Annotated in this window: 42 protein-coding genes and 1 tRNA gene; 28 read left to right on the plus strand and 15 right to left on the minus strand. The window is 40.8% G+C overall.

Features of this window, described 5'->3' with window-relative positions:
• Nucleotides 1–229: 229 nt before the first annotated feature.
• The 4 genes from AC07E5_RS07890 to AC07E5_RS07905 form a co-directional block, all read right to left on the minus strand.
• On the minus strand, nt 230–760 hold the full coding sequence (locus AC07E5_RS07890; protein ID WP_004971648.1) for a gamma carbonic anhydrase family protein: 531 nt from the start codon (nt 758–760) through the stop codon (nt 230–232).
• 106 nt (nt 761–866) lie between these two features.
• Nucleotides 867–2,015: a D-alanyl-D-alanine carboxypeptidase PBP5/6 gene (gene dacC / locus AC07E5_RS07895; protein ID WP_004971646.1), complete on the minus strand. Its 1,149-nt coding sequence runs from the start codon at nt 2,013–2,015 to the stop codon at nt 867–869.
• Nucleotides 2,016–2,132: 117 nt separating this feature from the next.
• Nucleotides 2,133–2,525 (minus strand): MCR_0457 family protein, encoded by a 393-nt coding sequence (locus tag AC07E5_RS07900; RefSeq protein ID WP_004971644.1) that lies wholly within the window; start codon nt 2,523–2,525, stop codon nt 2,133–2,135.
• Nucleotides 2,526–2,844: 319 nt separating this feature from the next.
• Nucleotides 2,845–3,216, minus strand: a complete 372-nt coding sequence (locus AC07E5_RS07905; protein WP_026438310.1) for an MCR_0457 family protein — start codon at nt 3,214–3,216, stop codon at nt 2,845–2,847.
• A 211-nt stretch (nt 3,217–3,427) separates the two neighbouring features.
• Here AC07E5_RS07905 and surE point away from each other — a divergent pair, with 211 nt between their 5' ends.
• The 3 genes from surE to AC07E5_RS07920 all read left to right on the plus strand — a co-directional run bounded on the left by surE (nt 3,428) and on the right by AC07E5_RS07920 (nt 6,154).
• Entirely contained in the window at nt 3,428–4,204 is a 777-nt protein-coding gene (gene surE, locus AC07E5_RS07910) for a 5'/3'-nucleotidase SurE (RefSeq protein ID WP_498625190.1), read from the plus strand.
• Nucleotides 4,205–4,310: 106 nt separating this feature from the next.
• On the plus strand, nt 4,311–5,129 hold the full coding sequence (locus AC07E5_RS07915; RefSeq protein ID WP_104851774.1) for a peptidoglycan DD-metalloendopeptidase family protein: 819 nt from the start codon (nt 4,311–4,313) through the stop codon (nt 5,127–5,129).
• 95 nt (nt 5,130–5,224) lie between these two features.
• The gene (locus AC07E5_RS07920; protein ID WP_498625192.1) at nt 5,225–6,154 is read left to right on the plus strand and encodes a LysR family transcriptional regulator; all 930 of its coding nucleotides are present in this window, start codon (nt 5,225–5,227) and stop codon (nt 6,152–6,154) included.
• Nucleotides 6,155–6,236: 82 nt separating this feature from the next.
• Here AC07E5_RS07920 and AC07E5_RS07925 read toward each other — a convergent pair whose 3' ends face one another.
• Nucleotides 6,237–7,448: an aspartate aminotransferase family protein gene (locus AC07E5_RS07925; RefSeq protein ID WP_498625194.1), complete on the minus strand. Its 1,212-nt coding sequence runs from the start codon at nt 7,446–7,448 to the stop codon at nt 6,237–6,239.
• 161 nt (nt 7,449–7,609) lie between these two features.
• On the opposite strand from AC07E5_RS07925, the gene grxD reads away from it, so the two are divergent.
• Nucleotides 7,610–7,951 (plus strand): Grx4 family monothiol glutaredoxin, encoded by a 342-nt coding sequence (grxD, locus tag AC07E5_RS07930; protein WP_019837647.1) that lies wholly within the window; start codon nt 7,610–7,612, stop codon nt 7,949–7,951.
• 31 nt (nt 7,952–7,982) lie between these two features.
• Here grxD and AC07E5_RS07935 read toward each other — a convergent pair whose 3' ends face one another.
• Entirely contained in the window at nt 7,983–10,682 is a 2,700-nt protein-coding gene (locus tag AC07E5_RS07935) for a Lon protease family protein (RefSeq protein ID WP_498625196.1), read from the minus strand.
• A 194-nt stretch (nt 10,683–10,876) separates the two neighbouring features.
• Here AC07E5_RS07935 and AC07E5_RS07940 point away from each other — a divergent pair, with 194 nt between their 5' ends.
• The 4 genes from AC07E5_RS07940 (at nt 10,877) to rpmE (ending at nt 15,104) form a co-directional block, all read left to right on the plus strand.
• On the plus strand, nt 10,877–13,075 hold the full coding sequence (locus tag AC07E5_RS07940; RefSeq protein ID WP_498625197.1) for an AmpG family muropeptide MFS transporter: 2,199 nt from the start codon (nt 10,877–10,879) through the stop codon (nt 13,073–13,075).
• A gap of 1 nt (nt 13,076) precedes the next feature.
• Nucleotides 13,077–13,478, plus strand: coding sequence for a lactoylglutathione lyase (gene gloA, locus AC07E5_RS07945; protein WP_168418196.1), 402 nt, complete (start codon nt 13,077–13,079; stop codon nt 13,476–13,478).
• A gap of 207 nt (nt 13,479–13,685) precedes the next feature.
• A complete protein-coding gene (locus tag AC07E5_RS07950) occupies nt 13,686–14,684 on the plus strand; it encodes a bile acid:sodium symporter family protein (RefSeq protein ID WP_498625199.1) in 999 nt (332 codons plus the stop codon).
• A 195-nt stretch (nt 14,685–14,879) separates the two neighbouring features.
• On the plus strand, nt 14,880–15,104 hold the full coding sequence (rpmE, locus tag AC07E5_RS07955; RefSeq protein WP_004971624.1) for a 50S ribosomal protein L31: 225 nt from the start codon (nt 14,880–14,882) through the stop codon (nt 15,102–15,104).
• 166 nt (nt 15,105–15,270) lie between these two features.
• Here rpmE and AC07E5_RS07960 read toward each other — a convergent pair whose 3' ends face one another.
• From AC07E5_RS07960 to epmB, 3 genes are read right to left on the minus strand one after another with little or no spacing between them, the layout of a single operon-like run.
• Nucleotides 15,271–17,397, minus strand: a complete 2,127-nt coding sequence (locus AC07E5_RS07960) for a sensor domain-containing phosphodiesterase (RefSeq protein WP_498625201.1) — start codon at nt 17,395–17,397, stop codon at nt 15,271–15,273.
• Nucleotides 17,379–19,124 carry a cyclic-di-GMP receptor FimW-related protein gene (locus tag AC07E5_RS07965; RefSeq protein WP_498625202.1) on the minus strand — a complete coding sequence of 582 codons (1,746 nt, stop codon included), beginning with the start codon at nt 19,122–19,124 and terminating at the stop codon, nt 17,379–17,381. The genes AC07E5_RS07960 and AC07E5_RS07965 overlap by 19 nt, the downstream gene beginning before the upstream one ends.
• Nucleotides 19,125–19,138: 14 nt before the next feature.
• Nucleotides 19,139–20,155 carry an EF-P beta-lysylation protein EpmB gene (gene epmB, locus AC07E5_RS07970; protein WP_096901068.1) on the minus strand — a complete coding sequence of 339 codons (1,017 nt, stop codon included), beginning with the start codon at nt 20,153–20,155 and terminating at the stop codon, nt 19,139–19,141.
• Nucleotides 20,156–20,467: 312 nt separating this feature from the next.
• On the opposite strand from epmB, the gene efp reads away from it, so the two are divergent.
• The 11 genes from efp (at nt 20,468) to AC07E5_RS08025 (ending at nt 31,790) form a co-directional block, all read left to right on the plus strand.
• Nucleotides 20,468–21,037: an elongation factor P gene (gene efp / locus AC07E5_RS07975; RefSeq protein ID WP_004971615.1), complete on the plus strand. Its 570-nt coding sequence runs from the start codon at nt 20,468–20,470 to the stop codon at nt 21,035–21,037.
• A gap of 266 nt (nt 21,038–21,303) precedes the next feature.
• Nucleotides 21,304–23,403 (plus strand): carbon starvation CstA family protein, encoded by a 2,100-nt coding sequence (locus AC07E5_RS07980; RefSeq protein ID WP_004971612.1) that lies wholly within the window; start codon nt 21,304–21,306, stop codon nt 23,401–23,403.
• Nucleotides 23,404–23,413: 10 nt separating this feature from the next.
• Nucleotides 23,414–23,719, plus strand: a complete 306-nt coding sequence (locus AC07E5_RS07985; RefSeq protein WP_498625205.1) for a YbdD/YjiX family protein — start codon at nt 23,414–23,416, stop codon at nt 23,717–23,719.
• A gap of 154 nt (nt 23,720–23,873) precedes the next feature.
• Nucleotides 23,874–24,833 (plus strand): AAA family ATPase, encoded by a 960-nt coding sequence (locus AC07E5_RS07990; protein ID WP_498625216.1) that lies wholly within the window; start codon nt 23,874–23,876, stop codon nt 24,831–24,833.
• Between the two features lie 7 nt (nt 24,834–24,840).
• Nucleotides 24,841–25,749: a DUF58 domain-containing protein gene (locus AC07E5_RS07995; RefSeq protein WP_154320866.1), complete on the plus strand. Its 909-nt coding sequence runs from the start codon at nt 24,841–24,843 to the stop codon at nt 25,747–25,749.
• Between the two features lie 5 nt (nt 25,750–25,754).
• Nucleotides 25,755–27,782 (plus strand): transglutaminase TgpA family protein, encoded by a 2,028-nt coding sequence (locus AC07E5_RS08000; RefSeq protein ID WP_498625206.1) that lies wholly within the window; start codon nt 25,755–25,757, stop codon nt 27,780–27,782.
• A gap of 32 nt (nt 27,783–27,814) precedes the next feature.
• A tRNA-Val gene (locus AC07E5_RS08005) sits at nt 27,815–27,891 on the plus strand.
• Nucleotides 27,892–28,122: 231 nt separating this feature from the next.
• Entirely contained in the window at nt 28,123–28,653 is a 531-nt protein-coding gene (locus AC07E5_RS08010) for an ABC transporter permease (protein WP_440204819.1), read from the plus strand.
• Nucleotides 28,654–28,769: 116 nt separating this feature from the next.
• Nucleotides 28,770–28,949, plus strand: a complete 180-nt coding sequence (locus AC07E5_RS08015; RefSeq protein WP_180064512.1) for a hypothetical protein — start codon at nt 28,770–28,772, stop codon at nt 28,947–28,949.
• A gap of 417 nt (nt 28,950–29,366) precedes the next feature.
• On the plus strand, nt 29,367–30,689 hold the full coding sequence (locus AC07E5_RS08020; protein WP_004971599.1) for an NCS2 family permease: 1,323 nt from the start codon (nt 29,367–29,369) through the stop codon (nt 30,687–30,689).
• Between the two features lie 99 nt (nt 30,690–30,788).
• The gene (locus AC07E5_RS08025) at nt 30,789–31,790 is read left to right on the plus strand and encodes an adenosine deaminase (protein ID WP_096901064.1); all 1,002 of its coding nucleotides are present in this window, start codon (nt 30,789–30,791) and stop codon (nt 31,788–31,790) included.
• A 107-nt stretch (nt 31,791–31,897) separates the two neighbouring features.
• Here AC07E5_RS08025 and AC07E5_RS08030 read toward each other — a convergent pair whose 3' ends face one another.
• Entirely contained in the window at nt 31,898–32,452 is a 555-nt protein-coding gene (locus tag AC07E5_RS08030) for a cytochrome b (protein WP_498625208.1), read from the minus strand.
• A gap of 227 nt (nt 32,453–32,679) precedes the next feature.
• On the opposite strand from AC07E5_RS08030, the gene AC07E5_RS08035 reads away from it, so the two are divergent.
• Nucleotides 32,680–33,057: a hypothetical protein gene (locus AC07E5_RS08035; RefSeq protein WP_498625209.1), complete on the plus strand. Its 378-nt coding sequence runs from the start codon at nt 32,680–32,682 to the stop codon at nt 33,055–33,057.
• 94 nt (nt 33,058–33,151) lie between these two features.
• The gene (rnhB, locus tag AC07E5_RS08040; RefSeq protein WP_498625217.1) at nt 33,152–33,733 is read left to right on the plus strand and encodes a ribonuclease HII; all 582 of its coding nucleotides are present in this window, start codon (nt 33,152–33,154) and stop codon (nt 33,731–33,733) included.
• A gap of 138 nt (nt 33,734–33,871) precedes the next feature.
• Here the strand turns inward: rnhB and csrA are convergent, their stop codons facing one another.
• The 3 genes from csrA to alaS form a co-directional block, all read right to left on the minus strand.
• The gene (csrA, locus tag AC07E5_RS08045) at nt 33,872–34,126 is read right to left on the minus strand and encodes a carbon storage regulator CsrA (RefSeq protein WP_004971589.1); all 255 of its coding nucleotides are present in this window, start codon (nt 34,124–34,126) and stop codon (nt 33,872–33,874) included.
• A 250-nt stretch (nt 34,127–34,376) separates the two neighbouring features.
• Entirely contained in the window at nt 34,377–35,657 is a 1,281-nt protein-coding gene (locus AC07E5_RS08050; protein WP_004971586.1) for an aspartate kinase, read from the minus strand.
• 65 nt (nt 35,658–35,722) lie between these two features.
• On the minus strand, nt 35,723–38,416 hold the full coding sequence (gene alaS / locus AC07E5_RS08055; RefSeq protein WP_498625211.1) for an alanine--tRNA ligase: 2,694 nt from the start codon (nt 38,414–38,416) through the stop codon (nt 35,723–35,725).
• A gap of 462 nt (nt 38,417–38,878) precedes the next feature.
• Between alaS and AC07E5_RS08060 the strand changes: the two genes are divergently transcribed.
• The 6 genes from AC07E5_RS08060 to AC07E5_RS08085 all read left to right on the plus strand — a co-directional run bounded on the left by AC07E5_RS08060 (nt 38,879) and on the right by AC07E5_RS08085 (nt 44,569).
• A complete protein-coding gene (locus AC07E5_RS08060) occupies nt 38,879–39,913 on the plus strand; it encodes a type I glyceraldehyde-3-phosphate dehydrogenase (protein ID WP_096901062.1) in 1,035 nt (344 codons plus the stop codon).
• 135 nt (nt 39,914–40,048) lie between these two features.
• Entirely contained in the window at nt 40,049–40,363 is a 315-nt protein-coding gene (locus tag AC07E5_RS08065) for a hypothetical protein (RefSeq protein ID WP_004971580.1), read from the plus strand.
• Nucleotides 40,364–40,527: 164 nt separating this feature from the next.
• The gene (locus tag AC07E5_RS08070) at nt 40,528–41,694 is read left to right on the plus strand and encodes an ATP phosphoribosyltransferase regulatory subunit (RefSeq protein WP_096901061.1); all 1,167 of its coding nucleotides are present in this window, start codon (nt 40,528–40,530) and stop codon (nt 41,692–41,694) included.
• A 69-nt stretch (nt 41,695–41,763) separates the two neighbouring features.
• A complete protein-coding gene (locus AC07E5_RS08075; protein WP_498625213.1) occupies nt 41,764–43,083 on the plus strand; it encodes an adenylosuccinate synthase in 1,320 nt (439 codons plus the stop codon).
• A 238-nt stretch (nt 43,084–43,321) separates the two neighbouring features.
• Nucleotides 43,322–43,630: a hypothetical protein gene (locus tag AC07E5_RS08080; RefSeq protein ID WP_236094942.1), complete on the plus strand. Its 309-nt coding sequence runs from the start codon at nt 43,322–43,324 to the stop codon at nt 43,628–43,630.
• A gap of 156 nt (nt 43,631–43,786) precedes the next feature.
• Nucleotides 43,787–44,569, plus strand: coding sequence for a M48 family metallopeptidase (locus AC07E5_RS08085; protein ID WP_004971571.1), 783 nt, complete (start codon nt 43,787–43,789; stop codon nt 44,567–44,569).
• Nucleotides 44,570–44,738: 169 nt separating this feature from the next.
• On the opposite strand, the gene AC07E5_RS08090 is transcribed toward AC07E5_RS08085, so the two are convergent.
• Nucleotides 44,739–45,788, minus strand: coding sequence for an NADP(H)-dependent aldo-keto reductase (locus tag AC07E5_RS08090; protein ID WP_180072269.1), 1,050 nt, complete (start codon nt 45,786–45,788; stop codon nt 44,739–44,741).
• A gap of 204 nt (nt 45,789–45,992) precedes the next feature.
• Nucleotides 45,993–46,697: a cAMP-activated global transcriptional regulator CRP gene (crp, locus tag AC07E5_RS08095; protein ID WP_004971566.1), complete on the minus strand. Its 705-nt coding sequence runs from the start codon at nt 46,695–46,697 to the stop codon at nt 45,993–45,995.
• 148 nt (nt 46,698–46,845) lie between these two features.
• On the opposite strand from crp, the gene AC07E5_RS08100 reads away from it, so the two are divergent.
• Nucleotides 46,846–47,268, plus strand: coding sequence for an OsmC family protein (locus tag AC07E5_RS08100; protein ID WP_004971563.1), 423 nt, complete (start codon nt 46,846–46,848; stop codon nt 47,266–47,268).
• Nucleotides 47,269–47,636 lie beyond the last annotated feature (368 nt).

Here is a 47,636-nt window from a genome sequence, read left to right on the forward strand (position 1 = left end):
ATCAACAATACAAAAAATTTCTGTAAAATCGTACATGGTAGTTAGAGCCTTTGGGTTGTGTCGTAACTTTCTAAATGGCTCTAACTACCTTTTTTTCAAGGGCTTTTCTTATCCGTAATTCGGGTTATAATACTGATTATTATACTTTTAAGTGTATCAGAAGCATGATGAATTTGGAATCATCATGCTTAAAATTGACTTCTGGGTATCCCATGTAAATTAAGGCATTTTATTGATAATTCCCCGCCACTTTTACATAGTGTCGTGCAGAATAAGGTAAAAACTCTTTTTCCTTGTCAGTTAAAGGACGAACTTTTTGCACAGGGCTACCCACGTACAAATAACCACTTTCCAAACGCTTACGCGGAGGTACTAAAGACCCTGCGCCAATCATCACATCATCTTCAATAATGACATCATCCAAAACAATTGTGTTGATGCCCAATAACACCCGATTGCCAATGGTGCAGCCGTGTAAGGTCACACCATGTCCAACTGTGACATCTTCGCCAATAATCAGCGGTGAACCTTCAGGTTTGTCGGCTTTTTTATGGCTGACATGCAGCATGGCATGATCTTGTACATTGGAATTTTGACCAATCCGAATATGGTTGACATCCCCACGAATCACAGCAAATGGCCAAACCGATACATTTGCGGCCAAATGCACATCACCAATTACCACCGACAATTCATCTACATAGCAGCTAGCGTCAATTTTTGGGGTTTGCTCTAAATAAGCACGCACATTTTTTTTCATAATGGACAAATCTTTAGCTTATAAATTTAGGATTGAGGACAGTATAAAATAAAAAAGCACACATGCGGGCATGTGTGCTTTGCGCTTTAGTCTAAGCTTATGAATCTTAGAATAAGTTGCTAAAGAATTGTTTGATATGGTCTAGCATACGTGCAAAGAAACCCGCTTCTTCCACTTCCTGCAACGCCACCAATGGTTTTTCAGCAATCACTTTACCATCTAAGGTTGCGACATATTTACCAATCACTTGACCTTTTTTCAAAGGAGCAGTCAATTTAGGTTGAACCACCAATTGAGTTTTAATTTGGTTGGCTTTGCCTTTTGGCATGGTCACGTTAAAGTTTTCTGGCAAACCAATTTGTGCTTCTTTGCTTTTACCGTACCATACTTTTGCTTTAGCTAAGACTTGGTTGGCAGGCTGTACACGTACAGTTTCGTAGTTTGCATAACCCCAAGCTAACAATTCACGAGTTTGAGTTGCACGAGCTTGCATGGTTGGCGCACCAAAAATCACCGAAATTAAACGCATTGGGCCACGTTTAGATGAAGTGGTTAAGCAGTAACCCGCTTCGTTGGTATGACCTGTTTTTAAACCATCCACGCTTGGGTCGGTATATAACAGGGCATTACGGTTGCCTTGTTTAATTCCATTAAAAGAAAACTCTTTTTCAGAATAAATTGGGTAGTATTTTGAGCTGTCATGGATGATGTGCTGCGCTAAAGTCGCCATATCTTTTGCGGTAGAAAAGTGACCTTCAGCAGGCATACCCGTAGAGTTCATAAACTGGGTATTGCTCATGCCAATACGTTTGGCTTCTTCATTCATCATGTGAACGAATGTGCCTTCATTACCTGCAATGTGCTCTGCCATGGCTTTAGATGCATCGTTGCCCGATTGCACGATAATTCCGCGTAGCATTTCAAGTACGGTTGCTGTGCCATTTAAAGGAACATACATACATGATTCTGTGCTGCTGCCACGACACCATGCAGACTCATTCATGCGGACTTGTTCATCTTCCGTGAGTTCGCCTTTTAATAACTTTTGTTCAATGATGAAACTAGTCATCATTTTGGTCATTGAGGCAGGGGCGAGTTTTTCGTTTTCATTTTTTGAAGCTAAAATTTGTCCCGTCTCATAATCCATCAAAACGTATGATTTGTTATTGAGTTCTGGTGGTGTAGCTAAGACAGTTGCTGCATAAGAAAAGCTTGGTAATAGTAATAATGCAGCAAGGGCGCTTTTTGGGGTCATTCTAAGAGGTTCCAATACTTGAGGTATGCACAAAAGAGCTAGCATTTTAGGGCAAAGCTCAGCCGACTTCTATGGGAGAAATCGGCTTATTGATAGAAGTATTGTAACCAAATTGTATTATCTGCTATATGCTGTCAATTCTTGGCAAATTGCTTGGTTTTTGGCTGTTCCAGCAGCTTTGGCATCGGCACGGGCTTCTTTTAAAATTGGCTGGAAGCTTTTTTGTTTGCTGAGTTTACTTAAGGCAGTAACAGCGTCTTTTTCTTTAGGCATATATTCTTGGGCAAGTTTTGTATAACCCTGATGAAATTGATCTTGTTCTTTGACTAGTGAAGGGCAAACTTCAGATAACACATAAATAGCGGCTAATTCTTGCTGAGTCACTTGTTGTAATGGCGTCACTTCAATATTTTCTTCTTGCGCAATTGCGGCTTGACTTAAACCCAAACTGAGCGCAACTGCGCCAAAAAAATGAACTGCACGTGAATTTTTTAAGCCAGAAAATTGCATATCAAGTACCTTAAATATTGTTTGAACTGAATCTACCGATTCATTTAAGTGCTTATAAGATGAATCATTTATTTGCGAATTGAAAGAGTGAAAATGTATTAAAGCTGTGTGATCTGAGCGCAAATCATGTATAAAAAGTGAAGATTAAAGTCTGAAATTTGAAAATCAGTGGCTTGTGATATAAAGCGTAAAATAATAGTGGAAAAATACCAGATATAAAAACTAAGCATAAAATTTAAGGCAAACTTTGAAAGTTTGCCTTAAAGGGTGAGTATGCAAAATTATTTACAGGCTCAAAATAGTATTTAAATCATGTGATTTAAAGTGCTAATTCTAAAGCTTCCTGACACACTACTTTTTGCTCTTCTTTGGCTGTATCTTTTGCTGCTTCACGCGCTTCAGCTAAAACGGATTGATATTCTGCGTCGGCTTGTAGTTTGGCAAGCGTCATGTTCGATTCTGAATAATCTTGTAGATAAGTTTGAATCAGTGCTTGAATATTGGCATCTAATTTTGCATTTTTTCCAATCAGTGCAGGGCACATTTCAGTCATGACTTGTGCCGCTGCAACATCTTCTTTCACAATCGTATTGGCTTCTGCTGCAGTCAAATCTTCTGCAATTACAGACTGCGTTAATACAGCAGCAAAACCTAGACCCAATAAACGACGAAATGACAAAGCTAAAATCATGAGAATCACATATATTTTTGGATGGATGTTAAGCGCTAAATATATATAATCTTTTGTATATTTCAATGAAATGTGCTGATCAGTCATTTTGTTGTCGTGTGCTTATTAAATGTGCTTAGGCATGAATCAGGCACAAACAAGTTTAAGATTGAACCGACGTTGCTATATTTTAGTATATAACCTTTATATTTGTTTTATCTGAGATTTTTCTGTGAATATTTTGATAGCCAATGATGATGGCGTGTTTGCACCTGGTATCCAAGCTTTGGCGAAAGCCTTAAAACCTTTGGGTCGCGTGGTGATTGTTGCACCCGAAAGTGAACGCAGTGGTTTTTCGAGTGCGCTGACTTTAGACCGACCATTACGTCCTGTGCAAATTGCTGAAGATGTCTGGGCAGTGAATGGTACACCTGCAGACTGTGTCTATTTGTCGATGAATGGATTGTTCGATTTCGAATTTGATTTGGTGGTCAGCGGCATTAACAGCGGTGCAAATCTAGGGGATGATGTACTGTACTCAGGCACAGTCGGTGCGGCATTTGAAGGACGTTTGATGAAACAGCCTGCGATTGCGGTATCACTTGCAGGGCATAATGTACGTGCTTATCAGCATCCGCAAGATTATATGCAGGCAGCGCAGTGGGTACATGACTTTATTGCTCAAGGTTTACCAAGTTTACCTGCACGACATATTTTTAATGTGAATATTCCAGATGTGCCAGTGTTGCAGGGCACAAAAATTACCTATCAAGGACAGCGTACCCAATCTAAGCCAATTACTAGTCAGGTCGATCCACGAGGGCGTCAAGTGTATTGGATTGGTTTGTCGGGCGAGGCAGTGGCTGCACCGAAAAAAGGCTTAACTGAAATTGAGTCTGATTTTTTTGCGGTAGCAAGTGGCTATGTCAGCGTGACACCAATTCAGATGGATGCCACCAATTATGACGTTTTGCAATCATTGCACAGTCAATTTTCCCAAATTGGCTAACTAATGTTATAACTTTGTGAAAAAGTAGCTTGTAAGCCTCATTACAAGGACTTTTTTGCTACTCTTAGCGCAATAGAAAATATTTAGAATTTGTAGAGAGGAAAGAATGCCTGTGGTGTTTCAGTATCGTTTATTTAGCACACCAACAGCATTGTTGAAAACCTTAGTGTTATCAAGTGCTGTTGTGGCTACCGTCGTGTTGAGTGGTTGTGCCTCTAAACCTCAAGTGAATAATTCTGCACGTTATGCAACAGCGCCGAATTTTTATACTGTACGTTCAGGTGATACTTTAAGTGGTATCGCTGCACGTTATGGTTTGAGCTATCTCAGCATTGCAGAAATGAATGATATTGCACCGCCGTATCGTATTTATGTCGGGCAGTCGATTCGTTTGAAAGCGGGCAATGCACCACGTACAACAAGCACTCGCCCTGTAACGCAGGCTGCACCAATTCAACGTCAAACAGTCACTTTACCAACGACACCTGCACCGGTAACATCGACTACAACCACGACCACTAGCTCAACAACACCAAGTACACCGGTGCGTAGCAGCACATTGCGCTGGGTGAAACCATCTCAAGGTGCTGTGATTGCACAGTTTAATTTGGCAAGTAATATCAAAGGAATTCGTTACGGTGGCAATGTAGGTGACCCAATTTATGCCGCAGCAGATGGGCAGGTGGTTTATGCTGCAGATGGCTTAAAAGAATATGGAAACTTGATTTTAATCAAGCACATTGATGGTTATATCACCGCCTATGCACATAACAGTAAGATGAATGTGAGCAGTGGTCAAAATGTCACAGCGGGTCAAAAGATTGCAGAAATGGGCTCTTCGGGTGCTACACGTACCATGTTGGAGTTTCAGGTACGCCTAGATGGTAAGCCAATCAATCCGACTAATGTTTTACCAATAAATTAAATATCACGAATACAAACTATAAATTTCACCGTATAATACAATAAGTTGCTTTTATCGACAGATAGGGGCAACGATTATAATTTCAGAGGGAATTTATGTTAGATCAACTTCGAGCAATGGGTGTATTTGCTTGTGTTGTTGAAAAAAGCTCGTTTAGCGGTGCAGCACGTGACTTAGGGATCACCACCAGCGCTGTCAGTCAGCAAATCCGTTCATTAGAACAAGATATGGAAGTCACGCTTCTGCATCGTTCTACTAGAAAACTGAGTTTGACTGAAGCAGGACAAGCTTTTTTCCACAGTTGTCAAGAAATGCTCGCCGCTGCTGAGCGTGGTAAAATACGCATTAATGAGTTAAGAGATGATTTGGTCGGTGATTTAAGAATTGCCACCACTCCAGAATTAGCCACGAACCATGTGATTCCCGCACTTTCTCATTGGCTGTCTGCCCATCGTGGCTTGTCTGTACATCTAGAAACCGACAATCAATACATTGACCTGATTGATGGTCGTATTGATATTGCGCTGCGTATGAGTCCAAAAATTGAAGATCAAAACCAGCATGTGATTCCTATTGCACATATTGACCAAGTTTTAGTTGCATCACCTAGTTATTTAAATCAAACTGCACCCATTTCACGTCCTGAAGATTTAAAACATCATGAGTTAATTCCATTGACCATTATGAAAAATTTTCAGCAACTCAATTTTAAGCATATCAGCACTGCAGAAAGTGTGGATGTAGAGTTGGGCTCGCGTCTATCGACCAATAATGTGTTGGTGTCTAAATCTTTGTGTATGCAAGGGCATGGGCTTGCGCGAATTTTGCATTTGGATATTCAAAAAGATTTGCTTAATGGCAGTTTGGTTGAAATTTTGCCTGAGTGGAAATTACCCGCATTTACTTTGTATGCAATCATTTCTAAGCACGAACAGCAACCGATGAAAGTACATCGCTGTTTGGAAGCTTTAAAACAATATTTTTCTCAATTGCTGGGTGGGCGAGTGTTTCAAGAAGCATCTTAATTGAATGTTGATAATATACTGATCGACCATTTAGTTAGCAAAAAGCCGCAGTTCAAACTGCGGCTTTTTGTTAGGGATTTATTTAAGCCAAGAATTTTTTAATCATTGCTACAAGGCGTTCAATCAATTGATCTGCCTGGGCTTGAGTAATATTTAATGTTGGCAATAAACGCACCACAGAACCTGCAGTTACGTTAATAATCATTTTGTATTCATCGCGGGCAATATCGACCAACTCTGCACATGGTTTTGGTAATTCAATACCAATCATCAAGCCAAAACCACGCACGCTTACATTTTGGTCTGCGAGTTGTTGACGCAATTGTTCCACAATGTAGCCACCCATTTTTGCTGCATTTTCTACCAAGTTTTCTTTCTGGATGGTGTCAATCACGGTATAAACGACACGTGAACCAAGCGCAGTACCGCTATAGGTGGAACCATGATTTCCTGCGGTAAGAACGCCCACACCGCGACCTTGTGTCATCACCGCACCAATTGGGAAACCGTTGCCCAAACCTTTGGCAGTAGTCAGAACGTCAGGCACAATATTGGTGTGTTGATAAGCAAAGAATTTACCTGTACGACCATTTCCTGTTTGCACTTCATCTAGCATCATCAGCCAGTTGTGTTGATTGCATATGCGACGGATATCTTCTAGGTAACTAAAACCTTGTGGTGCAGTATTCACACCGCCTTCACCCTGAATCGGCTCGACTAAAATAGCTACAATATCAGGATACTGAATCGCAGCTTCTTCAATGGCTTCGACATCACCAAAAGGCACACGAATAAAACCTTCAACCAAAGGTGCAAAACCTTCCTGAACTTTTTTATTGCCTGTTGCAGATAGGGTTGCCAAGGTACGACCATGGAAAGAATGATCGGCCACAATAATTTTAGGATTGGCAACGCCTTGCATATGACCAAACTTACGTGCAATTTTAATTGCGCCTTCGTTAGATTCTGCACCACTGTTTGAGAAGAACACTTCTTCCATGCCTGCAACTTGAGCTAGTTTTTGTGCAGCAGCAGTTTGCCATGGCACCTCAAACAAGTTACTGGTGTGAATTAAAGTAGCCGCCTGATCGGCAATTGCTTCAGTAATCGCAGGGTGTGCATGACCTAAACCACAAACGGCAATGCCTGTAAGTGCATCTAAATATTCTGTGCCATCTTCAGTATAAAGATAAGAACCTCGACCGCGGACAAAGCTGATCGGCTGACGACCAAATACAGGCATCAAATGTGATGGTTGATCAGTTTGCACAGGAGCAAGGGTAATGTTATTCATGACTAACTCTTATCTGTTAGGTTGGAGGGAAAAACTTATATAAGCAAAATCTACTGCAGATGAAAAGCCTAATTGTAAATAAAATTGGATTTATTGCTTTAGACGTACTGTTTTGCTCGGTTTTGGGTATAATGCCACACAGATGAGTTGAGGATTTACCAATGACTGAACAAGTACGCGATACCGAAGCGTTAATTCGTGAACAAATTGCTAAACATGCTGTTCTTCTTTACATGAAAGGCACACCACAATTTCCACAATGCGGTTTTTCTGCGCGCGCAGTAGAAGCACTCAGTCAAATTGGTCGTCCTTTTGCTTATGTGAATATTTTAGAAAATCAGGATATTCGTACCACTTTGCCAAAAATTGCCAACTGGCCAACTTTCCCACAATTGTGGATTAACGGTGAGTTGATTGGTGGTAGCGATATTATGTTGGATATGTTCCAGAAAGGTGAGTTAAAGCCTTTAGTTGAGCAATACAGCCCAGCACCTGAAGCTTAAAGTATTGGACTTGGGTCACACTAGACCAAAGTCATCCATACAAAAAAGTTGATATAAAAAAAGCGCCTNCAGCAGTTTCAGCCGACTCAGCAGTGACTTCATCAGAAGTTGCCGCATCAGATGGTTCAGCCGATTTCTGTTTTTTCTTGGCTTTTTGCGCTTTGTCCTTTTTCTCTGGGTCTTTTTTGTCCTTTTCTTTCTTGGACTTTTTCTTTTTCTTTGGCTCTTCTTCAATTTCAGCACCATCTTCAATGGCTTGCCAATACTCAAGTTGTTCCATCACTGCAGCGTAAATTGAACCTTTGCTGTAACGTCCTTTTTTAGTGAGTTTACCCACAGGACGCGCCATTAAAATTTCTAAGGCTTGGTCAATGGTATCAATGGCGTGAATGTGGAACTGACCTTGTTCTACCGCTTCAATCACATCTTTACGCAACATAAGGTGCTGCATATTTTGACGTGGAATAATCACGCCTTGCTTGCCAGTTAAACCTTGCAGTTTGCAGGCATCAAAGAAACCTTCAATTTTTGCATTCACGCCACCAATTGGCTGTACTTGACCAAGTTGGTTCATGGAGCCTGTAATGGCCCAAGATTGGTCAATAGGTAGTTGGCTGATTGCAGAAATCAAAGCAGAAAGCTCTGCCACTGTTGCACTGTCACCATCAACCTGACCATAACTTTGCTCAAAGGCAAGGGCAGCAGAAAAATGTAAAATTTGCTCACGGCCAAAATGTGCTTTGAGGAAACTGGCCATCAACAACACGCCTTTGGCATGTAAAGAACCGCCAAGTTCAACACTGCGTTCAATATCTAAAATATCGCCGCCGCCTTGATAGACTGAGGCGGTTAAGCGCGAAGGTAAGCCAAACTCGACATCGGCATAGTGAATGACCGACAGGGCATTAATTTGCCCTAAACGATGTCCGCGAGTTTCTATTAACTGCGTACCGCGTGATAAATCTTGCCAGTACAGTTCTCTTAAATAGCCTAAGCGATATTTGCGATGATCCAGTGCGGTATTGATATGCTGTTCGGAAACCGTTTTATCGCCCGCCTGTGCCGCATGGTGATGCGATTCACGAATTAAATCCCCCAAGGTGAGGGCATGTAAGGAGAGTGAGCTTTGATCTTCAGCTTGACGGCTTGAGTCAGTAAGTAAAGCTGCCAAAGCAGAACGGTCAAATGGTAATAATTTGTCAGATTGCACATAGTCGGCAATCAGCTGCATATATGCCTGCTCGTTTTCGTCATTACGTTGTAATGTATCGGTAAAGTCGGCACGGATTTTAAACACGCTGCCAAGTTCGGGTTCTAGCTCTAAAATTTCATAATAAATTTCAGGCTCTGCCAGTAAAATCACTTTAATATTTAGTGGAATGGCTTGTGGTTCAATTGAAATGCTGCCTGTTAAAGTTAGCATGTGTTCCAAAGATGAAAGTTTCAATTGCCCCGATTTTAAAGCGCGTTTCAGTCCTTGCCATGCATAAGGCTGTTCCAGTAACTGCTCTGCTTCGAGCATCAAAAAGCCGCCATTGGTTTTATGTAAGCTACCTGCACGAATTAAGGTGAAGTCAGTGGTAATGGTGCCGTTTTGCGTGAGTTGTTCTACATGCCCCAATAAATTGTAATGGGTTGGAAAATCTTCAAAAATAACAGGTACACCGCTGTTGGGTTTGTGCGTCACAATAATATTGGCTTGGTAGCGCGCAGGAATACGGCTAAAGGTGCCAGGACGGAAATCATCTTCTTCCTGTTCTAAAACAAACTCGACATTATTAATAATATCTTCGGCATAGTATTGTAAATATTCAGTCAAACCTTCGACACTAGGATATTTATTTTGAATAATATCAATGCGTGGCATTACCACTTGTTTGGCAATATCACGGTTCAGGTCTTGTACTTTGTCACGTGCGTCATCTTCTAAATCGCCTAAATGCAAACCCAAACGCTCCAGTTTTTTATTCATATAACGAATATTGGACGCAATTTCTGCACGGGTTTTGCTGTCCAAGGCGTTAATATCTTCCTTAGACATTTCCTGCATTTTGTCATTTTTCAGATGCACGGGTACAAAGCAATGTTCATCTTCCTGCGCAATCAGTTTTAAATCGAGTTCTTCACCTTCACTGGTCAGCTCAATTAAGGCTTGTTGCTGTTCATCTCCCGCTTGCTGACGAATCATTTCAATGCGGTTGTGATAGGTTTCTGCGGTAAAGCGACGTTCGAGTTGCTTTAAAATAGTTTGCCAAGTTTGATGTAACAAACTTTGAAATTTAGGCGCTTGACCTGCAGGCAGTTGCAAGGCAATCGGTTGGCGCGGGTGTTTGAAATTATTGACATAAACCCAGTCATTCGGTGTGGGCATGCTCTTGGCATGTTGCTGCAGCAAACGCTTGACCATGGTACGTTTGCCCAATCCCGCCGTACCCACTGCAAAAATATTGTAGCCAGAATATGGCAGGGAAATACCTGCTTCCACCGAAGCACGTGCCCGATCTTGTCCTAAAAAATTATTCAGCGGTTTAATGCGTCGGGTCGAAGCGGGAATGTTATCGTAATTTGGAATATGGGTGAGTTGTGTTGCTCTGAGTCGCGTATTTTCTAATGTGGTTTGTATTTCGCTTTGTTCAAAGGCAGAGCTGAGAAGCGGTTGTTGTGCGTCTTGCGTTGCTGTTGTTGTATTGGCTGTTATCGATGTATTGATTTGATCAAGTCTTTGGGTCACTGTAGAAATCCAAAACGAAATATTGCAGTTAGAGGGTTAAAGGTATACAGGTTTAATGAGAAAATTCAAGCTAAGCCGCCATTTTTACTACAAAATGACAAGGCACTTGTGGATAATTTCATAAATACTGTTGAAACAGAAGCTATTCCACGATTGAATAACAACAATTTGACTTAACAGAAAATAATAATCGCATGACCACACAAAGTACTGGGCAAACTTCAGCACAAAATACAGGATGGAAAGCTGCATTTACAGCATTTTTAGACCGTCGTGCGCTGATTATGCTGTTTTTAGGTTTCTCTGCAGGTATTCCAATTTTACTGATTTTTTCCAGTCTATCTTTGTGGTTGGGCGAGGCAGGAATTGATAAAAGTGCAGTGACTTTCTTTAGTTGGGCAGCCTTGGGTTATTCCTTTAAATTTGTTTGGGCGCCATTAATTGATGAATTGCCCGTTCCGTATTTAACCCAAAAGTTAGGGCGTCGTCGGGCATGGTTGCTCATTGCACAATGTTTGATTATCTGCGCAATTGCAGTCATGGCATTTTCCGACCCTGCATTGGGGCAGGCACATTTATATCAAATGGCATTTGGCGCAGTATTACTCGGATTTTCTGCCGCCACGCAGGATATTGTCATTGATGCCTACCGTATTGAGTTGGCAGAAACCCAAATGCAAACCGTGTTGGCTTCGACCTATAACGCAGGTTACCGCATTGGGATGATTGTTGCGGGTGCGGGTGCTTTGTTCTTGGCTGCATCGTTAGGCACAGCTAAAGGCAACTATATTTACAGTGCATGGAAAGTGACCTATTTGGCCATGGCTGCGGTGATGTTGATTGGTATTATCACGACTTTGATCATTCGTGAACCACAGGTAAATCGGGTCAATAAACATTATCAACGTCGAGACTATTTCCGTTTGGTGATGGTGTTTTTTGTCGCTGTATTCAGTTTTGTGTTGTGTTATGTCTTTTCTGGCAATTTAACTGAAGCCTTAAAACAACAATTTCAGCTGAAAGACGCGTTTTTATTGTTCTGTTTGGAAGCATTGCGTTTTATTGCTTCAGGTGCTGCGGCAGTATTGATGGGCACTATTTTGGTCAAATGTGGTGCTGTGAATAAACAGATGGCCTTTGAAACATGGGTACATCCTGTTGCGGATTTCTTTAAGCGCTATGGCGTCAAACTGGCCCTAGTTTTATTGCTGTTGATTGGTTTTTATCGGGTTTCAGACATCATTGCTGGGGTAATTTCCAATGTGTTCTATCAAGACCTGAACTTTAGCAAAGAGCAAATTGCAGAAGCTGTGAAAGTGTATGGGGTAATTTTCAGTCTGGTGGGCGGCTTCTTGGGGGGCTTGTTGGCACAGCGCATGAACATTATGAAACTGATGTTTGTCGGTGCAGTATTGGCTTCTTCAACCAACCTCATTTTTATTGGTTTGGTCAAGTCAGGGCAAGCACTTAGTGATGTGCAAGTTTCGGTGGGGCAGCAACAATATCAGGCTCAGGCCGATGAAGTGGGTTATTGGAAAGTTACTGTACCAAGTCAGGTGTTGGCCACCCAACATGAAATTCAGGTTCGTGCACATTATCAAACTGGCGATACACCATCACGTTTAGTGTCGATGCCTTATTTACAGCAGACAGCGGCTGAAACTGCGCAATTGCAGCTTTTACCACTGACTTCAGATAACACAATTTCCGTAGCAGAAAAGGCCAATAGCATTGTGGTACGTGGGCAATATGTGGGGCCTACTTTAACCGAGCAGCAAAAAATCGTGCTACAGCTAGATGGACAAAACTTTGATGCCAAACTCGATGCTCAAGGTATGTTTACTGCAGCGATTACTGGGCAGCTTTTGGCAGATTCTGCGGCAAAGCAATTGACTGTGGTGTTGATGGATCAGCAACAGGTGCTACAGCAACACAGCCAAAGCTATAAAGTCGATTTAACACAGGCTGCAGACACGACCTTGGATGTCGATATTCAGCCTTTGCCTGTGGTCAATACAGCATCAACCGAGATGGTGGAAATTCAGGGTAAAGTGATCAAACCATATAGCTCATTATGGTTATATTTTGCCATTATTGTCGATAACTTAGCTTCAGGTTTAGCGGGCGCGGCTTTTATCGCATTTTTATCCAGTTTAACCAGTGTGTCTTTTACGGCAGTGCAATATGCGATTTTTAGCTCACTCATGACCCTAACTCCTAAGATTTTAGGCGGTTATTCGGGTACTATAGTGACCAATATTGGTTATCCAAACTTTTTCCTCATGACTACCTTAATTGGAATTCCAATTTTGATTTTAGTGGTGTGGGTGGCAAAGTTATTACGTGATCATCAAGCAACATCTTCAGACACGATTCAACAGAAGGATGAATAATATGCGCATGCTGCATACCATGTTACGTGTAGGTAATTTAGAGCAATCTTTAAAATTTTATACAGAAGTTTTAGGTATGACTTTGCTTCGTAAGCGTGATTATGAAGAAGGGCGTTTTACCTTGGCTTTCGTAGGTTATGGTGATGAAGAAAATCACACAGTTTTGGAACTGACTCATAACTGGGATACTCAAAGTTATGATTTAGGCAATGCTTATGGGCATATCGCGATTGCGGTAGAAGATGCTTACAAAGCCTGTGAAGAAATTAAGGCACGTGGTGGTAATGTCGTACGTGAAGCAGGGCCAATGAAAGGCGGTGTGACTGTAATCGCGTTTGTTGAAGACCCAGATGGTTATAAAGTTGAGCTGATTCAGCAAGATCAAAATGCACGTAATAACTAAGTGTAATGTGCAAAGCAGCAACAACTTGGCCTTAATTGCCTAATAAACTGAATGTTGTTCAGCATTCAGTTAAAAAATATTGAACATATTCTATAAATACTCGCTTTTTGAATATCGCCCAGTAAGATAAGTTTATCGAAAGGTAAATAAGTCGCTGGGCTTATTCATATCAATGAACCCTTTAAAAACAAAAATTAGGATGCTGCAATGTTGAAGTTATTGGCACTGGATCGCTTTACTATACTCTTATTTGTAATGGTTATCTTAGCCAGTGTGCTGCCTGTTTCTGGGCAGGCAGCCGATGTTTTTGCTGTGATTACAACAGTCGCTATTGCTATCTTATTCTTTTTGCACGGAGCAAAATTATCACGTGAAGCGGTGATTCAGGGCTTTATGCATTGGCAGTTACATGCTTTGGTATTTACATTTACCTTTGTGCTGTTTCCCATTCTAGGATTACTTGCCAAACCTGTTTTAGTGCCAATGCTCGGACAAGAGTTGTATTGGGGCTTTTTGTTTATGTGCTTTTTGCCTTCTACAGTACAGTCTTCCATTGCATTTACTTCAGTGGCGAAAGGCAATGTTGCCAGTGCTGTATGCAGTGCTTCATTTTCCAATTTGATTGGGATGTTTATCACCCCCATTTTAGTAGGCGTGTTTATTCTGGGGCAGTCGGAACATGGTTTTGACCCGACCCATTCAATTATTCAAATTACTTTATTGCTGTTGGTACCATTTATATTGGGGCAGTTGCTGCGTCCTTATGTTTATCCTTATATGTTGAAATTACCAAAGTTGGTCAAGGTGTTTGATCAGGGTTCAATTTTGATGGTGGTTTATGGGGCATTTAGTGGGGCAGTCGTGGCGGGTTTATGGCATCAGGTGAGTGGTATGACCTTGCTGCTGTTAATTGTGGCGTGTTCAGTTTTATTGACTATTGTGATGTGGCTGGCATGGGTTGTACCTCAGTGGATGGGTTTTGCACCTGAAGATCAAATCGCAGCATTTTTTTGTAGTTCCAAAAAAACTTTGGCCAGCGGTGTGCCGATGGCGCAAATTTTATTTATTGGGCAGCCATTGGGTATGATAGTTTTACCCATCATGATTTTCCATCAAATTCAGCTCATGGTTTGCGGTGTGATAGCCAACGCGCTTGAGAAGCGGGCAGATTTGGCAGAGCAGTCAACATTAAATCCCAAAGAATAATTAGCTTTCAGCTATTTTATTCCGTATAATAATGCCCAACTTGTTGTGCTTAGCTCTGACGGTATCCGTCTCGGTGGGCCAAAAGAATGGTCTGTTATGGTGTTGGTCTGCTTTTTAGCACGTTCCTCATGTTTTATGAGAGTGACCAATTGCGATGACAGCATAAGCCTTCTTGAATCTTAGGAGTAATCGACGATGCGCGCCGATATTCACCCAAAATATGAAAAATTAGTTGCTACTTGCTCTTGCGGTAACGTAATCGAAACTCGTTCAGCTGTTGGTAAAGAAACTCTTTATCTTGACGTATGTTCTGCATGCCACCCGTTCTATACTGGTAAGCAAAAGAACGTTGACACTGGCGGTCGTATCGACAAGTTCAAACAACGTTTTGCTGGTATGTCACGTTCTATCAAACGTTAATATCCAGTACGAAAAAAACGGGCAATTTGCCCGTTTTTTTGTGCCTAGAATTTAGAGATAAAAGCATTCAAAAAAAAAGATTCAGAATAAAAAAATGAGACTGCTAAAACAGTCTCATTCATAAAATTGTTCTTTGCGCTAAGCGCTAAATGCAATGTACAAGACCTTATTGGTCTTGTACATCAATTAAATGATCCAGTTTTTTCTGGAAGTAATCACCCTGAATAAAGCGGGCATCAACATTCCATGCATTGGCAAACAGGTTCATATCATTTAAGTCACGTAGCAAAATCTCAATTGGCTTAATTTCGCTATATACGCTGAGTTGTTCCTGCAATTCCTGCGTAGATTGATCATCTGCCAGTTTTTCAATCAGGGCGCTGTGCAGGGTCAAGTAGTGAATATCAACTTGTTTTAAGATTGATTCACTGTAAATTGAATGACCAAAATCTCGTAGTGAAATTTCTGCACCGTGCTGACGTAATAAACTGATTTGCTTTTGTGCATCACCTAAGTTTTGACTAATATCTTCTTCTGAGAATTGTAAAATCAGTGGATGGCTGAGACGACTACCAACAATGGTGATCAGTTTAGACACAAACTCAGGGAAACTGCGGTCTTGCAATAACACGTGTTTGTTTAAATTGACAATCAGTTTGGCTTCAGGATATTGAGTAATAAAGTTATGTAATTGTTTACATGCTTCTACCAAAATCCAGCGATCTAGCTTAATTGAAAGCTCAGGATCTTCTGCCAATTCAATCAGTCCCGCTAAGCTTTTCCATTCACTATTGAAAATAAAGCCACTGGTCACTTCATAAGTGTAAAGGTTAGTATCTTGCTTATCATACAATTGCTGATACTTCAGGTGGATTTCACCACGATCCAAACTTTGACGTAATGCAGTAATAATCGCAGGTTCATTAAATGACTGTGGAACTGCAGCAGATTCAATCGCATTTAAATTAGATTCGCCAAATGACAAGTCTAATGCTAAACCTGAATTATTCTGATCTTGTGGGTTTGGTAAAGCATTGGCGAACCCTTGACTAATTAGCTGTTCAAAATTCTTTTCATCTCGAATATCTTGATTCAGCAATATATAGCCAATTCGTAAATTTAAAGGGTAGGTGTGCTGATCTACCGTGAGTAATTGAGGCTTGGTCAGTGAATTCAGGCCAATCAGTTTAGATTCTAAAATTGCAGTAGATTCAGCTTGGAATAGCCCGACAACCAAACCATTACTCACTGTAAATAATGGCACATTGGTTTGTTCTTTTAAGAAGGTTTGAATATTGGCAAAGTAGTTTTTTGTGGTCAGCCAATCTGCTTGGAAAATAGCTTCAGGGCAATTGGCTAAAGAGAACACAACCAAAGCATTTGCAATGGAGGGTTGTTTCGCCAAGGTACGATTGACCAATTGATAGGTACTTGGCTTTGCTGCAGGTTTTTCACTTGTCGATGCAGCAGACGATGCAACATTTGCCGTAGAGGTTTCATTGTCTATGGTAATTTGCAAAGCATCGTCCTCTGTTGCGGCAATAAACTCTACTTTAAGTGGATTTTGCTTGGCCAATAATGGATTTTGACTATGAATGTCAAAACGGCCATGTTCAAACTGCCCTTGACTGACTTTCTTAAAACGGAATTTAAAGTCTGTTACATCTTCAGGCTGTAACAGATCGAGTAGGGGTACGCCGATAATGTCATCTTCAGTTTTTAAGCCAAATAGTTGTAAGTATTCTGCATTGGCTTGTACGTGAATACCTTCCTGAATGATCGCAACAGCTTTGTTGCTGTCTTCCACCAAAGCCTGTGCCTGAATCTGTGCATTTTCAAGTTCAGTCATCAGTTGTTCTTGTGACTGCTGTAAGCGGCTAAAAGATAAAGCGCGAATTAAACCAAAATAGAAGCGTTCTGGAAAATCTAGATTGACGATGTCATAAATGCCTTTACGAATATAGTTGGTATATTGCGTAGCATCATAGTCATCTGGTTTGAGCAGCAATAGGGGCAGATTAGGCTGCTGTGAAGCACGAATTAAAGTTAGCGCCTGATCAACTTTAAGGTCATAAGCACGACCGAAAATGACTAAATCCCAAGTCAAATGTAGCTGTTTTTCAAAATTTTTAATGTCATCTAAAAGAATAGCCTGAACACGGTGCTCATTGGCAGTGAGTTGTTCACAAATTTGGTTAAAACGTATCTGGTTGTCATCGATTATGAGCAAACGCGTTTCAGTACGTTTTAACTTTTTAGACAAGAGTGGATTTCTCACTTTAATGCTTCCCATAAATCGTTATTTTTAACTTCATTCACTTGCTTTTGAATAAAACTATCTAAGACTGGCTGTTGCTGGTCATTCAACAACTCAAAATCAAAGCGCATAAAACTTTGGGTAATCAGGAGAGGTTTAATTAAGAAAACTTTGAGTTCTTCTTCCCCTAAGCGTAACTGTACAGTTTGTTTATCACGCAGTAATTGAATACCTGGCAAAATTAAACTGGTGCTGACATCTTCAGCATCTGTACTTTGTACCAGTAATGCTGGATGGTAATGTCCTGTGTGTCGATCGGTTTTTACAAAAACAGCACAAGGGAAAAGCTCTTGGGTTAAAATTTCCAAGCCAAGTTCTAAACTTTTTTCGGCAGATTGTTTAATCCAACGAATTACACCGCCACGCCATGGACTCTGATTATTTTCCTGAACTAAAATGAATTCGCCTGTTTTTAAATTTTTTGGTGTTTCGCCAGTCCATTTGATTCGGTAACCATTTACGCTAATGTCCAAAACATCGGCATTGTAAATTTGTTTGGTTTCACGATCTAAAGTTTTGACTGAGTTAATATCCACCGTTGAATTGGTGTGCATGGCATTAACAAATTGGCTTTCATTTTGGAATTGGTAGTTATCACCCAATACCAGTGTTTCGTTAAAGTTCTTACCATTAGACAAATAAAAATGTGCCACAGTCAAACCAAAGCAAATTTTAATCCGTGCCGAATATTCATAACGCTCATGCACACGTTCTGCTGTATTGGTCAAAATATTGTGCAAATGGAAATGCAAAGCAGGGGTTAAGAATAGCTTTTCATTGCGTGATAAATGTTCACCTTTACGACCTTGAACTTCATTTAAATGATCGAGTAGGGGTTGAGTTGCAATAAAAATATTGGCATGAAAACCTTGGCTTTGGTGCGTATTGTAAATAGGTGGATGATCTTTGCTTGCATCGACCACATAACGTGAAAGCGTCGTTTCTTTGGGTAAAACTTGAATCAGTTTTGCCCAATCAAAGCTACAGAGATATAAGCCTTGAATTTCTGCAGGTCGAATTTGATGGGTATTGAAAATTTCCAATAAAATCAGCTGTGCATAGGCTTGAGCAATATTAATCAGTTGATGTTGTGTGCCTTGTAACTGATTAATATTATTTAAATAATAATGTTGTTGAATGGCTGTATCTAAAAGTTGGTGTGCAATTAACCACTGATTTGGCAAGGCGTGGCTATAAAGCATGTGTTGTTGATAGCGCAGTAGAGCTAATTGTTGTAAAGCATAATAGCTAGATAGAACTCGTGCAGTTTGTAAGTTCTTTTTTAAATTAAAGGCAAATAAAGAAAATTTTTGTTGGGTGAGTTGTTGGTGGCTACGTCGGGAAATATTAATATAGACTTTGGCGAAATGACTGCGTAATAACAGCGCGAGTTCAATAATATGATCGTTGCGGTCATTACTAATCAAAGCCTGGTTGAAAAAATGCTTTTCCAGACTGGTAAGCACATTTTCAAGTGTCGGATGAATAGCTTGAATTAAGTCAAAACGTAATGTTTCCTGACATTTCAGTTCTGAAATTTCTAAAAGTGCATTAAATAGAGCTTGGGAAGAATCACCCAATTGTAAAATGGATAAATCCGCTGCCCATGCCTGAATGCTTTTAACCGTATTTTGACAAAAACTCAATTGCTCCAGCTTTAGTTCGCTGGGAACTAGAAAAAGATCTGAAGTATTCATATTCATGATTGTTATTTAACTCAATAAGTTGAAACCCCAAAAAGCGGTGTCTTGTTTTTTTCGCCCGCAATTTCCCTAACGAGTTTAGGAACTAAATAGCCGGGTAAGTTCGCTAAAAGCTCTTTATAGATGTGATCAATGTCTTGCGGCATTAAATCAAAATGATGCGCTCCTTTTACTTTATCTAACACGTGTAAATAGTAAGGCATCACCCCTGCATCAAAAAGACGATAGCTTAAATCGACCAAGACCTGAGCAGAATTATTGACCCCATTTAATAAGACTGCTTGATTCAGAACGGTGATGTTTTGTTCGACTAACTTGGCAAGTTGCGAACAGGTAAAGTCATCTAATTCTGATGCGTGGTTCGAGTGTACCACTAGAATAATACGCAGCCTACTATTTTTTAGTAAGGAAATCAGCGATTCATCGACACGGTTGGGAATAACAATCGGAACTCGTGAATGAATTCTCAAAAATTTTATTTGCGGAATAGACGCCAATCGCTCAATCCAGATATTTAATTTACGATTTGACAAAGTGAGCGGGTCGCCACCACTTAAAATCACTTCATTAATATCGGGCTGACTTTCAATGTAATTACGGATATTGTCCCAGTCTTCAGTTTTTGGCAGATTTTCCTGATAAGGAAAGTGCCTGCGGAAACAATAACGACAATGTACTGCGCAAGCACCAGTCAAGGTCAGCAAAAAGCGTGATTTATATTTGTGTAAGACTCCAGGTTGTTGATTGGCTTGTTCCTCACCCAAAGGGTCGGTCACAAATCCAGGATGATCTTCCAGTTCTAAATGATGTGGCAGAACCTGTAACAGTAAAGGATCGAGTGGATTGCCTTTTTGCATTTTGGCCACAAATGCACGCGGGATACGCAATTTAAACTGATTGGATGCCAGTAAAGCACCTGACAGCAACTGCTGTTCAGACAGCTCTAAAATATTTAACAATTCGCGTGGGTCGGTGATCAAGTCACTGAGTTGAGATTGCCAGTTTTGTTCTTGGTACAGGTAGTTGATCATGCCAGAAAAGATTTAAATATGAGGTGAAAGGAACCAAGTACACATCTATTTAGCGTAGATGAATTCTTTGTTCATTGAGCGTGAATGCCGCGAATGATTAATCGCTTTGAATCAGAATCATTACAAAACAGCTGATTTTACCGATATCTTGAGGTGATCGGTAGTGGATTTTCATTGCTTCGTTATGGCTTGCTCATTTACAATACGTCCGATGAAAAAAGATGTTGCAAGATGGCGAGCATCGCAAAGCTGCGTTGGTCATTTGCTTTGTAACATAAATAGTTAAGTTAGTCAGTTTGGAGTGTGCCAGTCATGGCCTATTATTCTACGAATGATTTCAAGTCAGGCCTTAAGGTTATGCTTGATGGTAACCCATGTTCAATCATGGAAAATGAATATGTAAAGCCAGGTAAAGGTCAAGCGTTTAACCGCGTAAAACTTCGTAACCTTCGTTCTGGTAAAGTTTTAGAAAAAACATTTAAGTCTGGTGATTCACTAGAAGCAGCTGACATTGTAGAAGTAGAAATGGAATACCTCTACAACGATGGCGAAATGTGGAACTTCATGGATCCTGTATCTTTTGAGCAAATTGCTGCTGACAAAACCGCAATGGGCGATGCTGCAAAATGGTTAAAAGATGATTCAAACGAAAAATGTACCATTATGTTGTTTAACGGTGTGCCTTTAACTGTAAACGCACCAAACTTCGTGGTATTAAAAATTGTCGAAACTGATCCGGGTGTACGTGGCGATACTTCTGGTGGTGGCGGTAAACCAGCGAAATTAGAAACAGGTGCAGTGGTACGTGTTCCTTTATTCGTACAGCAAGAAGAAAGCGTTCGTGTAGATACACGTACAGGTGAATACCTAGAACGCGCATAATGATTTATTGATAAATCATAAGTAAAAGAGGGGGATGATTCGCGTCATCCCCCTTTTTTGTTGATTTGATTATGTGGTAAAAGAATAGGTGAAAAGTATAGGAAACTGTTGGTGCTCCATTTAAGTGTACGGTAGCGCACACTATGGATGTAAGGGCAGCAGACATCAAAATAAAAGGAGTAGGATCAACCAAGGATTTAGGAAATAAAGCTACATCTCGACAATAAAAGTAACGCTTAAAAAATGTAACAAGAAGAGAGATTGACATGGAAACAGTTCAACCGAAGTCAGGTCTGACTTCAAAAATTATATGGCTTTTGGTCGCTATATTGGGTGCAGTATCTTTTGGGATATTGGCAGTCAGTAGAGGCGAACACGTCAATGCAGTCTGGTTAGTTTTAGCTGCGGTCTGTGTCTATAGCATTGCATACCGCTTCTACAGTTTATTTATTGCCACCAAAGTATTTGAGTTAAATGAGCGACGCTTAACGCCCGCACATCGTTTGGCTGACGGTTTAGATTATGTGCCCACCAATAAAAGTGTGTTATTTGGTCACCACTTTGCCGCGATTGCAGGTGCAGGCCCTTTAGTTGGGCCTATTCTTGCAGCACAAATGGGTTATTTACCTGGCACGATCTGGCTTTTAGTCGGGGTGGTGTTGGCAGGTGCAGTCCAAGACTTTTTGGTTTTGTTTATTTCTACACGTCGTGATGGGCGTTCTTTGGGAGAAATGGCAAAACAAGAGTTGGGTTCATTTGCTGGTGTGATTGTCATGCTGGGTGCGCTGGGCGTGATGGTGATTATTCTTGCCGTACTCGCTTTGGTTGTCGTGAAAGCTTTAACCAATAGTCCGTGGGGCGTATTTAGTATTGCAGCCACCATCCCAATTGCGATTTTCATGGGCATTTATATGCGTTTTATTCGCCCGGGGAAAATTGCTGAGGTTTCCATTATTGGTTTTGTCCTGATGATGATGGGTATTATTTATGGTGAAAATGTTGCACAGCATCCATTTTGGGGGCCTTTATTTACTTTAAGTGGCACAGAATTAACGTGGTGTTTAATTGCCTACGGTTTTATTGCTTCAGTTTTGCCAGTGTGGTTGTTATTGGCGCCACGTGATTATTTATCGACGTTCTTAAAAATTGGTGTTATTGCGGGTTTGGCTGTCGGGATTGTGTTTGCAATGCCTGAAATGAAGATGCCTGCGGTGACCCATTTTATTGATGGTACAGGGCCAGTATTTGCGGGTTCATTGTTCCCATTCTTATTTATTACCATTGCCTGCGGTGCGATTTCAGGTTTCCACGCCTTAGTGTCTTCAGGTACGACGCCAAAACTAGTCAATAACGAAAAAGACATTCGGATGATTGGTTATGGCGGCATGTTGATGGAGTCTTTCGTGGCAATCATGGCAATGATTTGTGCCACGGTGCTAGACCCAGGCGTGTACTTTGCCATTAATGCACCCACTGCAGTTTTAGGTACAACGGTGGAAAGTGCAGCAGAAGCGGTACGAAATTTAGGCTTTGTAGTGACTCCTGAGGCTTTAACCATTTTGGCAAAAGAAGTCGGTGAAAGCTCGATTCTGTCACGTACGGGTGGTGCGCCAACGTTTGCAATTGGTATGGCACATATCATCACCGAGATTTTTAATAACCGCTCAATGATGGCATTCTGGTATCACTTTGCCATTTTATTTGAAGCCTTATTTATTTTAACTGCAGTAGATGCAGGCACACGTGCTTGCCGTTTTATGGTGCAAGATACTGTAGGTATTGTTATTCCTGCAGTGAAAAATTCACATAACTTCTTTGGTAACTTGCTTGGCACAGCAGTTGCGGTGGCTGGTTGGGGCTTCTTCGTCTATCAAGGCGTGGTCGATCCTTTAGGCGGTATTAATAGCTTATGGCCTCTATTTGGTATTGGTAACCAAATTTTGGCAGCGATGGCGCTCATTTTAGGTACAGTGATTCTGTTTAAAATGAAAAAAGAAAAATATGTTTGGGTGACGATTATCCCTACAGTTTTCTTGTTCATTACTTCAATGACTGCAGGTTGGCAAAAGATTTTCCACGACAATCCCAAAATTGGTTTCTTGGCGCAAGCAGATCGTTTCAATGCTGCAATTCAACGCAATGAAATTTTAGCACCTGCAAAAACAGTGACTGAAATGCAAACCATTGTCATGTCCAATCAAATTAATGCCGTGTTATGTGGTTTCTTTATGATTGTGGCATTTGTGATGTTGTTCGCTGCCATTGGGGTGATTCGTCGTGCCTTGGCAAGTCCAACACCAACTGTACATGAAGCTGAAGCGATTTATCGTGATCCTGAAACGATTCAGCCGAATAGTGGTCATTAGGAGTGAGCACATGATTAAGCTTAAATTTGCCCAACAGAGTAAAACGGTGATTTACAACATCATTAAAATGACCATCATGTCGCAAAAGGATTTGATTCTGAATCCTAAAAACTGGTCAAGAATTGCAACACTTTGGCAGCGTTTGCAACAAAGCTTTCGTTTGATGGTGGGTGTGCCTGATTATCAAAATTATTTGGAACACATGCAGAAGCATCATCCAGATTTGGAAGCCATGGATGCCAAAACTTTCTATCGCTATTGTGTCGATGCACGTTATCCATCGGCCAAAGGTGGTTTGAAAAAATGTCCTTGTTAATGGATGTTTAGCAGTTTCAGGAGGTTGAGCAGTGTTCTGAAAAGTACTTGAAAGGTGAATCAGAATATCTCTAGGATTTCTTTGGAAATTTAAGAAAACGGTGTATGTTAAAACATACGCCGTTTTTTATTGGGGAATAGGGGGAGTGACTGTGATTTGGGGTAAGGAAAAAGTTCAAACGCAACAACACACACAAACACAGCAGCAACTACAACAACAAGTTGAATCTTATGCCGCCAAAATTCAGTCGTTCTTGACTGAAATTAATACCATTATTTTAGATAAAGAACAACAAACCAAACTTGCCTTGAGCTGTCTACTGGCAGGTGGGCATGTACTTTTTGAAGATTTACCTGGTTTGGGGAAAACCACCTTATCTAGTGCTTTAGCACATTTGGCGGGACTCAAATTCCAACGTATTCAATTTACCAATGACATGCTGGCCAGTGATGTGATTGGGGTGAATATGTTTAACCAAAAAGAACATCAATTTGAGTTTAAACAAGGTCCAATTTTTACCCAAATTTTATTGGCAGATGAAATTAACCGTTGTTCGCCTAAAACCCAAAGTGCCTTGTTGGAAGCGATGGAAGAAGGCGCGGTTACGGTGGATGGTGTGCGTTATAGCTTGCCGCAACCTTTTTGGGTGATTGCCACACAAAATCCACTGTTTCAAAGTGGTACTTATGCGCTGCCAGAATCACAGCTTGATCGTTTTTTAATGCGTCTGTCTTTGGGTTATCCATCGCGTTTTGCTGAAAAAATGTTGCTGCAACAAAACTCCAGACATGCGCTGATTGCCAGTTTGGCCCATATTTTTACTGAAACAGAAATTTTAAATTTACAGCAATTGGTCACGGAAATTTATGTGTCAGATACCGCGCTAGATTACTTACTCGACTTAGCCACAGAAACCCGTAAAGCGCGTCACGGATTATCTACCCGTGGTGTTTTGGCATTGAAAAAAGCAGCACAAGCACATGCTCTAATTGAGCAACGTAGTTTTGTCACTGCCGATGATATTCAAGCGGTATTTGTGGCAGTTGCTGCACATCGTATTGGATTGAGTGAGGCAGAAACTTTGTATGTGATGCAACAGGTTAAAGTGAGTTAGTACACGCATGTTTAAGCAGGCATGGCAAAACTGGATCAAGACACGTTTTAAATTTGATCGACACAAGGCCTTAAAACAAAAAGATATTTTGGTTTTTATTTACCAACAGGGCTATCTGTATTTAGTGCTGATTTTGATCACGTTTATTGCAGGCGTGAATTATGGCAATAACCTGATTTTAGGCTTTTGCTTTTTGATCAGTGCCATTTTATGTATCAGTTTTTATTTGACCTTTAAGCAGCTGCATGAATTAGAGATTGAAATTGTGACCACCGAAGTTGGGCAAGTAGGTGAAGTATTGCAATTACAATTGCATTTCAAACAAGAGGTCGCGCAGGCACGCTATTTATGGATTAAAGCCGATCATCAATTAGAAAAGGTTCTTATTCAAGACACTCAGCAGCAGTATGTGTTGACATTTTTTGCAGCGCAACGTGGGCAGTTTCATTATCCTTATTTACACATTTATTCGGTTTATCCTTTTGGCTTGGTACGTGCGTGGACTTATTTGAATTTGTCACGTACCGCGTGGGTGGCACCCAAAGCCGCCATGTATAGCGCAGAGAATAAACAGCATCAACACAGCTTTCAACCCGATTTAGACGAGTTTCGTGAGCTGCGTGATTTTCAATTGGGCGATTCCTTACAAGCCGTGTCGTGGAAGCAAGCGGCACGCGGTCAGGGCTTATATGTGAAAGTTTTTGAACAATATCAGGATCAACAGAGTATCGACATTCACTATGAACACATGCCTGCACCGACTCACGAAGAAAAACTAAGTTTGATGATGGGCTTAGTTGAACAATGTGAACAACAACAGTTGAATTATGCGATGTTTTTGCCACATGCGACCCTTGAAAAAGGCGTAGGCGAGCGACAGTTGAAACAGGCAAAAATTCTTTTGGCACAGGCTTGATGATCATGCACAATTCGATTCAGCAATCTATTCTGCTTAGCCTGATCTTAATTTTGGCTGCTCACATACTGTTTAGCCCTGTGGCATTGAGCGTCATTTTCGCCATCATGTTGTTGCTGTTGTATCGTCACTATAAAAACAAGACAGTGCATATCTCTAAAGTTTGGACTTATGGATTGACCTGCTGTGCCTTAGCCAGCATTTATCTGAGTTATAAAAGCCTGATTGGCGTAGAGGCTGGTGTTGCCTTATTAAGCACCTTTTTGTTTGCCAAAGCTTTAGAAAGTCATACCCAGCGCGACCTGATTATTTTATTTAATTTTGCGCTCTTTGTGAGTGCCAGTTCATTTTTATACAGCCAAAGCATGTGGATGACCGTGTTGGTCATTCTATGTTTAATCAGTTGTTTAATTGGGTTATATCGGATTCAAAAAAGTGCATTTTCAGATTATGCGTCGCGTCATTCGAGCAGCCAAGATGCAAAGCATGACCTTAAAAATGTCGCCAAGTTTATCGCATACGCTTTGCCATTCTTTTTATTATTGTTTTTATTCTTTCCACGTTTACCGCCATTGTGGCATGTACCTATTCCTGATGCCAAAGGCGTGACAGGTATTAGTGACACGATGTCACCAGGCGATATTGCCGAATTATCACAATCTTCTGCTTTGGCATTTCGTATTGTGGGGAATATGCAGCAACTGCCGCCACGTTCAAAACTATATTGGCGGGCGATGGTACTGGATCAATATGATGGTCGCACATGGACAAGCAATTTTAGCAATCAACAACCCGTTCAGGCAGCACAATTACAGCCAGAGCAAGTCGATTTTCAGTATCAATATATTGCAGCAGATCCACGTGTACAGTGGATTATGGCACTAGAAAAATCTGTACCGAATCAACACGGCTATGTGTTACGCCGTGATTGGAGTATGGTGCCACAGCGTCAAAATGGTCGGATTCAACCCATTGCTTTGCAGTGGGTTGGGGAATCTGCACACATTCAGGGTGATGATGCACAGAGCGAGCGTTATCGACGCTTTAGCCAGCGTTTAAATGTTCAGGTACAGACGCAATCTGACCCAAAGGCACAGCAATTTGCCCTGCAGCTGTTTGCCCAAAGTCAGCAACAACCTGAACGCTACGTGCAGAATGTATTGCAGTGGTATCGCAATAATGGTTTTAGTTATACCTTAAAACCCGGAACACTCGGACAAAATCGGGTCGATGAATTTTTATTTCAGAGTAAGCAAGGTTTTTGTGAACATTATGCCTCAAGTTTTGCCTTATTGATGCGTTATGTCGGGATTCCAGCGCGTGTAGTCGTGGGCTATCAGGGTGGGGAACTTGCACCCGATGGACAAAGCTGGGAAGTACGACAGCAAGATGCACATGCTTGGACAGAAGTGTTGCTCAATCAACAATGGGTACGCATAGACCCGACAGCCATCATTGCACCTCAACGTATAGATGATGGTATGCAAAACCTAATGGCAGATGATCGGGCCGTTTTGGGTGCTGACACACAAATGTGGCAATACCAACATTCTAATTTTATTCGTTCTTTACGGGTGTGGAGTGATTATGCAAGTTATCAATGGCAAAGCAAGGTCGTGGGTTATGATGCCGAGTCACAGCGTCACTGGTTTGGACGCTTAGGGCTGCACTCAAACTATGCTTTGGCAGCGGTGTTGGTTTCAAGTATTCTCATGATCTTAGCAGGGTATTTTGGCTGGATTTTTTGGAAAAAACGTCAGCAAGGTTCTCGCATAAATCGTGCCTTAGACAAATTTTCTAAAAGATTGCCCGCTCAGTTGCAAAAACAGGATGCAGAAACAGTGAGTGTGTGGATGCAGCGTTTAGCAGCGCAGGTAGATGCAAATGAACAAGAGGCATTTAAGCGTTTAGGCGTGTGCTATCAACAATATTCTTATGCGCCTGAACATGACCGTGTTTCAGAGCAGGTGTTTTTTGATTTGCTTAAAACTTGCTCGGATGTGTTGAAAAAACACAGAAAGGACTTGTCTTAAAAATCAAAACTGAATATGATGCGAAGCACTTTAGGCGTATAGCTCAGTTGGTTAGAGCGCTACGTTGACATCGTAGAGGTCTCCAGTTCGAGTCTGGATATGCCTACCAATACATTAAAATTATATGTTGTTACATAACTTCATATAAGTAATAAAGCTCTGAATTATAACGATTTAGGGCTTTTTTATTGCTTTTCTTAAAGATACATAAATTCGCTTATAGTTTAAAAATATGTACACAGTGGTGTACACATGTAAGTTTTCGGCTTATTTTGCACTAATTGGTTTTTATTTTGCACTAGAGCTTTGAAGCCTCTTTCCACATTTCATCTGTGCACTGATTCGTGAGCGAGAACATGGCACCATTAAGCATTTAACGGTTATGCTAGTCACGGTTTTTGAAATTATGCTGGCAAAGGTTTTATCGATGAGCCTTGTGGTGCTTTTAGCAGCTTTTTTAGGCTTAAAAGTAGTGGTGCAGGGGGCATTACAGGTACCCATAGAAGGAAGTTTGCTGTTATTTTTCTTTGGAGCCTTGCTGACCTTATTTGCAACAACCTCAATGGGTATATATATGGCAACCGTGTCTAAATCGATGCCGCAATTCGGTTTGCTGATGATGCTTATTTTGATTCCCTTGCAAATGCTGTCTGGGGCAAGTACACCAAGAGAAAGCATGCCAGAAATCATTCAAAATATCATGCTGATTGCACCGACAACGCATTTTGTAACATTGGCTCAAGCAATTTTATACCGAAATGCAGGATTGGATGTGGTCTGGCCTTCGTTTCTATGGCTAATCGCAATTGCAACAATTTTTTTCTATGTATCTTGGAAACGCTTTAAAAATACCATCCATACAATGGCTTAATGTGATGAATTAAGTTTGATGGTTGAAGCAAAAATTTTGATTAAGGTGTATTAAAAGTTACACTAGGCATAATTTTTGCTAATATGTATGAAAATTGTTCAATAAAAGTAAATGACATGAAACACATTCTTGTACCAGTTTTGGTGGTGTTGGTCGTTTTATTAGGTTATCTCGTTTACTTGGAAGAGGAAACGCGAAAGCAGACAGAACTGAACCAAGTTTTGACTGAATCTGCAAATTTATCGCTAGAAAAAACAGAAGCGGCTACACCACAGATTTTGCAAGTCACAGAATAAGCGTAGAAATCTCTAACATGTTGTGTGGTAATTGCTTTATTCATCACACTTTTGTGTGCTTCACTTTATCTAAAAATTTTATCTTTAATTCAAAAAACTAGAATTTTTAAAAAATCCCTATGGTATAATTTGCCAATTGAAACTGCTTCATCACAACTCAATTGCATTACTTTTGAGAGTGGTTGAAGTAAAAAAAGATGAACAAAGCTGCATAAAATTTATGCGGCTTTTTTATTTAGCATTCCGAAATTTTGATTTTGATAAAATCAAATGCTTGATTGTGAATTAAGTTTATCTCTTTAGTGTAATTTCACATGCTTATTGGGCAAATCTATTGTTGCAACTAACACAGGCTTTTAAGTGCTGACTTAAAATTCAGTCATACTGCAAATTCAGTTTATTTACAGGGGCTAGGTCATGACGACTCCTAATCCATCCTCAGCGGGAATGCTTGAGCGCTTATTCAAATTAAGCGAAAACAAGACCACATTCCGTACCGAGATTTTGGCGGGTGTAACCACCTTCTTAACCATGTGTTACATCATTATTGTCAATCCAATGATTTTATCTGAAACAGGAATGGATCATGGAGCTGTCTTTGTCGCCACCTGCTTAGCCGCAGCAATTGGCTGCCTAGTGATGGGGATTGTTGCTAACTACCCAATCGCACTGGCACCGGGCATGGGGCTAAATGCTTATTTCACTTACTCGGTGTGTTTAGGCATGGGAGTGTCTTGGCAAACGGCTTTGGCTGCAGTTTTTGTATCAGGGATTATTTTTATTGCCATTAGCATGTTTAAAATCCGTGAAGCAATTGTCAATGCCATTCCCATGTCATTAAAATTAGCCATAGGCGGTGGTATTGGTTTATTCCTTGCTTTAATCGCGCTTAAAAATGCTGGTGTTATTGTCGATAATCCTGCGACTTTGGTGGGCTTAGGTGACTTAAAACAACCCACTGTACTTTTAGCGCTATTGGGGTTTTTAATGGTGGTGGTGATGCATCACTTTAAAGTGCGTGGTGCAATTATCATCAGTATTTTGGTGCTAACTGCGATTTCAACAGCTTTAGGTTTAAGTGAATTTAAAGGAGTGGTTGGTGAAATTCCATCTCTTGCCCCTACTTTCATGCAAATGGACTTTGAAGGTCTATTTACAGCAAGTTTAATTGGTGTAATTTTCGTATTTTTCTTGGTCGATTTATTTGACTCCACAGGCACTTTAGTGGGTGTTTCACACCGCGCAGGCTTATTACAAGATGGCAAATTACCTCGTTTGAAAAAAGCGCTTTTTGCCGACTCTTCTGCCATTGTAGCAGGTGCGGCATTGGGTACATCTTCAACAACGCCGTATATTGAATCATCTGCAGGCGTTGCAGCGGGTGGTCGTACTGGTTTAACCGCAGTGATTGTTGGCTTGTTGTTTATTGCCTGTTTATTCCTGGCGCCGCTCGCGCAATCGGTACCTGGTTTTGCAACAGCACCTGCCTTGTTATTTGTGGGTGTATTGATGATTCAGGGCATTGTGCATATTGATTGGGATGACATTACCGAAGCAGTACCTGCCTTCTTAACCCTCGTGTTCATGCCATTTACTTATTCCATTGCCGATGGTATTGCCATGGGCTTTATTAGCTATGCGCTGATTAAACTACTCACAGGCAAAGCGAAATCTGTACCTTATATGGTGTGGATTATTGCTGCACTTTGGGCATTAAAATTTGCCATGTTTGGCGGTTAATATTCTTAAACTGAAAAGGGGTGTAAACTCAGTTTGCACCCTTTTTTATTTTGATCAATTTTTTAAAATTTTCCCATAAAATAGCAAAAAGGACAGAACATGAATCAACTTGAGCTAATCTGTGCATTACCTAAAGCAGAATTGCATGTGCATATTGAAGGTACTTTTGAACCTGAATTGATGTTTGCCATTGCGCAGCGCAACCAAATAGACATCCCTTATCAGTCCGTAGAAGAAGTCAAACAAGCCTATAACTTTCATAACTTGCAGTCTTTTTTAGATATTTATTATGCAGGCGCACAAGTGTTGGTGCATGAGCAAGATTTTTACGATTTGGCTTGGGCATATTTTGAAAAATGTGTTGAAGACCGTGTGGTACATACCGAAATGTTTTTTGACCCGCAAACCCATACCGAGCGTGGTGTGGCATTTGCAACCGTGATTAATGGCTTACAACGTGCTTGTGATGATGCGCAAACAAAATTAGGCATCAGTTCAAATTTAATTATGTGTTTCTTGCGTCATTTAAGCGAAGATGCAGCATTTGCCACACTTGAACAGGCTTTGCCTTATAAAGATCAAATTATCGCAGTGGGTTTGGACTCAAGCGAAGTTGGACATCCACCTTCAAAGTTTGAACGTGTCTTTGCCAAAGCACGTGAAGCAGGCTTTTTAGTCGTGGCACATGCAGGCGAAGAAGGGCCAGCCGAATATGTTTGGGAAGCATTAGATTTACTGAAAGTAAACCGTATTGATCATGGTGTGCGTTCTGAAGAAGATCCTGTATTAATGCAACGTCTAATTGCAGAGAAAATGCCGCTCACGGTCTGTCCATTGAGTAATTTAAAGCTATGCGTAGTGGATGATATGGCACAGCACAACATCCGCCGTTTATTGCAGCAGGGTGTTAAAGTGACAGTTAATTCAGATGATCCATCTTATTTTGGTGGTTATATGAATGATAACTTTGTTGCTATTAGCCAAGCTTTAGATTTAAGCAATGCTGAATTAAAACAATTGGCGGTTAATTCTTTTGAAGCTTCATTTATTTCGGCTGAAGAAAAGCAAAAATGGATTGAGCAAATTCAAGCATTGGGATGAGTTAAACTGAATTTAGATTAGCTTAGACTACAAAAAAGCAGCTTAATTTAAGCTGCTTTTTTGTGGGCGAGTGTTTTGAATCGCGTTCAATTCAAGTTTTAAACAAATTATTTACCTTGCTGCGTCATACTACGCAATACATCGTCTTTATCTATAAAGTGATGTTTAAGTGCTGCAAGCACATGCTCAACCACCATTGCGGCTGCAAACCAAGACAAATAAGTATGTACAGGTTTTACAATGGCCAACAGCTCAGGGTTTTTATCCAACAAAGCTGGAATTTCAAATAAATACAGTACAGGCACGGGTTTCCCCACGCTCCAGCTAAATAAACAGCCTGTAATTGGAATCGCAATCAGCATGAAATACAGCCCCAAGTGCCCTAAGTGTGCAAGAGTTTTCATGAATGGTGACATGCTGTCTGGCAGTTGTGGCGCAGGGTGGGTATAACGCCAAAATAGACGAATCACCATTAAAAATATAATAGGCGTGGCAATATTCTTATGTAGGGTAATTACATCGCCTTTAAAACTACCATCTGACTCATAACTTAAAAAATTACCACTAAAAAAGCCAACTGCCCATGCAGCAATAAATATAACCGCCATCAGCCAATGTAAAACTTGTGCGGTACGGGTGTAGTACTGATTCGTCTGTTTCATGCTATGTTTCAGAGCAAAATTGATGTTTGCATGCTAAACAATGCGTTATAGGCAAAAAAGCACCTGTGTGCAACGGAGTGTTGAAAATCTGCAACGCTGCTGAAATGAGGCCAAAAAATAGTGATGGATATAACAAATCACTATTCCTTCACTGCTGAAGTTTAGGCACAATATCGGCATTGTAATGATCATCAGATCAAATGATCTTTAATATGGGAAAAACCTTTATGAAAAAATTACTTGCTGTATTGGCACCTGTAGCATTGGTTTTATCTGCATGTACTACAACCACGGGTACCACCACACCTGCACCAACAGCGACACAACAACTAGGTATGGCTGCAATTAAAATTGCAATTAATGCGAAATGTGTCACTGAGCTAAACAACATTCCTGCATGGCACACTGCGACACGTGTTATGACACCAACGCAAAAGCAAAATGTTCAAGCGGAAATTTGTGGTTGTGTTAGTGAAAAAGCACCACAAAATGTGACTGCAGTAGATTTAGCCACTGCAGCAATTGACCCTGCTGCACGTGCAACCATTGTGAGCAATGCAGTATCTCGAACCATTAATGCATGTGTGGCAGAAGCAGTAAGATAAGTTTTACCGATTCTGTAAAATTAAAAATGGTGCGTTGTGACTCGCATCGTAAGATAGGCTGAAGATTTCAGCCTATTTTTTCTGGAAAAAGATGATGAAAATTGCAGGTGTAGATGAAGCAGGGCGTGGGCCTTTAGTGGGTTCTGTTGTCGCTGCGGCAGTTATTTTAGATCCGAATAACCCGATTGAAGGTTTAAATGATTCTAAAAAACTGACAGAAAAAAAGCGTGAAAAGTTATTTGTTGAAATTCAGGAAAAGGCTTTGGCTTGGGCAATTGCAGAAGCATCTGCAGCCGAAATTGATGAACTGAATATTTTGCAAGCGTCGTTATTGGCGATGCGTCGTGCGGTGGAAGCCTTATCTATTCAACCTGAGCATGTCTTGGTCGATGGCAATAAAATTCCGCAGGGTTTAAGTATGTCTTGTGATGCTGTTGTAGGGGGTGATGCTTTGCATCCAGAAATTTCTGCAGCCAGTATTTTAGCTAAAGTGGCGCGTGACCGTGAAATGGTATTGCTTGATCAAGCATTTCCACAATTTGGTTTTGCCAAACATAAAGGTTATCCAACCAAAGCACATTTTGAAGCCATTGCACAGCATGGCGTGATTGCGGCACATCGACGTAGTTTTGCACCTGTGCGTAAGGCTTTAGAGTTAATGGAAAACTCACAGTAATTTTCATGCAAAACTTGTGCTGAGTTGCCTGTAAAATAGCTTTTACATGATTTGAATCAGGGCAAGTTTTTAAAAAGCATTCAGCAGAAAAATTTAAAGCGGCAAATGAGCCGCTTTATATTCAATTACCTTAATCGTTTAACGATTAAAGTCATTTTGCGAGTAGTTATCTTCTTCAAATGAAGGTTGATAATCTTGATCTAAGTGTTGCAAATGCTCGTGCATGGCACGTTCGTGTTGAATACGTTGATAGATTTCTTCACGATGAACCGATACTTCTTTCGGGGCATTTACACCAATACGAACTTGGTTACCTTTGACACCAAGCACAGTCACGCTGACTTGGTCCCCAATCATTAATGTTTCTCCGACACGTCGGGTCAGAATCAGCATGTTTATCTCCTTGCAAAATGCTAAACCTGCATTGATTTTTAAAGCAATTTAAAAGTCACAACCAAATAAAAACCAGTAAATTTTAACGGAACGTATCATTATTTATTTTATAAGATACAGCGCTGCCAAAATTTATGAAAGCATGTTGCTCAATATAACAGAGCCACTATAAAAAAAACTATAGTGGCTCTATTTTTTTGTACTTTTTCGCAAAATTTGTCAGACAATTACATTTTCTGACAGGGGCGTATTAAGCGCGTGCGCTAGACTCACCGCTTTCACGATCTAGACCAAATACAGTGTGTAAAGTACGTACTGCAAGCTCTAAATAGTTTTCTTCAATAATGACTGAAATTTTAATTTCAGAAGTAGAAATCATGAGAATGTTGATGCCTTCATCTGCAAGGGCAGTAAACATTTTGCTTGCAACACCTGCGTGTGAACGCATACCTACACCTACGATAGATACTTTCACGATGTCACCACGTGTAGCGACTTCACGTGCACCAATTTCTTTGGCAGTTGCTTCAAGAATTGATTTTGCTTTGGCAAGTTCGCCACGGTTTACAGTAAAAGTAAAGTCAGTAGTACCATCTTCTTCTACGTTTTGGATGATCATGTCAACTTCAACATTGGCAGCGCCAATAGGTGACAAGATTTTAGATGCAATACCTGGCTCATCAGGCACACCTAAAATAGTTAATTTTGCTTCGTCACGGTTAAACGCGATACCTGAGATGATAGGTTGTTCCATGTTGTCTTCCAATTCAGTAGTAATGAGTGTGCCGACATTTTGTTTAAAATCTTCGTCGAATGCGCCATCATTGTCATTATCAAAACTTGATAATACACGTAAAGGTACTTGGTATTTACCTGCAAATTCAACCGCACGAATTTGCAATACTTTAGAACCTAAAGAAGCCATTTCTAGCATTTCTTCAAAAGAAATACGATCTACTTTTTTGGCTTTTGGTGCAACGCGTGGGTCTGTGGTGTAAACGCCATCTACGTCAGTGTAAATTTGACATTCATCGGCTTTCAATGCAGCAGCAAGTGCAACGCCAGAAGTATCAGAACCGCCACGACCTAAAGTCGTGGTGTTACCTTCAGCATCAAACCCTTGGAAACCAGCAACCACAATCACACGGCCTGCGTCTAGGTTTTCAGTTAACACGTCCGTATTAATCGCTTCAATACGTGCTTTGGTAAATGCGCTGTCAGTTTGAATACCAACTTGGCGACCAGTTAGTGATTTTGCTGCAACGCCAATAGAATTCAGCGCCATCGCTAACATCGAAATCGTCACCTGTTCGCCTGTAGACACCATTTGGTCTAATTCACGCGGATCAGGGGTTTCGGTAATGGCTTTCGCGAGAGCGAGTAGGCGATTGGTTTCGCCACTCATGGCAGAAACGACAACCACTACTTTGTGGCCATGATCATGCCAGCGCTTCACACGACGAGCAACATTTAAAATGCGCTCGGGAGTACCCATTGAGGTACCGCCATATTTTTGAACGATTAGTGCCATAGTTGTTCCATATAAGCCATGACCCCGAATTTACCTGCTCAGGGTCAGTTACACAAAAAGTGAGATTATTTTGCCGCAAGCCAAGCAGTTAAACCTGCCATCACCGTTGCAAAGTTCTCGTTAAGTGGCGCGCCACCTTGTGCCAAATCAGGTTTACCACCACCTTTACCACCTAGTTCTGTAGCCAAGTGTTTGATGATGTCTCCTGCTTTAATCGTAGCAGTAAAGTCTGGTGCAACAGAAGCGATTAAGCTGACTTTATCGCCTTCTACACCTGCAAGTACAATCACTGCTTGGTCGAGTTTGGATTTTACACCGTCGTGCAAATTACGCAGTGATTTTGCATCCATATTTTGTACAGTGGTAATGAGCGTGGTACGTCCAGCAAGTTCTTGTACTTGACTTAAAAGTTCAGCTGCTTGGAAGTGCGCTAATTTTTGATTGAGCTGTTCAATCTGCTTATGAAGGCTAGATGCTGTATCGACCAATGTATTCACTTTTTCTAAAGTTTGGTCTTTTTGTGCTTTCAACAAAGCATTGATGCTGTTGATATCGCGTTCAGTTTTTTGAACGGCTTCAACGGCTTTGCTGCCTGTAATTGCTTCAATACGACGTACACCAGCTGCAACACCACCTTCAGAAATGATTTTGAATAAGCCAATATCACCTGTACGTTTTACGTGAATACCACCACAAAGTTCAATGGAGAAGTTTTTATCTTCAATAATTGAACCCATGGAAAGTACGCGAACTTCATCGCCATACTTTTCACCAAATAGCATCATTGCGCCTTTGGCTTTGGCTGCTTCAATATCCAGTAATTCAGTAGAAACTGCGGTATTGGCAATAACTTCTGCATTCACTAAACGCTCGATTTCTTGTAATTGTTCAAATGACACAGGTTGGTCATTGGCAAAGTCAAAACGTAAAATGTCAGAAGCAACCAAAGAACCTTTTTGCTGTACGTGTGGGCCTAAAACTTGACGTAGGGCAGCGTGTAATAGGTGTGTTGCAGAGTGGTTGCGTGCAGTAGCTTCGCGGATGTCTGCTTTTACAATCGCTTCCACCGCTTGCGCAGCTTTTAAACTGCCCATGGTAACAATACCTTGATGAACAAAAGCACCGCCAGATTTTTTGGTGTCTTGAACTTCAAAAATACCTGTTTCGTTTTTGAATAGACCTGTATCACCAATCTGACCACCGCTTTCTGCATAGAACGGGGTTTGATTGAGTACGATTAAAGCTTCATCGCCTTCAACTACTTCATCGACTTGTTCGCCATCTTTATAAATAGCCACAATTTGACCCTGACCAGTCGTTGCGTCATAGCCATCAAATTGAGTTTCACCTTCAACTTTTACAATTGAGTTGTAGTCAACTGCAAATTTACCTGCATCGCGTGCACGTTGACGTTGCGCTGCCATTTCAACTTCAAAGCCTGCTTCGTCAATGGTCAAGTCGCGTTCACGTGCAATATCTGCCGTTAAATCTGTTGGGAAGCCGTAAGTGTCATATAGTTTAAATACCACTTCACCAGGAATGACCGAGCCTTTAAGCTGTGCCAATTCACCCTCAAGCAATTTCAAACCTTGCTCAAGCGTTTTGGCAAATTGTTCTTCTTCTTTTAGAAGTTGCGCTTCAATACGCGCTTGATTTGCTGCAAGTTCAGGATAAGCTTGACCCATTACTTCAATTAAAGGCTGAAGCATTTTGTGGAAGAATGAACCTGTTGCGCCAAGCTTGTTGCCGTGACGTACTGCACGACGAATAATACGACGCAATACATAACCACGACCTTCATTCGATGGATTCACGCCATCGGCAATTAGGAAGCAGCAAGAACGAGCGTGGTCAGCAACTACTTTGAGTGAAGCAGGGTAGTCTACAGGCTTGCCAGTTTGCTGTGCAGTTACTTCAAGAGCAGTCGTGTCTAAACCAATAATCTGTGCTGCATTTTTGAGTAAGTGCTGGAACAGATCAATTTCGTAGTTAGAGTTGACGTGTTGCAATACTGCAGAAATACGCTCCAAGCCCATGCCTGTATCTACAGACGGTGCTGGAAGTGGGTGCAATACGCCATCTGCAGTACGGTTAAACTGCATGAATACGTTGTTCCAGATTTCAATGAAACGGTCGCCATCTTCTTCTAGTGTGCCTGGTAAACCGCCCCAAATATGATCGCCATGATCATAGAAAATTTCAGAACAAGGGCCGCAAGGACCTGTATCACCCATTGCCCAGAAGTTGTCTGAAGCATATTGGCCACCTTTGTTATCGCCAATACGGATAATACGAGAAGCATCTAAACCAATTTCTTTGTTCCAGATGTCAAATGCTTCATCATCGGTGTGGTAAACCGTGGCATATAAACGGTCTTTTGGTAGAGCTAACCATTGTTCGCTGGTTAAAAATTCCCAAGCAAATTTAATTGCATCACGTTTGAAATAATCACCAAACGAGAAGTTACCCAACATTTCAAAGAAAGTATGGTGACGTGCGGTATAACCCACATTGTCTAAATCGTTATGTTTACCGCCTGCACGCACACATTTTTGTGACGATACAGCACGTACATAATCACGTTTTTCCAGCCCAAGAAAACAGTCTTTAAACTGGTTCATACCTGCATTGGTAAATAACAGGGTTGGGTCATTGGCGGGTACTAGAGAACTCGATGCGACACGTGTATGCCCTTGCGATTCAAAGTAACGCAAAAATGCTTCACGAATTTCAGCTGATGTCATAAAACGAGTACTCACAACCAAGTCACTCCATAAATTCCGATTGGGCTAAACGCAAGACAGTCTGACAAAAATAATTCTTTTGCTGTCATGCAGGCTTAAAATTTTAAAAACGCCAAATTATAACGGAAAAAGCCATTATCACCAATCATTTTAGTGTGAATAGATGACAATTCTGACGCAAACTTGGTTGCGATTACGCAGAATAAATCTTTGCAATAGAAGATGATGAACATTTACATTCAAAATAAGCGTTTACTGTAGGTCACGGAGTATGCCGAACTGCCATAAAGTAGAATACAAAATTTAAGAAAACGTAAATGTAAGCTAGAAAGTCAAAGCTGATATTTTTGATTTGCCGAATTAAACAACAAATTGCGTGAAAATTCGCAGAATTGATCTGATTTTTTTCAGTAAGGCCTCAAAATCTATTAACATAGTCTGTGCTTAAATTTTGATTTCGTTATGAAAGGATCGGTCATGCAACGAGTGGCAATCAATGGCTTTGGTAGAATCGGGCGCAATGTGCTGCGGGCTTGGTTTGAAAATCCCAAAGACTTTCATTTTGAAATCGTCGCCATAAATGACATTGCCGATGTAGAAACCTTGGTTCATTTATTTAAATATGACAGTACCCATGGTCGTTTTAAAGGACAGGTGGAAATTAGCCTCGAAAATGAACAGATTTTTTTGAATATTTCTGCAGGTTTGGCGCAATTAAAAGTTCAGGTGTTGAATCAGGCTCAACCTGCGCAATTACCGTGGCAAGCCTTAAATGTTGATGTGGTATTGGAATGTACAGGGTTGTTCCGTTCCCGCGAGGCGGCAACGCAGCATATTACTGCGGGCGCCAAACGTGTAATTATTGGTGCTGCACCATTCGATACTGTAGATGCTGCGATTGTTTATGGTGTGAATCATCATGAAGTCAAAAGTACCGACCAAATTATTTCCAGCGTATCTTGTACCACGCAGGCTTTAGTACCATTAGTTAAAATCATTGATGATGCTTTCGGAATTGATACCGCATTAATGACTGAAATTCATGCAGTCACAGCCGATCAAACTGTATTGGATCAAGCACACCGTGATTTACGTCGTGCGCGTGCATCAGGGCAAAATATTATTCCTACAACTTCATCTGCCTTGGGTGCATTAAAACAAGTCATGCCAAAAATGGCAGATCGGATTGATGGTTACTCGATTCGTGTACCGACCATTAATGTTGCAGCTATTGATTTAACTTTTATTTCTCAGTCACCAATTACGGTGCACAAATTGAATCAGGTGTTGTGTGCTTCGGCAGCGCATGATTATGCCGAAATTATGCAAGTGACCGATGAGCCTTTGGTATCGAGCGACTTTAACCATTCACCTTATTCTTTAATTGTCGATTTAAGTCAAACCATGGTCGTGGGTCATCAAGCCAAAGTTTTTGCGTGGTATGACAACGAGTGGGGTTATGCCAACCGTTTACTAGATTTGTGTGAATCTTTTAGTCAGCGGGCGGTGTAAGCGGCTACTTTTTAAGACATATACAAAGTGTGAAAAGCGTGTAATAGTGATGACAGATTTTACACTTCGTATTCACGGTTAATTCACTGATTGATATAACAAAGTTTGCATAGAAAATTTGAATAGAGTAGTGGCATGATGATTATTTTATTGTGGGGATTTATTTTTTTGCTGGCACTTGCTGTCATTTTTCTGATTTGGTTGCAATTTAAAAATCAGGCAGACAGCAGCAGCGACGTGCAGCATCAACAGCAAGTCGAGCAAAAAGTATTACATTTAGAAGAGCATCTAAAAAAGACGTTGGAGATTATGCAAGATTTGGCCAAAAAGATGCAGGTTCAGCAAGATGCGCTCGATAAAACTGTGCAAAAAACTGCACAGCTTGAAATGCAAAATGCTGAGTTGGTTAGTTTATTGGCAAAGGCGGTCAAATCAAATCAGGACTTCTAAATGACGGCTTTGAAAGATGTGGTGTATTCATATTTTTTACCGCATATTTCAGAAAAAGTCGGGTGCATGAGCAAAAGTATCATGCTAAACTAGGAGAAATCGGGTGTGCTCCCGATTTTTTTATGCGGATTCGTTCCGCGCAAACAAGAATTTAGGTTTACAACATGCCCATTTCAGAGACATGGTTATTACCTGATGGTGTAGCTGATGTATTACCAGAACAAGCGCAAGTGATTGAAAGCTTGCGTCGTAAGTCACTGGATTTCCTCGCATCTCGAGGTTATCAGTTGGTGTACACGCCATTCATAGAATACATTGAATCTCTATCTTCTCTTTCAGAATCGAATCAAGATTTAGACCTTGCCACATTTAAAGTGATCGACCAACTTTCAGGTCGTTTGCTGGGTGTGCGTGCCGATATGACACCACAAGTGGCACGTATTGATGCGCATGTACATCCTGTAGATGGTATTGCACGTTACTGCTATGCAGGTACGGTTTTACATACCAAACCACAAGGTTTTAATACCACACGTGCACCATTGCAATTGGGTGCAGAGTTATTTGGTTCAGACAGCATTGATGCCGATGTAGAAATGGTTGATCTGATGCTCAGCTTGCTAAAAGAAGCAGGTTTGGCAGAAGGTGTGCATTTAGACTTGGGTCATGTCGGCTTGTTCCGTAGCTTGGTTAAACAAGCAGAATTAAGCAAAGCCACTGAACGTCAATTGTCAGATTTATATCAGCGTAAAGCATTGCCTGAATTGGCAGAATTTACCCAAGATTTAAATTTCGGTTCAGATTTTTATGCTTTAGGTCGCTATGCCAGTGATTTAACTGCTTTGCAGGCTCATTTAAGTGCTGATGTGTTGGAAAATACCGAATTTAAGCAAGCGTTTGAAGCCGTGAAAGCAACACAAGCTGAAATTCAGGCACGTTGGCCAAACTTGCATATTGGTATTGATGTGGTTGAGCTGCGTTCTTATCACTATCACACAGGTTTAATGTATGCAGTGTATGCGCCAAATCGTGCTGCACCATTGGCACAAGGCGGTCGTTATGATGGCATTGGTCAGCATTTCGGACGTGCGCGCCCTGCAACAGGTTTCTCTTGTGACTTGTTTGTATTAAGTGCAGGTCGTTTTGAATCATCGTCTGTTGTTGTTGCGCCTAAAGGCTCACAACCTGATTTAATCGCGGCTATCCAAAACACACGTGCGCAAGGCTTTAGTGTAATTCAATTGTTGGGCAATGATGATTTAAACTCGGTTCCATACGCAACGCACCAATTGGTTCTTGCAAATGGTGAGTGGACAGTCGAAAAAATTTAATCGCCAAGGCATGTTTCATGTTACAGGTCTTGGTTTTCAATTTTAACAGCATGATGTAATGAGGCTATTATGGGCAAGAATGTTGTGGTACTTGGTACCCAATGGGGCGACGAAGGTAAAGGTAAGATCGTCGACCTGCTCACAGATCAGGCGGCGGCAGTCGTTCGTTATCAAGGCGGACACAACGCAGGCCATACTCTCGTGGTTGGTGGTAAGAAAACTGTATTACACCTCATTCCATCAGGTATTTTACGTGAAAACGTACTGTGCTTAATTGGTAATGGTGTAGTACTTTCTCCTGAAGCACTCATTAAAGAAATGGGTATTTTGGAACAAGAAGGCGTGCCAGTGAAAGAGCGTTTACGTATTTCACCAAACTGTCCGCTTATTTTGCCGAACCACATTGCACTTGACCAAGCACGTGAGAAAAAACGTGGTAATGCCAAAATTGGTACAACAGGTCGTGGTATTGGCCCAGCTTATGAAGACAAGGTTGCACGTCGTGCGATTCGTGTTGCTGACTTGGTTCGTGGCGGTGAAGCACTACGCGCTCAATTGACTGAATTATTGGACTATCACAACTTCCAATTGACACAATACTACGGTGTTGAAGCAGTTCAGTTAGATGAAGTTTTAGCGCTATGTGACCAATGGCGTGAAGTGATTGCACCATTAGTGGTTGATGTAACGACTGAAATTCATAATTACCGTAAAAACGGTGACAACATTATGTTTGAAGGTGCGCAAGGTTCATTACTTGATGTTGACCACGGTACTTATCCGTATGTGACTTCATCGAATACAACTGCGGGCGGTGTAAGCTCTGGTTCAGGCTTAGGTCCATTACATTTAGACTACGTTTTAGGGATTACCAAAGCTTATACCACACGTGTAGGTGCAGGCCCATTCCCAACAGAGTTAGTATACGACGCAGCAAATGACGTGGGCGATGCGATTGGTAAACATTTAGGTACTGTGGGACATGAGTTCGGTGCTTCTACAGGTCGTCAGCGTCGTTGTGGTTGGTTCGATGCCGAAATTTTACGTCGCTCAGTCGATGTAAACTCACTTTCTGGTATTTGCTTGACCAAGTTGGACGTATTGGACGGTTTAGAAGAAATCAAAATCTGTGTAGGTTATGAAAATACCGATTCAGGTTGTGTAGGTTCTTCTGATGCGCTTGCATACGAAAACTTAAAGCCAATCTACGAAACCATGCCAGGTTGGTCTGAATCAACTGTGGGCGCGACCAGTGTAGAACAATTGCCTGAAAATGCAGTGAAATACATCAAGCGTCTTGAGCAGTTAATTGAATGTCCGATTGACATTATTTCTACAGGTCCAGACCGCGCAGAAACGATTGTATTACGTCATCCATTTGATGCTTAAGTTGTTGTGCTTTGACATAGTATTTAAGCTCTGATGATGTACTCAGCCCTGTCTAAATGATGGGGCTTTTTATTGATGTTGTTTCAGTTTCAATAGCGACTCATTTGGTGAAAAATTGCAGATGATGCTGAGTGAGTGGTTTTTTCAAGACTAAAGTTGCAGATGACTGGCACTGTGCAGCGCAGGGTGGCTTGTTACAATGGCTTTAGAAAATTAAATTTAATTAAGGTTATGCAGGATGCATAAAAATATTACCAGTACGATTTTTTATTCTTTGTTGTTCGCGATGGGCGGAGCACCGACCATTGCCATGATGCTGATTTTATCGCAAAAGCATGATCCGAATATTATGTATCAGGCATTTATTGGTTTGAGCGTTATTTTTGCCTGTATTTTGGTGCCACTGATTCTGATTCAAAATGCTTACCTACTCTACAAACGCAAAAATCCAGCAATCGAAGAAAAAGTAGAAGTAGTGTCTAAAATTTACTTGGGTTTAAATATCTTCTGTTTAGTGTTTTGGTTGTCTTATCAATTTCTTTACTAAGGCAGTTATTGATCGCTTAGACATACAATCTGTACACAGCTTGGGCGTTGTTTACATAAATGATATGATTATGAAGTGATTATAGATTTAAAGCCTTGAATTGATTTCATATAATTGATTGGTATGAAGATAGCTCGCAAGGCGGAGATTATTATAATGAACAAAAAACTGATGTTAAGTTTATGTGCCGCAGGCGCAATCACAGTTTCAGGGTGTACCACTGTTGCAGACATGGCGGGTGCAGATACTGCGACCCTAAATGCAACTGCAACCAAAAGCTATAACGAAATGGTGCAAGATGCACGCAATAAAAATCAGTTAGACACGAGTTCAACCACGTATAAACGTATCAATACTGTGTTTCAGCGTTTGATTCCACATGCCAACCAAATGAACCAAACTGGTCAGCCTTTCCAGTGGCAATTGGCGGTACTTAAGTCTGATCAAGTCAATGCTTTTGTCGCACCTGGTGGTAAAGTGGTGTTCTACACTGGTATTGTGAATAAACTGAATTTAACTGATGCTGAAATTGCCGCAATTATGGGGCATGAAATGGTGCATGCTTTAGAAGAACACGCGAAAAGTAAAATTGGTGCACAGGCTTTAACCAATATTGCCTTGAACGTAGGTTTAAGTGCGGCAGGCAATAACGTTGGTCAATTGGGTGCAGCAGCAGCGCAATTGGGTACCCAAATTGGGATTGGCTTGCCATATTCACGTAATTTGGAAAGTCGTGCCGATCAGGGTGGTTTAATGCTGATGGCGCGTGCAGGTTATAACCCACAAGCTGCAATTACCCTTTGGGAAAAAATGAACAAGCTTGAAGGTGGCGGCGGTGCGTCCTTCTTATCGACTCACCCATCGAACAGTCAGCGTATTGAAGCAATGCGTAAAAACTTGCCAGCAGCACAAGCGCTATATAACCAAAGTCGTCGTTAAGATGACCTCAGCCAGTTCAACTGGTTAAGATAAAACACAAAAAAGATGCGCATGGTTTTATGCGCATCTTTTTTTATGAAGACTTTTTGACTTTAAACAGCATAAAAATGATGAGTTATTGCTGAGTTCATATTTTTAATTTCATTTTAAAGCAGTGCTTAAAATAAAATTAGGGCGCTGGATTGGGTTGTTGACGATGAATGGCTTCAATGCCTTGTAAAATTTCATCTGATAAGGTGATGTCAAAGGCATCAATATTTTCTTTGAGTTGCGCCATATTCGTCGCGCCAATAATGGTACTTGTCACAAAAAATTGCTGCTTGATAAATGCCAGCGCCAGTTGCGTCAAACTCAAGCCGTGTTGTTCTGCAAGTTGGGCGTATTGCTCGGTTGCCCATTCGCTTTGTGGATTACTGTAACGGCTAAAACGTGAATATAGCGTGACACGTGCATTGGCAGGGCGTGCGCCATGACGGAATTTACCAGTTAAATAACCAAAAGCCAAAGGTGAGTAGGCGAGTAGTCCAACACCTTCATAATGGGCAATTTCAGACATACCAATTTCATAAGTACGATTCAGCAGGTTATACGGATTTTGTACGCTAACAAATTTGCTTAATCCTAACTGTTCTGCCAAGTGTAAAAACTTCATGGTGCCCCACGGGGTTTCATTCGACAGCCCAATATAGCGAATCCGTCCTTTTTGAATTTCTTGTTGCAATGCGGTTAAGGTTTCAGCAAGATCGGTTATTTCTTGCGTATTTTGTGCTTCTTGGTTGCCATAACCGAGTTTGCCAAAAAAGTTGGTTGGACGCTGCGGCCAGTGCAGTTGGTATAAGTCGATATAGTCGGTTTGCAGACGTTTTAAATTACCATCTAGCGCAGAATGAATATCCTGTGCGTTAAAGCGGGTTTTGCCATCTCGAATATGACTGCCGCCTTGCGAAGGGCCTGCAATTTTAGAGGCTAAAAACAATTTGTCACGTCCGCCACGTTGTTGTAACCAATTGCCAATAATAGTTTCAGTTGCACCTTGAGTTTCTACTTTTGGTGGTACGGGATACATTTCTGCGGTATCCCAAAAATATAAGCCTCGTTCTAGCGCATAATCGAGTTGTTGAAAGGCTTCTTGCTGGGTATTTTGTTCACCAAATGTCATGGTGCCTAAACAGATTTCTGGAACTAGAATGCCTGTTTTTGCCAATGGTTTAAATTGCATATTGTCTCTCGCTCAAGATTATATGTATATATTGATGTTACAAGAGCTGAAACCATTTTGCGCCACTTGTGGCTGCGAAAATTGCTACTTCATTGTAGTGACAGCAATAATGGTATTTTGATAATTGAAAATGGTAAAAAGTTAACAGCTGGTAATAAAAAAGCAAATCCGAAGATTTGCTTTTTTAATGAGCATATAGATGGTTTACTCGTCATCAAAGTTGCCATCAGTGGATTCATTTTGCTCCAAAGAAGCATCAAAAATCAGAATGGCTTTACCATCAGTTTCAATCATGCCTTGTTCTTCAAGTGTTTTTAGAACACGCCCGACCATTTCACGTGAACAGCCGACAATACGACCAATTTCTTGGCGTGTAATACGAATTTGACGACCGTTTGGCAAAATCATGGCTTCTGGTTGCGCAGAAAGATCAATCAAGCAACGTGCAATACGACCAGACACATCTATAAAGGCAAGGTCAGTTACCTTACGTGTAGTATTTTTTAAACGACGTACCAGCTGTGCAAAAACGGCATAGCTTAAGTCAGGATATTGTTTGCTGAGTTCGTGGAAGTTTTCATAAGTAATTTCTGCAATTTCACAGACATCACGAGTACGAACTTCTGCAGTACGTTGTGGATTCGATTCAAACAGACCCATTTCCCCAAAAAAGTCGCCTGGATTCAAATATGCCACAACAATTTCGCGATCATCATCTTCGCGAAGAATAATTGATACTGAACCTTTTAAAATCAAATATAACGATTTAGATTCAGTCCCCGCATCAACAATAGTTGTCCGTTTTGGATAACGGTTGATGTATGCACGTTTTAATAATGCTTTGACTGAGTCAGGCAGTTGTCCAGGGGACAATGCATCAGTGCTCAGCTGTGAAAAGTTTGAAGTCATGCTAACGGTTCCGAAAATGGATAAATAATAGATCGCACAAGACCTAGTCTGAACTTGTCACACAGTAGAGATGAAATTCCTTATCAACTCAAGTTATGTTAGTGTACAAATACCCATGTCAATTTATAGTTTTTTTTAGGTAGTTGCAATGCAAACAAGTGTTCAGTGGTTAGAGAACGTTGCTTTTGAAGCCAAATCGGAAAGTGGTCATTCTGTGGTGATGGATGGATCTGCAGAATATGGCGGTGAAAACCGTGGTCCACGTCCTATGGAGTTAATCTTAATGGGACTTGGTGGTTGTGCTTCATTCGATATTGTGACTATTTTAAAGAAATCACGCCAAGAAGTGACGCATGTTGAATGTCAGTTAAAAGCAGAACGTGCCGATAGCATCCCTGCCGTGTTCACCAAAATTCATTTGCATTTTGTGGTCAAAGGCAAGGCTGTCAAGGAAAAGCAGGTTGCGAAGGCGGTTGAACTTTCAGCAGAAAAGTACTGTTCTGCCAGTAAAATGCTATCTGATGGTGGCGTCGAAATTAGCCATGATTTTGAAATTATTGAACAAGATTAAGCTTTGACTGATAGGTCATACAATGGTTGGTATATTTTGCCAATCATTGTAACTAAATATTTCAAATGGCATAAATAACAATCAAAAGCCTTTAATTGATTGATATGCAAGTGTATGTCAATGACTCAACTAAAATAAAAAATTACCAGATTAAACTTGAAATTTACTTTAATCAGTCCAATATTATTACTGAAATCTATCTGTTAATTTTAATTAAGATTTTGAAAAATATATAAAAAATTTCTCTGTACACGACAAAAATAGATAACTCATTGAAATAATGTCATAATAATTGTTTTCTAACGACGAATACTATGACACATCTCAATGAGTTATATCTTATCTTAAACAAATATCTAAAATGGAAC

It is taken from the genome of Acinetobacter seohaensis, from assembly GCF_056431365.1.

What these genes read in the sequence shown, in the direction of transcription:
- AC07E5_RS07890 (WP_004971648.1), bottom strand. Translation starts at nt 760, where the DNA reads ATGAAAAAAAATGTGCGTGCTTATTTAGAGCAAACCCCAAAAATTGAC.
- dacC (WP_004971646.1), bottom strand. Translation starts at nt 2,015, where the DNA reads ATGACCCCAAAAAGCGCCCTTGCTGCATTATTACTATTACCAAGCTTT.
- AC07E5_RS07900 (WP_004971644.1), bottom strand. Translation starts at nt 2,525, where the DNA reads ATGCAATTTTCTGGCTTAAAAAATTCACGTGCAGTTCATTTTTTTGGC.
- AC07E5_RS07905 (WP_026438310.1), bottom strand. Translation starts at nt 3,216, where the DNA reads ATGATTTTAGCTTTGTCATTTCGTCGTTTATTGGGTCTAGGTTTTGCT.
- AC07E5_RS07915 (WP_104851774.1), top strand. Translation starts at nt 4,311, where the DNA reads ATGCCTGTGGTGTTTCAGTATCGTTTATTTAGCACACCAACAGCATTG.
- AC07E5_RS07920 (WP_498625192.1), top strand. Translation starts at nt 5,225, where the DNA reads ATGTTAGATCAACTTCGAGCAATGGGTGTATTTGCTTGTGTTGTTGAA.
- AC07E5_RS07925 (WP_498625194.1), bottom strand. Translation starts at nt 7,448, where the DNA reads ATGAATAACATTACCCTTGCTCCTGTGCAAACTGATCAACCATCACAT.
- grxD (WP_019837647.1), top strand. Translation starts at nt 7,610, where the DNA reads ATGACTGAACAAGTACGCGATACCGAAGCGTTAATTCGTGAACAAATT.
- AC07E5_RS07940 (WP_498625197.1), top strand. Translation starts at nt 10,877, where the DNA reads ATGACCACACAAAGTACTGGGCAAACTTCAGCACAAAATACAGGATGG.
- gloA (WP_168418196.1), top strand. Translation starts at nt 13,077, where the DNA reads ATGCGCATGCTGCATACCATGTTACGTGTAGGTAATTTAGAGCAATCT.
- AC07E5_RS07950 (WP_498625199.1), top strand. Translation starts at nt 13,686, where the DNA reads ATGTTGAAGTTATTGGCACTGGATCGCTTTACTATACTCTTATTTGTA.
- rpmE (WP_004971624.1), top strand. Translation starts at nt 14,880, where the DNA reads ATGCGCGCCGATATTCACCCAAAATATGAAAAATTAGTTGCTACTTGC.
- AC07E5_RS07960 (WP_498625201.1), bottom strand. Translation starts at nt 17,397, where the DNA reads ATGGGAAGCATTAAAGTGAGAAATCCACTCTTGTCTAAAAAGTTAAAA.
- AC07E5_RS07965 (WP_498625202.1), bottom strand. Translation starts at nt 19,124, where the DNA reads ATGAATATGAATACTTCAGATCTTTTTCTAGTTCCCAGCGAACTAAAG.
- epmB (WP_096901068.1), bottom strand. Translation starts at nt 20,155, where the DNA reads ATGATCAACTACCTGTACCAAGAACAAAACTGGCAATCTCAACTCAGT.
- efp (WP_004971615.1), top strand. Translation starts at nt 20,468, where the DNA reads ATGGCCTATTATTCTACGAATGATTTCAAGTCAGGCCTTAAGGTTATG.
- AC07E5_RS07980 (WP_004971612.1), top strand. Translation starts at nt 21,304, where the DNA reads ATGGAAACAGTTCAACCGAAGTCAGGTCTGACTTCAAAAATTATATGG.
- AC07E5_RS07985 (WP_498625205.1), top strand. Translation starts at nt 23,414, where the DNA reads ATGATTAAGCTTAAATTTGCCCAACAGAGTAAAACGGTGATTTACAAC.
- AC07E5_RS07995 (WP_154320866.1), top strand. Translation starts at nt 24,841, where the DNA reads ATGTTTAAGCAGGCATGGCAAAACTGGATCAAGACACGTTTTAAATTT.
- AC07E5_RS08000 (WP_498625206.1), top strand. Translation starts at nt 25,755, where the DNA reads ATGCACAATTCGATTCAGCAATCTATTCTGCTTAGCCTGATCTTAATT.
- AC07E5_RS08015 (WP_180064512.1), top strand. Translation starts at nt 28,770, where the DNA reads ATGAAACACATTCTTGTACCAGTTTTGGTGGTGTTGGTCGTTTTATTA.
- AC07E5_RS08020 (WP_004971599.1), top strand. Translation starts at nt 29,367, where the DNA reads ATGACGACTCCTAATCCATCCTCAGCGGGAATGCTTGAGCGCTTATTC.
- AC07E5_RS08025 (WP_096901064.1), top strand. Translation starts at nt 30,789, where the DNA reads ATGAATCAACTTGAGCTAATCTGTGCATTACCTAAAGCAGAATTGCAT.
- AC07E5_RS08030 (WP_498625208.1), bottom strand. Translation starts at nt 32,452, where the DNA reads ATGAAACAGACGAATCAGTACTACACCCGTACCGCACAAGTTTTACAT.
- AC07E5_RS08035 (WP_498625209.1), top strand. Translation starts at nt 32,680, where the DNA reads ATGAAAAAATTACTTGCTGTATTGGCACCTGTAGCATTGGTTTTATCT.
- rnhB (WP_498625217.1), top strand. Translation starts at nt 33,152, where the DNA reads ATGAAAATTGCAGGTGTAGATGAAGCAGGGCGTGGGCCTTTAGTGGGT.
- csrA (WP_004971589.1), bottom strand. Translation starts at nt 34,126, where the DNA reads ATGCTGATTCTGACCCGACGTGTCGGAGAAACATTAATGATTGGGGAC.
- AC07E5_RS08050 (WP_004971586.1), bottom strand. Translation starts at nt 35,657, where the DNA reads ATGGCACTAATCGTTCAAAAATATGGCGGTACCTCAATGGGTACTCCC.
- AC07E5_RS08060 (WP_096901062.1), top strand. Translation starts at nt 38,879, where the DNA reads ATGCAACGAGTGGCAATCAATGGCTTTGGTAGAATCGGGCGCAATGTG.
- AC07E5_RS08065 (WP_004971580.1), top strand. Translation starts at nt 40,049, where the DNA reads ATGATGATTATTTTATTGTGGGGATTTATTTTTTTGCTGGCACTTGCT.
- AC07E5_RS08070 (WP_096901061.1), top strand. Translation starts at nt 40,528, where the DNA reads ATGCCCATTTCAGAGACATGGTTATTACCTGATGGTGTAGCTGATGTA.
- AC07E5_RS08075 (WP_498625213.1), top strand. Translation starts at nt 41,764, where the DNA reads ATGGGCAAGAATGTTGTGGTACTTGGTACCCAATGGGGCGACGAAGGT.
- AC07E5_RS08080 (WP_236094942.1), top strand. Translation starts at nt 43,322, where the DNA reads ATGCATAAAAATATTACCAGTACGATTTTTTATTCTTTGTTGTTCGCG.
- AC07E5_RS08085 (WP_004971571.1), top strand. Translation starts at nt 43,787, where the DNA reads ATGAACAAAAAACTGATGTTAAGTTTATGTGCCGCAGGCGCAATCACA.
- AC07E5_RS08090 (WP_180072269.1), bottom strand. Translation starts at nt 45,788, where the DNA reads ATGCAATTTAAACCATTGGCAAAAACAGGCATTCTAGTTCCAGAAATC.
- crp (WP_004971566.1), bottom strand. Translation starts at nt 46,697, where the DNA reads ATGACTTCAAACTTTTCACAGCTGAGCACTGATGCATTGTCCCCTGGA.
- AC07E5_RS08100 (WP_004971563.1), top strand. Translation starts at nt 46,846, where the DNA reads ATGCAAACAAGTGTTCAGTGGTTAGAGAACGTTGCTTTTGAAGCCAAA.